The sequence below is a fragment of the Ruegeria sp. genome, from assembly GCF_040830605.1.
Lineage (GTDB): Bacteria > Pseudomonadota > Alphaproteobacteria > Rhodobacterales > Rhodobacteraceae > Ruegeria.
On record NZ_JBFOMD010000008.1, the window covers coordinates 1 to 53,991 of the forward strand.

Here is a 53,991-nt window from a genome sequence, read left to right on the forward strand (position 1 = left end):
CACCAGATTCGCTCTCCTTCAACACGCTGATGATCTGTTCTTCGGTGAAACGCTTCCGCTTCATGGGTCTTCCTCCTTAGTCCATTCAAAGGTGGAAAATTCCAGTTCGCAATGGCCCGAAAATCGGGGGGAAGGTCAGCTCAACTAGATCATCTGGCAAGGGAAGCTTCTTCTCTACTTTTGTGGCTGTATCCTTTGGCCACGGCAGACCAATGAAGGGGTTGCTAACGTCAGCTTGGAGATCACTTTCGCGCAAAGCATGATTGACCATGGCAGCGACGATCTTGCTTTCTTTAGTGCACGTGGCAATGGAAAGAGGCTTGCCATCAGACTTAGTCGTCCCAAGCATAAGGTCCATGTAGCGCCGACCGTGGTCTCGGCGCAGCCCATCAAGCTGCACTTTTTCGAGTGACCCTAGGGCTTCCTCTAAGCGTCTTGTAATACGTTCGAGGCGGACAATCTCGTTCTTAGGCAGGTGCTTGTCCTTGGCATACATAGCCTTGGCGTCCTGCAAGGTCATCTTTGGTTGTTCAGCCTCTGGGTTTGCTAAGGCCTTCAGCAGCAAAGAGTCGGTGCCGGTGCGCTGGACCAAGCCCTCCACCAACAACTCACGCGCACACGTTGGGTCACCCTCCAGCCCGGTTGTCTCTTCGAGGAGACCTTCGGCTTTCATCAATGCATCGTGCCATTTCTCAATAGGTGACCGCTTGTCATTGCCAGTCATCGTTGATCGGGTTCCAGAAACGATGCGATCAAAGTCTCGCACGATGGCTTGATATTCTCTGTAGAAAGCCAGACCCTCGCGGTTGCGGATGTGCACCTGAAGAAAACTCTCTCCAAGCACTTCCGCGACATCTTTAGGAAATCGTCTTCTGAAGCGAAGCACTCCGTTTGGTCGTTTGTCGATGTGTTTGATTTTTGTGGTGAGAGCCATCCGTGTGCCCCTGATGTGTGTCTTCAAGTGTGTCGTGGAGAGCACTGAAGTGGCACATAATCAAGGAAATAAAGGGAGTTCTGTAGAGAAGTGGTGCCCCCACACGGACTCGAACCGCGGACCTACTGATTACAAATCAGTTGCTCTACCAGCTGAGCTATAGGGGCGCCGGGCTTTGGATTACTGTTTCAGCCACGCGACTGCAAGCCACAAATCGGCCTTGGATCCGGAAATCCTGAGGCTCGGTTAGTGCTGGCGGAGCGGACCATCGGCGTGCGGGTTTGACTGCCGGGATGCGAGGCTGTAACCCGATCCCGATTTGCCGGTTTTGGGGTGACAGAAGGTACGATGCAGCTGGTTTTCCATACCGGAGCCCATTTTTCCGACGAAGGGCGGCTGTTCAAAAGCCTTGTGGGCAACAAGGAGGCATTCGGCAGGCAGGGTATTTCGGTGCCGGGACCCAGCCGCTATCGCAGATTGTTCAAGGAGACCTTTGCCGCACTGGAGACTGCACCGCCCGCGCCGGATGCCGCAGAGATACTGATCGACGCCATTCTCGATGACGAGGTGGCCGAGCGCGTGGTGCTGTCCAGCGAGCACTTCTTCGGAACCCACTGGTCGGCGATCCTTGGGGGGCAATTCTACCCCCTGGCCGCGCCGCGCATGGCGCAGCTTTGCGAGATCTTTCGCGGCAACCAGATCGAGATGTTCATGGCCATCCGCAATCCGGCCAGTTTCATTCCCAAGGTGCTGCTGTCCATACCGGATAACCGGCGCGCCGAAATCATGGGTGCGGTCGATCCGGGCGAGTTGACCTGGTCCAACATGATCCGGCAGATTCGGCTGATGGCCCCGGGGGTGAAACTCACGGTCTGGTGTAACGAGGATACGCCGCTGATCTGGGGGCGGATCCTGCGCGCACTGGCTGGGCCGGGCTATGAAGGCCCGCTGAACGGAGAGCAGGCGCTGCTTTGGGGGCTGATGTCCCGCGCGGGGATCGTGCGGCTGCGGGACTATCTGGCCCGCAATCCAGGGCTGACCGACCATCAGATCAGCGATGTTACCTTAAGCTTTCTGGACAAATACGCCATCGATGGCGCTGATGAGGAAGAGCTGGAATTGCCCGGTTGGGATGAGGATGCCGTCGACGTCTATAGCGAGCTTTACAACGCGGATATCGACGCCATCGAGGCGATGTCCGATGTGACATTCATCGCCCCTTGACACCCTGCCGTTTCGGCCCGGGTCCGCCTGAGGGCACACCCGGACGAAAGTCACATGCCCAGCGCTTCCTTGTACATTTCCAGCACCGCCTCTTCCTCGGCGATGTCGTCCTTGTCGCGTTTGCGCAGCGCGATCACCTTGCGCATGACCTTGGTGTCGTAGCCGCGTGCCTTGGCTTCGGCCATGACTTCCTTCTGCTGGTCCGCGATGTCCTTTTTCTCGGCTTCCAGACGCTCGAAACGCTCGATGAACTGACGCAACTCACCTGCGGTCACACGGTAACTGTCGGCGGCTTGGGTTTCGGTCATGTCGTCCATCTGCAACTCTCTCTGTCTCGAAATCTGGCAGAGGGCGGGATACATCGGCGGCGGCCCAGCCGCAAGCGGGCAATGGCGTAAATCGGCCACCGCTTGCACGCCGGGCAGCGATCCGCTAACCGCAGACCGACCGGAACGGCAAGAGCGGGAGTGCCATGTTCGAAACCATCATCTGGGGCGGGGCCGCCCTGTCGCTGATTGGCCTTGCGGGTCTGGTCTGGTGCATCCTGCGCTTGGTCAGGGCACGCCGGGCTAACCTGAGCGACGACGCGTTGCGCGCCGCGGTTCAGGCGGTGCTTCCGTGGAACCTCGCCGCGCTGTTTGTGTCGGTGATCGGCCTGATGATGGTGATCGTCGGTATTTCGCTGGGGTGACCCTGCCGGTCAGACCGGCATGTTGTCGAACCGCGCCTCGATCGCCTCGTCGCACAACGTCGAATCCAGGCGCCGCAGATGTGCGGGCACCGTGGCCCCCTGTGCGCGCAGCTTTCGGACCACAACGCTCAGCGCGGGCTGAATCTCCAGCCGCTTGTCGAGGCTGGCCCCGGCCAGCTTGCGTTCCAACCGTTCCGCTTCCTGAAACAAGTCCCGAGTCGTCATCGCATCCCTCCCCATGGCGTGCGAGCAATAGCAGCCCAACGTAACAGCCGTGCAAAACCGTGGCCAGTGGGCTCTGCAAGACGGGCCGGACACCGCGCAATCCGGGCCTTGCAGACTCCTAGTATTGCCACAACCTTACCGCGTGCGCTCTGATTCAGATCAACTGGTCCTTCGGCAGGCGAAAGCCCGCCGAAACCTTGCCTCACATTCGCGTTTCACTATATGATTCAGGAAACCATGCGGAGACCGAGATGACGCCCTTTGTGAAAGCCCTTTTCGACGAGAACACCTTTACGGTGTCCTATGTGGTTCGTGAGCCCGACGGCCATGCCTGCGCGATCATCGACAGCGTTCTCGATTTCGATCACGCCTCGGGGCGGACCAACACGACGTCGGCCGACGCCATCGTCGAGTATATCCGGTCGGAGGAGCTAAAGACCGAGTGGATCCTGGAAAGCCATGTGCATGCGGATCACCTTTCGGCGGCGCCTTATCTGCAGGAGAAGCTGGGCGGCAAGATCGGTATCGGCGCCAATATCACCGTGGTTCAGGATACGTTCGGCAAGGTCTTCAACGAGGGCACCGAGTTTCAGCGGGACGGCAGCCAGTTCGACCAGCTCTTCCGGCAGGGTGACAGTTTCTTTGTGGGCCAAATGCGGGGCGATGTGCTGCACACGCCGGGGCATACGCCCGCGTGTCTGACCTATGTGATCGGGGATGCGGCCTTTGTGGGCGATACGCTTTTCATGCCCGATTTCGGCACGGCGCGCTGCGACTTTCCGGGCGGTTCGTCGGCGATGCTTTACGATTCGATCCAGAAGATTCTGTCGCTGCCGGACGAGACGCGAATTTTCGTTGGCCATGACTACAAGGCCCCGGGCCGCGATGAATATGCGTGGGAGACCACGGTGGGCGAGCAGAAGGCGCTCAACATCCATATCGGGCAGGGCCGCAGCATCGAGGAGTTCGTGCAGATGCGTGATGCCCGCGATGCCACGCTGGCGATGCCCCGGCTGATCCTGCCGTCGCTGCAGGTCAACATGCGGGCCGGGCAGATGCCGCCCGAGGACGAACAGGGGGACGTCTTTCTCAAACTGCCGGTCAACAAGCTCTGACCGGGCGGCAAAGGCGCGAACAGGAAGGAAGACGGTATCATGGATATGGACTGGATCTGGGGTCTGGTCGGCGGGTTGCTGATCGGGCTGGGCGGCGCGGTCTATCTGCTGGGCAACGGGCGGATCATGGGGGCCAGCGGCATTCTGGGCGGGCTGGTGGATGGCACGGGCCGGGGCTCGGCGGGCGAGCGCGCGATGTTCATTCTGGGCCTCGTGGCAACGCCGCTGGTGCTGTCTGTCTTGTTTCGCCCGGACATCGCCACGCATCTGACCGATGATTATGCGGTGGTGATCGCCGCGGGGCTGCTGGTTGGGGTTGGCACGAGGATCGCCAATGGCTGCACCTCGGGGCACGGGGTCTGCGGCATCTCGCGGCTGTCGCTGCGCGGGATCGTGGCAACCGTGTTCTACATCCTGGCGGGCGGCCTGACACTGGTGCTGTTCCGCCATGTTCTGGGGGTGATCTGATGCGGTTTCTTCTGGCATTGGTCGCGGGGGCGCTGTTCGGTGCGGGGCTGTTTCTGTCCGGCATGACCGACACCACCAAGGTTCAGGGCTGGCTGGATGTGTTCGGCAACTGGGACCCGACGCTGGCCTTTGTGATGGCGGGCGCGATCCTTCCCATGGCCGTGGCATGGAGGTTGACGGCGGCGCGCAAGCCCCTGACCGGAGGTGCCTTTCCCGCGCCGTCCCGCCCCGAGCTGGATCACCGCCTGATCACGGGTTCGGTCCTCTTTGGCATGGGCTGGGGGCTGGCGGGGCTGTGCCCGGGGCCGGCCATGGCGTCGCTATCCTATGGCGGGCTGGGCGGCGTGATCTTTCTGGTGTCGATGATGGCCGGTATGGCGCTGGCGCCCGGGATCGGCGGCAAACTGGACAGGCTGGCGAGCGCGGCATAAGGAATTGGCATGGAGATTCGTCCGATCACGCCCCGCTACGCCGTCTCGCCACAGATCTCGGTCGAGGATGTGCCCGCTATCGCCGCCGCCGGGTTCGTCAAGGTCATCTGCAACCGGCCCAATGTCGAGGTGCCCCCGTCGCAGCAATCCGACGCGATCGGCGACGCGGTCCGTGCTGCCGGGATGGAGTATGAAGTGCTGGAACTGACCCACCAGACCATGACGCCCGAGAACGTGGCGCGGCAGGTGGAACTCGCCGACTGCGCCGATGGTCCGGTGCTCGCTTATTGCGCCTCGGGCACCCGTTGTTCGGTGGTCTGGGCACTGGGGCAGTGTGAGGAGATGAGCCCCGACGAGATCCTCGGCAAGACCAGCGCTGCCGGGTATCAGCTGGACGGGCTGCGCCCGGCCCTCGAACAGCTTTGCAGCAAGAGCCGCTGACGCAGGAGCCGAGGCGTTTTGCCCGGCGGTGACGATGCCGCCGAAAAGGCCGCGTGACGCTGCCATTCCCTCTCTCGCACGCAAAGCGGCCCGGCTCCCTACTCCTCCGACCCTGACAAACCGGCCAGTTCGGTGATCTCTGCTGCGGCCTGATCCGGGCTCCACGCGGCCAGCGCCCCTTCGATATCGGGCTCGAGTTGAGCGGGCCGGTCCGTTGTCGGCTCCGGCGCGGTCTGCACCTGCGGGATGTCGCTGTGGTCGATCACGTGCGGGTCCGACAGCGCCGGGCCCGGCTTGTTCCCGGCAGGCGATGCCTGATGTTCGGTAAACTCGGCCTCGACCGTCTGCGGCACTTGCGGCTCGGGCAGTTTTTCGTTCAGACGAACCGCCCGCATGCCGCGGCATTGCCCGAGGCGGCAGGTCGAGAGTTTCTGACCGTCGATGGCAATCAGCTCGGTCCGGTCCAGCTGGTCTCCGATCAATGGCAGCAGGTCCCCAGGCTTCATCGCCGCGAAAACCGACAGAGGCAGTTGCACGCGGCTGATCACCGCCGTCAGATCCGCCCGCATCACACCGGCGGCCTGATCCAGCCTGCGCCCCAATGACAGCGCGGTATCCTTGGCATCCTCCTCCTCCGGCTCGGGCCGGTCGGGCAGGACCAGAGTGATGGCCCCCTGCCGCGTTCCACCCGCGATCTCGAGCGTGAGGTCGAAGACGCGATAAACGTCGGCCTCAAGCGTCAGCAACAGGCTGCGCAGATCCTCGATGCGCGAGCAGAATTCGTACCCGGTCAGGCAGGCGCGATCCGCCGGAGCCTCGGCCAGATCCTGCGCGCGGCTCAGCGCCGCCTCAATCACCGGGGCAATCATGGCGGCGTCGGTACCGGTATAGGGCCGCTCGGCCACTGCGCCGGGCAGCACCTGACCCATCGTCTGCTGCTGGATGACGGAGGAGACGCAGGCCAGATCCACACAAGCCGCACCGAGCTGATCGTCGGACGCGGCAAAGACCAGATACAGGCGATCCTCGGCCAGCGTGCCGGGCAGTTCGTCCTGCGTGCGGCGCATCTGGGTGGCACCGATCACCGACATCGCCAGATCCAGCGTGTCGTCGGCCACCCGCGCCAGCCCGAGCCGCAGCGCCCGCAGGATCGAGCGCGGCTTGCTGCCCGAATCGTCCTGCGCCAGCGCCAGTTTGCGCGCCAGGGCCGATTGTGTTTCCGCTTCTGTCTGCATCACCCGTTGACCTGCCGCCTGGGCATTCCTTTGCCCTCAGGTCTAGCGCAGCGACGGTTACGATTGTCTTTACGCCGTCCTCATTGCGCGGCCTGTTTGTAGGCCAGCGGCAGGCTGACGCGAAACGCTCCGCCCTCTTGCCCCGCCAGATAGCTGACCTCACCGCCCAGCCGCTGCATGATCTCGCGGCAGATCGCCAGCCCCAGCCCGGCGCCGCCAGCCTTGTCGGAGCCGACACGGGCGAATTTCTCGAAGATCATCGACTGGGCGTCCGCCGGAATGCCGCTGCCATTGTCGATGAAATCGACCACCACCTGCCCGCCCACATCATGTACCGAGATGGTCAGCGACGGTTCGGCCGCGTCGCAGTATTTCTGCGCATTGGCGATCAGGTTGATGAAGACCTGCCCCAGCCGGTCCAGATCGGTGTGCAGCGGGATCCGCTCGGATCCCCGGTGCCGACGCACCCGCAGAGGCCGGTCCGAGCCGGTCAGCGCCGCCGAGATCGCGCGGTCGAGAACCTCGCGCAGGCTGCCGTCGCCCATGTTCAGGTTGACCTGACCGTTTTCCAGTACGCTCAGGTCCAGCAGATCGTCCAGCAGGCGGGTCAGCCGCAGCGCCTCGTCATGGATGATCGCGGCATAGCGGGTCTGTTCCTCGGGCTGCAGCCCCTCGGTGTCGCGCAGGATTTCCGAGAATGCCCGGATCGAGGTCATGGGCGTGCGCAGCTCATGGCTGACCTGGCTCAGGAAGGCGTCCTTTTGCAGCGAGATCTGGGTCAGCTTCTCATTGGCCTCGCGCAGCTTGCGGGCGGTGCGGCTGAGTTCCGAGGATTTCTCTTCGAGCTGGCCGGAATATTCCAGCAGTTGCGCGGATTCGTCTGCCACGGCGAGCAGATCCTCGACCGAGACCGACGAACCTCCGACGATCTGACCGATCATCGCATGCGCCGTGGCCGCGCCCACCGAGCCGCTGAGCTCGCGTTCCAGCCGTTCCAGAAAGGTCGGGGTCGGTTCGGGCAGGTAGCCACGCCCGCCTTGCCGCTCGGCCTCGGCATGAAAGAACTCCTGCGCCTCACGGGCACCGAGGATACGCTGCGACATGATCATCAGGTCTTCGCTTTGGGCCACCGAACCGGTCCAGCCGCGCGGACCGGCGGAATGGTCGAAGACGTTGACGAATTGCGCGCCTTGCAGCCGTTCCAGCGGGCTGGGGAAGCTAGCGAGCGAGCCGATGCAGAAGGCCGCGGTATTCAGCGACAGCGACCACATCACCGAATGCACCATCGGGTCGATGCCGTCGATGCCAAAGAGCGCCTGCGGGCGCAGCCAACCAAAGCCCAGCGGGCCATGTGTCATTACCGCCTCGGACAGGAACGATCCGCCCATGCCGGGCAGCAGCAGGGTGTAGACCCAGAGCGCGAACCCAACCGTCAGCCCGGCCAGCGCGCCGATCCGGGTGGCACCGCGCCAGAACAGGCCGCCGACCAGCGCGGGAAGGATCTGGGCGATCCCGGCAAAGGCGATCAGGCCGATCGAGGCCAGCGCCGCGCCGCCGCCGGACAGCCGGTAGTAGAAGTAACCCAACGCCATGATCACCGCGATAGATACCCGGCGCGAGAACAGGACGATGTCGCGCACGTCGCCCGACACCGACACTCCGCCGCCTTGGGAGCTGAGCCAGATCGGCATCACGATATGGTTCGACACCATGGTCGACAGCGCCATCGCCGCAACGATGACCATGGATGTGGCCGAGGAGAACCCTCCGAGAAAGGAGAGCATCGCCAGCCCCTCCTGCCCCTGCGCCAGCGGGATGGTCAGCACGAAGAGGTCCGGGTTGGTGCCCTCGGGCATCAGATCCAGCCCCACCACGGCGATGGGCACAACGAAGAGGCTCATCAGCAGCAGATAGAGCGGAAAGGCCCAGGCAGCGGCGCGCAGGTGACGTTCGTCATCGTTCTCGACTACCATCACCTGGAACATCCGCGGCAGGCAGACGAAGGCAGCCGCCGACAGGAAGGTGATCGCGGCCCAGCGGCCCCGGTCCACGCCCCAGGTGCCGATCTCAGAGGCGTCGATGCGCGCCATGGTCGGGCCGATGCCGCCGGCGATGCCCCAGACCACGAAGATGCCGACGGCGAGCAGCGCCAGCAGCTTGACCACCGCCTCGATGGCCACCGCCGTCACCACCCCGTGGTGGCGTTCGTTGGCGTCCAGATTGCGGGTGCCGAACAAGATCGCGAAGACCGCCAACCCGGCGGCCACCCAGAATACGCTGGCGCCCTCGTTATAGATGCCCGAGGGGTCGGCCTCGGCAAAGATGCTGAAGGACAGCGTGATCGACTGCAATTGCAGCGCGATATAGGGCGTGACGCCCAGCACCGCGAGGATGGTGACGCAGATCGCCAGCGTGTTGGACTTGCCGTAGCGGGATGAGATCAGGTCGGCAATCGAGGTCACCCGCTGGCTGCGCCCGACGCGCACCAGCTTGCGCAGCCCCCACCACCAGCCGATCATGACCAGCGTGGGGCCGAGATAGATGGTGACGAATTCCAGCCCCGACCGCGCCGCGTAGCCGACGGCGCCATAGAAGGTCCAGGCGGTGCAGTAGATCGACAGCGACAGGGTGTAGACGAGGGGCGAGCGCAGCCATGTGCTGCGCCCGGTGGCGGCCAGCCGGTCGGCGGCGAAGGCCACGCCGAACAGCAGGACGACATAGCCCAGACAGACCAGGATCAGCACGTTCAGCGTCGCCATCAGTCGCGCTCCGGCCCTTGCGCGTCGGACCCGCCATGGGCGCGGGCGGCCAGTCCGAAACCGGCGCTGGCCAGGATCAGAAGCGCCCAGATACAGAAGATGTAGACGATGGCCGAGGACATCGACACCGCGCCCGCCTCTTCCGGTTCGGACGGCCACAGCAGCGGCACCGCGAACAGCCCGGCGCCGAGGATCGGCAGCAGGCGGGCCGCGTCCGACAGACGACGTCGGCGGTAGCTTTGGCGTTCAAGAAAGACCGGCGGTGGCGCCACCGCCCGGTCGGGCTCGGTATCCGGGCCGGCGCTCATGTCCGCGAGGCCTGGGCGTGCAGGTCGCGCACCGCCGTCAGGACCTCGGTGTTTGAGAACGGCTTGGTCATGAACCGGCTCACGCCCGCCTTTTCGGCCATGTCGCGGTCGCGCGACTGGCCGCGCGCGGTCAGCATCAGCACCGGCAGGTCGCGCATCTCGTCGCGCTCGCGCAGGTCGCGCAGGATGTCCATGCCGCTCTTACCCGGCAGCATCACGTCGAGAATGACCAGATCGGGCTGCGTGGCGCGGATCACGTCCACCGCATCGGTGCCCTCGGCATGGGTTTCCACCTGCCAGCCCTCACGGGTCAGCAGAAACCGTATCGCCTCGGTGATGTTGGGTTCATCCTCGATCAGCAGAACCTTACGGCTCATCCTTGCCCTTCCTCCCCCCGGGAACCGGCGGCCCCGGTCCGCCCGTCATGCGGCTCAGCTTAGACCCGCTGTCACGGAACTGTCAAAACCCTTCGCTCAGGATCGACGGCTCGCGCCGTGCCCCGCAGTCGCGGCGCGGGCAGACCCGGCAGCTGCTGCCGACGGGCTGCACCTCGGCCTGCCCGTGTTCGGCGCTGTCCACCGGCAGGATCAGCATGACCGAGCGGTAGACCGGATCGCGGTCGAGCGCAGGCATCCCCTGTGGCCAGGCGATGGCGTAACATTCGAACTCGGCCGCCGTGCGGCCCATCTGCGACACCCGCCGCCGGATCGGCACCAGCGGGCGGTTGAGCGCGGTGAAGAGCGGCCAGAGCGGGCAGGATTCACCGTGGCGCGGCAGGGCAAAGCCCGAGACCTGCTTGCGGAACAGGATGCTGCCCGAGGCGTCGCAGATCACCAACCCCGCCTCGCGCGCCAGCGCCCCTTCGGGCAGGCAGGCCAGCCGGCGCAGTACGGTGGGCATGTCCGTGCGGAAGCGTTGCGCCAGTGCCAGCGGCTCCAGCCCCAGCTCATCGAGTGCTGTGCGAAACGCCTTGAGCGGCAAAGCGCGGGCATCGGCGGCATAGACCTCGAGCATTTCGCGCCCGATCGCCCGCGCGGCCCCCGAGCCCAGATCGTCCAGCGAGACCTTGGCTCCATCCCGGCCCGCCTCGATCTCGGGGAAATGATGGTTGCGGGCGGCGAGAAAGGCCTCGACCTCTTCCAACGGCACGCCGCGGGTGTCGTCCGAGGTCTCGCTTTCGTCCAGATAACCCACAAGCGCCTTGGAACTGTCGGCCAGCCGCTCGGCGTCCTGATTGAGGTTGCGATGGAAGCGGTCGCGCCACTCGGGCTCCAACTCGCCGGGCTCGGCGAGGATGGCGGCGGTCGAACGGATGGCGGCAGCGGTCGACAGTACCTCGTGCAGCGAGGCGGCCAGATGCGGGTCATGGGTCAGCCGGTCCGAGAGGGTTTCCACCATCCGCTCGAGCGAGCCCACGCGGCGGTGCATCTGCGCCAGCACCCCGGCCCAGCCGGGAAAGCGTCCGGCGAACTCGTCGACGCGGTCGGTCTCGGCCGACAGGTTCGCCGCATCCGCCGCCGCCTCGCGCAGGGCGGCGATCAGCGCGGCCTCGGCGCCTTCGGTCAGCATCGAGGGTTCGACCTCGAGCATCGCGGCGATATCGACCAGCAATTTGCCGCCGATTCTGCGCCGGTTATGCTCGATGAGGTTGAGGTAGGACGCGGAAATTCCCACTTTGCGTGCCAGATCGGCCTGACGCAGCCCCGCAATCAGTCGCCTTTCGCGGATGCGGCTGCCTGTCAGTGTGTCCCGGGCCATGGCCTGTCCTTTTTCGTTTTCGGCACGATTTCAACGGCTTTCTGCGCCGCGACATAAGGATTTTTACAAACTTCCGCCTATGTTTGTACACTTATTTACAGAATAATCTTGCGTTTAAAAGGGTTTATTGCAGAGTTTTCGATCCCTCGCCCATAGTTGCTTTGCACATATAGTGCCCGCGCCCGGCGGAAGAGGAGCCAACGGGCGCATTCAGGGAAATTGGGAGGAATGAATGTCCAACACATCCGTCACGCGTCGCGGCGTGCTGAAAACCGGTGCCGTTGCCGGGGCCGGTGTCGCCCTGCCGACGATCTTCACCGCCTCGTCCGCAGCCGCCTACACCAACGAACCGACCGGAGGCTCGGTCACCCTTGGCTTCAACGTGCCGCAGACCGGCCCCTATGCCGACGAGGGCAATGACGAGTTGCTGGCGCAGCAACTGGCCGTCGAGCACCTGAACGGTGAAGGCGATGGCGGCTGCCTGAACACCTTCACCTCGAAGGCGTTGAAGGGGAACGGCATCCTGGGCAAGAAGGTCGAGTTCGTCACCGGCGACACCCAGACCAAATCGGACGCCGCCCGTGCATCGGCCAAGTCGATGATCGAGAAAGACGGGGCGATCATGATCAACGGCGGCTCGTCCTCGGGCGTGGCGGTTGCGGTTCAGGGTCTGTGCCAGGAGGCGGGCGTGATCTTCATGGCCGGCCTGACCCATGCCAACGACACGACGGGCAAGGACAAGAAGGCCAACGGCTTCCGCCATTTCTTCAACGCCTACATGTCCGGCGCCGCGCTGGCACCGGTGCTTGCGAATGCCTATGGCAAGGAGCGCCGCGCCTATCACCTGACCGCCGACTACAACTGGGGCTGGACCCAGGAAGAGTCGATCGTCGCCTCGACCGAGGCTTTGGGCTGGGAAACGGTCAACACCGTCAAGACCCCGCTCGCCTCGACCGACTTCTCGTCCTATATCGCGCCGGTTCTGAACTCGGGCGCGGACGTGCTGGTTCTGAACCACTATGGCGGCAACATGGTCAACTCGCTGACCAACGCCATTCAGTTCGGGCTGCTCGACAAGCAGGCGAACGGCAAGGACTTTGCCATCGTGGTTCCGCTCTATTCCGAGCTGATGGCCGCGGGTGCGGGTGAGAACATCAAGGGCGTTCTGGGCTCGATGAACTGGAACTGGCAGTTGCAGGACGAAGGCTCAAAAGCGTTCGTGAAGTCGTTCGGCGAGAAATACGGCAAGCCGCCGTCGAACTCGGCGCAGACCTGCTATGCGCAGGTGCTGCTCTATGCCGATGCCTGCGAGCGCGCCGGAACCTTCAATCCCTGCGGTGTGGTCGAAGCACTGGAAGGGTTCGAGTTCGACGGTCTGGGCAACGGCCCGACGCTGTATCGCGCCGAGGATCACCAGTGCTTCAAGGACGTTCTGGTCGTGAAGGGCAACGAAAGCCCGACCAACGCCTATGACACGCTGGAAATCGTGGAAGTGACCCCGGTCGAGCAGGTGACCTATGCGCCGGATCACCCGATGTTCTCGGGAGGCGATCTGGGTCAGTGCAACCCGGGCGCCTGATTTGCCGCTGACCGGCTGCGCCGCGCGCGCGGCCGGTCCCCGCGCTTACGGGCTGACCGGCCCAGGGGCCGGACCGCACGACTTCCACACTGATCAATTCCAAGGTGGGGACAATGGACGCCTTCCTTCTGCAAATCCTGAACGGGCTGGACAAGGGCTCGGCCTATGCGCTGATCGCGCTGGGGCTGACGCTGATCTTCGGCACGCTCGGTGTCGTGAACTTTGCCCATGGTGCGCTGTTCATGATCGGTGCCTTCTGCGCCGTTACGCTGCAACGCATCCTGAACCTGAGCTATGAGACCGTCGACGAGACCCAGACCGACTTTCTGGGCAACCCGCTGAAGGTGAAGACGCCTTATGTCGAAAGCTGGTTCGGACCCGAGGCGGGGGCGGCCATCATCGACTGGTCGGTGCCGCTGGCGGTGCTGTTCGCGATCCCGATCATGCTGGCCGTGGGCTACGTGATGGAGCGCGGGCTGATCAAGCATTTCTACAAGCGGCCGCATGCCGACCAGATCCTCGTGACCTTTGGCCTGGCCATCGTGCTGCAAGAGGTCATCAAGTATTTCTTCGGCGCCAACCCGATCCAGACGCCGCCGCCCGAGGCGCTGCGCGGGTCGCTGGATATCGGTGTCATGTTCGGGTTCGACCCGAACGCGATCATCTACCCGATCTGGCGGCTGGTCTATTTCGCCTTCTCCGCCGTTATCATCGGAGGCATCTTCGCCTTCCTGCAATTCACCACCTTCGGCATGGTGGTGCGCGCCGGGATGGCGGATCGCGAGACCGTGGGCCTGCTGGGCATCAATATCGACCGCCGCTTTACCATCATGTTCGGCATCGCCGCCGCCGTGGCGGGCCTTGCCGGCGTGATGTACGGGCCGCTCAACCCGCCGAACTATCACATGGGCATGGATTTCCTGGTTCTCAGCTTCGTGGTGGTTGTCGTCGGCGGCATGGGCTCGTTGCCCGGAGCGGTTCTGGCCGGGTTCCTGCTGGGCATTCTGGAGAGCTTTGCCTCGACCACCTGGGCCACGACCACGATCCCCGGCATCAACCAGATCATCATTTACCTTGTCGCCATCATCGTTCTTCTGACCCGCCCGCGGGGTCTGATGGGCCGCAAAGGCGTGATGGAGGAATAACCCATGTTGGGATTGAACAAGAAAGATACCAGCCTGCTGATCATCGTCGCCATCCTGACGTTGCTGGCACCCTTCATCCTTAACCCGTTCCCGGCGGGCAGCGCCATGGCGCAGTTCAACGCCGGATATCCGGACCTGATGCAACGGTTCGTGATCTTCGGCATCTTCGCCATCGGGTTCAACATCCTGTTCGGCCTGACCGGCTACCTGTCCTTCGGCCACGCAGCCTTTCTGGGCGTGGGGTCCTACTCGGCGGTATGGATGTTCAAGCTGCTCAGCTACAACGTCATTCCGGCCATAGCGCTCAGTGTCGTCGTGGCCGGGCTGTTCTCGCTGCTGATCGGATATGTCAGTCTGCGCCGGTCGGGAATCTACTTCTCGATCCTCACTCTGGCCTTCGCGCAGATGAGCTTTGCGCTGGCCTATTCGGTGCTGTCGAACCCCAAGTTCAACCTGACCAACGGGGAAACCGGCCTGCAGGTTTATGCGGATGACCCGCAAATTCTGCAAGGCGCCAATTCCCCGGACCTGCCGCACTTGTTCGGGTTGCCCATGCGGTCGACCTATACTCTGGAAGTGGGCGCATGGAGTTTCGACTTCAACGCAGGCTACTACCTGTGCGCGGTGATCATGATGGCGGTGTTCTATCTGGCGATCCGCATCTTTCGCTCGCCCTTCGGCATGATGCTGCGGGCGGTGAAATCGAACCAGCAGCGGATGAACTATACCGGGCTGAACTCGAAGCCCTATACGCTGGCGGCCTTTGTAATCTCGGGCATGTATGCCGGCCTGGCCGGTGGCCTGATGGCGGCGATGGACCCGCTGGCGGGGGCCGAACGGATGCAGTGGACGGCAAGCGGAGAAGTGGTGCTGATGACCATCCTGGGCGGCACCGGCACCCTGATCGGTCCGGTTCTGGGCGCGGGCTTCATCAAGTATTTCGAGAACATCTTTTCGAAGATCAACGACAACGTCCTGCATGGCTGGTTCAGCTTCCTGCCCGACGGAATGGAGGACGCGATGGTCTTTATCGTGCATCCCTTCATCGGCAAGGGCTGGCATCTGACGCTGGGCATCCTGTTCATGCTGGTGGTGATCTTCCTACCCGGCGGTCTGGTCGAAGGCGGTCAGCGGCTGCTGAACTGGGCGCGCGGCAAGCGGTCCGGCGCTGACGACAAGACCGCCGGCAAAACCGAGCCTGCGGAATAAGGAGGGCGACCGATGGGTATTCTCGAAGTCAAGGACGTGGGCAAGCGGTTCGGTGGTCTGCAAGCGCTGAGCGACGTCAACCTCAGCGTCAAGGAAAACACCGTCCACGCCATCATCGGCCCCAATGGGGCGGGCAAGTCCACCCTGCTCAACTGTCTGGTGGGCAAGCTGATCCCGGACAGCGGCTCGGTCATGTTCGACGGGCAGTCGGTGCTGGGCCGGGCGCCGTTCGAAATCAACCAGATGGGCATATCCCGCGTGTTCCAGACGCCCGAAATTTTCGGCGATCTGACGGTGATGGAGAACATGCTGATCCCGATCTTCGCCAAGCGCGACGGGGCGTTCCGCATGCATGCCTATGAGACGGTTTCGAATGAGAAGGGCATCGTCGAGCAGGCCGAGCAGATGCTGGAAGAGATGAACATGGCCGACAAGCGCCACATGCACGCCGCCGCCCTGTCACGCGGCGACAAGCGGCGGCTTGAGATCGGCATGTGCCTCAGCCAGCAGCCTCGGTTGCTGTTGCTGGATGAACCGACAGCGGGCATGGCGCGGGCCGATACCAACAACACCATCGACCTGCTCAAACAGATCAACGAAGAGCGGGACATCACCATCACGATCATCGAACACGACATGCATGTGGTGTTCAGCCTGGCCGACCGGATCACCGTGCTGGCGCAAGGCACGCCGCTGGTCGAGGACGACCCGCAGAACATCCGCGGCAACCCGAAGGTCCGCGAGGCCTATCTGGGCGAAAGCGCATAAGGAGGAGACCAGATGAACGTCAAACCGGACTTTTCCAAGAACGCCAATGTGGCCACCACTGCCCCTGCCTTTCTGTCAGTGTGGGACATGCATTCCTATTACGGCGAAAGCTATATCGTGCAGGGCATCGGCTTTAACGTGCACGAGGGCGAGATCCTGGCGCTGCTGGGCCGCAACGGGGCGGGCAAGACCTCGACCCTGCGCTCGATCGCGCGGCTGGGCGATCCCGAGGTGCGCCATGGCGAGATCTGGCTGGACCACCAGCCGCTGCACAAGATGGCCAGCCACGAGGCCGCCACCGCCGGTCTGGGGCTGGTGCCCGAGGACCGCCGCATCATTCCGGGCCTGACGGTCGAGGAGAACCTGCAACTGGCCCAGATCGCACCGCCCGTCGGCTGGTCGCTTGAGCGGCTCTATGACCTGTTTCCCCGGCTGGGCGAGCGGCGCAAGCAGGAGGGTGTGACGCTGTCCGGCGGCGAGCAGCAGATGCTGGCCATCGCCCGGGCGCTGGCGCGGGACATCAAGGTGCTACTGCTGGATGAGCCTTACGAGGGGCTGGCGCCGGTGATCGTGGACGAGATCGAAAAGACCCTCATCCACATCAAGGAGCAGGGCATGACCACCATCATCGTGGAACAGAACGCGGTGCGTGCGCTGGAACTGGCTGATCGCGCGGTCATCCTGGACACCGGTGGCATCGTGTTCGACGGCACCGCTGCGGAAGTGCTGGAGAACGAGGAATTGCGGGCCGAATATCTGGCCATCTGAGTACACTCCCCGTCGCACGGCCGGATTGCCGTGCGGACCACCTGCAGGGCCGGTCCGTGTCTTGGGCCGGCTCTTTTTTTCTGGGTCTCAACGGTCGGGAGCGCCCCGGGCTCAGTCGCGCACCAGCGCCTGATCCAGCACCTCGGCGAGATGCCCCAGCGCGATGGCCGCGCCCTTGGGGATGAGGCGGGGCGGCTGGGTCGACAGCAGGAATTCCGGGCGGGTAAACCCACTTGCGTCCAGCAGATCCGGCGCCATCGGCACGTAGAGGGCCCCCCATTCGTCGAGCTGGTCCTGAATGATCCCCTGCGCCGCCTCGAAAGGCTGCGGTTCCACGTCATCCGGCGCCCCGGGCATGCACCCGCTCTGCACCAGCACCGGCGCCTCTGTCAGGGCCCGCAGTTGCGTCAACACGTGACGCGCCGCCGCATGTTCCCACAAATCGTCACATCCGGCCCGCCGGAACTGTTCCGATGCGGACATGGCCAGGACCTCGGCATAATCCGCCAGCGTCGGCATTCCCCCGGAAATCACGAACACGTCGTGGCCTTCGGTATCGAGCACCCGCCCATACCCGCCTTCCAGCGGCGGCAGCCCGCCCAGCCCCTCTTCGGTCGCGATCAGCCGGAACAGCCCGGCCTGTTGGTCGTACCAGTCGGGAACCGCGTGAAAGGTGAATTCCCGATCCTTCGGCAGCTTGGCAAGCTCGCGCCCGCCGGACAGCGTGGTCACGCTGTGATCCCCGATGATGCAGATTTTCATGGCCATGCCTCCAGAACCCGCCGGGTGTCTTCCTGATCCTGAAAGGCAACCCGGTGCGAGACCGGGCTTGGCGGGCCGACGTCGACCCCGTAGGCGTGATGCAGCGCCCGGAAGAAGTAGTTTATCGCCATTTCCATCCCGCTCGGGCTGACCCGGCGCAGATCGGGCTCGAAGAAAGTGCCGCGCGCGCCCGGGTGATTCACCAGTTCATAGAGCGGCACGTAATCGACAAAACCGCGCTTCTCCACCATCTGGCTGGCCACCGCCCGCAGAACCGCCTTGGAATAGGTGTTTGCCGTCAGCACATTCCGCCGGCGCGCGGTCACGGGCAGCGGCTCGGGCGACAGAGCCAGCAATACCCGAAGTCCCGGATTGATTTGGCGCAGCCTGTCGGTGACATCAGCCATGTGCCGTCGGCAGCCCTCGAAGTGAAAAGCCCTGAGATTGCAGTCAGCAGCATTGCCAAACCCCGGCAAGACATCGGGATAGAGCGGAACTTCCCACCCGTACCGGCCCGATATCCAGGCCTCGATACTGGACACCGTCAGCATGAGCACCTCGGCGGTCGTGATCACCTCGGAAAACGCCTGCAGAGTGGCGGCCCGGGACTGCAATCCCTCCTCTTGGCTGGCAAAGCCATCCGGTTCGATCAACGGGCGGTAGGGGTCATAGAAACGCCCCTGGTGTTCCCACATCTCGGCCGGGGGCCGGGTGCTACCATCGGCCCAGCTTAGCCATTGATTGAACATCGAGATCGTGTTGAACGTGCCCAACCGGCAGGACTGCGTGCGATACCCGAACCGGCGGCAGAACGCATCGCTCAGCGCGGCAGGCGCCGGTTCCGCATCGATCCAGTTGAAACCGCGCGCCCTGAGCGCCAGTCCCAGATGTTGCGAGAACCCGGTGCCGAACGTGGCAATCCGGGTATCAGAGTCGATCCTGAACCTGGGAATCCACAGTTCTTCGATATCATGGGCGGTGCGGTCCACGACCGCGCTCTGCCAGAATATCTTGTCTTCGTTGCCTCGGAAAAATGTGTTGTCCTGCGTCATCTTATCAAAAGAGTGCCCTGATTACCCGACAGCAAAAGAGTGTGTTCGGCCTACCGGACCCGGGCCGAAAACGCAATCTCATAGCAGTAATGCGCACGGGATCATGCCGATGGACGGCTTGCGTGTCACCGCCCCTGCCCCAGCATCCGGCGCAGTTCGGTCTTTAAGACCTTGCCGTAGTTGTTCTTGGGCAGTTCGTCCAAGCGGACATAGTCTTTGGGCCTTTTGAACCGAGCGATGTTTACGATGCAGAGCTGGTCCAGTTCGTCCGGCGTCGCGTCACCAACGATGAAGGCCACGACCTCCTCTCCCCACTCCGGATGCGGGCGCCCGACGACGGAGGCCTCGGAAATGTTGGGATGTGTCAGTAGCACCTCTTCGACCTCGCGCGGATAGACGTTCGAGCCGCCGGTGATGATCAGGTCCTTGGACCGGTCCTGCAGGGTCACGTAGCCGTCGGCATCCATGAAACCGACATCGCCCGTCATCAGCCAGCCGTCCTTCAGGGTTTTGGCAGTGGCCTCGGGGTTCTGCCAGTAGCCGGGCATTACCACGTCGCCGCGTACCATGATCTCGCCATGGCTGCCCTCGGGCAGAGGTTTGCCGTCCGCGTCGCCGATGCGCAGCTCGACAGGGGACTGCGCGCGGCCGACGCTGGCCAGCCGTTCTTTCCAGCGGGAATGGGTCCGGTCCGTCACATCGTGGCGCGAGAGTGCGGTGATCCCCATCGGGCATTCGCCCTGCCCGTAGATCTGCACGAAGACTGACCCAAAATGATCGACCGCTTCGATGATATCGGCCAGGTACATCGGCCCGCCTGCATAGACGACGGTGCGCAGCCCCTCGCCGGTTTCGCCGGTCGCCCTGGCCACATCGGTCATTCGCTTCACCATGGTCGGGGCGGCGAACATCTGCACCCTACCGAAACGGCGGGCGAGGGCGAAGATTTCGGCCTCGTCGAACCCGCCGGAGACCGGGCAGACATGGCGCGCGCCGGCCAGCACATGGACCATGTTGTAGAGCCCTGCCCCATGGCTCATCGGTGCGGCGTAGAGGATCGTATCCTCGGGTGAGACCCGGTCCACATCCGTGCCATAGGCCAGTGACACGCCCATCAGCATCCGGTGGGTGATCATCACGCCCTTGGGTTTGCCGGTCGTACCGGAGGTGTAGAAGAGCCAGGCCAAGTCGCCGGGATCGCGCTGAACGGGTGCCGCAACCGGGTCATGCGCCAAGGCAGCCGCATAATCGGCACCGGTGATGTCGACCACCTGCCCTTGCACTCCGGCGTCATGCAGCGCCGCCGTCAGGCCCGGAGAGGTGAACGTGATGCGGGTGCCGGAATTGCCGAGAATAAAGGCCACCTCGCGCCCGTGCAGCTTGGCATTGATCGGAACCGCTGCGGCCCCGGCATACCAGATCGCGTATTTGGTAATCAGGTAGTCCGGGCAGTTCTTCATGAAGATCGCCACCCGGTCGCCCGGCTTCACACCTTGCGCGATCAGCCAGCCCGCCACCCGCGCGGCGTGGCCATGAAACGCGGCATAATCGGCCACCAATTCGCGGCCCAGAAACAGGGCCGGAGAGCCGCCGTTCAATTGCGCCTGCCGGGCCAGCCACAGACCGATATTCATTGCCTCTCCCCCTCATCAGGCGCGCAGTTGCCCCAACCCGCCCGCGAAACCCTATGTTCCCGGTACAGCCCCCTTCAATTCCGTAGAAATACCCGGCACCATGAGGGCATGAGCGATCCCGCCTTCGAATACGCGCCCATCGGCCTTGTCGAGCTTGAAAACCGGATCATCCGGCGCTGCAACCTGCAGTTCGCGCGCACGTTCGGCGGTGAGGAGGAAGAGTATCGCAACATGCCGCTGTTGCAACTCTACCCCTCGGTTGCCGATTGGGAACGGATCGGCGCGCGCGGCCTGCAAGCCATGCGCGAGACCGGGTATTACACCGACGAGCGGGTCATGCGGAGGCGCAATGGCGATTTGTTCTGGTGCCGGGCACGGGGGCGCTCGCTGACCCCGGACGATCCGTTCCGCCATGGCATCTGGAGCTTTTCCGACATCTCCGAGGAACGCCCGCTGGTCGAGCTGACCCCGCGCGAACGCGACGTGGCCATTCTGTCCTGCCGCGGCTTCTCGGCCAAGGAGATCGGTGCCGAGCTTGGCCTCAGCTATCGCACCATCGAGGCGCACCGCGCCCGGCTGCTGGAAAAGTTCGGAGCGCGGAAACTGCCGGAACTGGTGGCCAAGCTCTCGGGCATGCCGCTTTGAGGCCCGAGGCCTCGTAATCGGCTGCGCCCTTCCCCATATGGCGACGCGAGACTGCGCTTTTCATGGCCGGTCGCTTGGCGTATAACGCCGCGTAATTTACCAAAGCCCGCAGCGACAGACGGGCCAAAGGGGAACCGTCGAGGACACTCATGACAGACAGCAAACACGAAGCGGATGTGGCGTTCATCAAGGCTCTGGCCGAATTGCTGCGCGAGAACGATCTGACCGAGCTGCAGGTGAAACGCGAATATGGCGACGACGACAGCCTGAACGTGCGCGTCAGCCGCGCCGCGCCCGTGGCCGCTCCGGTACAGGTGGCGGTTCCTGCCGCCGCCCCGGTGGCAGCACCGGCCGCAGCCCCCGCAGCCGCACCCGCCGAGGCGCCCGCTGCCGCACCGGCCGAAGATCCGGCCAGCCACCCCGGCGCCGTGACCTCGCCCATGGTGGGTACCGTCTACATGCAGCCCGAACCGGGCGCCCCCGCGTTCATCACCGTCGGCGCCAATGTGTCCGAGGGCGACACGCTGCTGATCGTCGAGGCGATGAAGACCATGAACCACATCCACGCGCCCAAGTCGGGCACCGTCAAGCGCGTCCTCGTGGGCGACGGCGACGCGGTCGAGTTCGGCACCCCTCTGGTCATCATCGAGTAAGGATCGGCGCATGTTCGACAAGATCCTGATTGCCAACCGAGGCGAGATCGCCCTGCGCGTGATCCGCGCCGCGCGCGAGATGGGGATTGCCACGGTCGCCGTGCATTCGACCGCCGACAGCGACGCGATGCATGTGCGCATGGCCGACGAATCGGTGTGCATCGGCCCGGCCCCCAGCCCGCAGAGCTATCTGTCGGTGCCCGCCATCATCTCGGCCTGCGAGATCACCGGCGCGCAGGCGATCCATCCCGGCTATGGCTTTCTGTCCGAGAACGCCGATTTCGTGCAGATCGTCGAAGATCACGGCATCACCTTCATCGGCCCCACCGCCGAGCATATCCGCATCATGGGCGACAAGATCACTGCCAAGGACACGATGAAGGAACTGGGTGTGCCTTGCGTTCCGGGCTCGGACGGCGGCGTGCCGGATCTGGCGGCGGCCAGGAAGATCGGGGACGAGATCGGCTATCCCGTCATCATCAAGGCCACCGCCGGTGGCGGCGGGCGCGGCATGAAAGTCGCCCAGAACGCCGGCGAGATGGAAAGCGCCTTCATGACCGCGCGGGCCGAGGGCAAGGCCGCCTTTGGCAATGACGAGGTCTATATCGAGAAATACCTGACCACGCCCCGCCATATCGAGATTCAGGTCTTTGGCGACGGCAAGGGCGGCGCCGTGCATCTGGGTGAGCGCGACTGCTCGTTGCAGCGCCGCCACCAGAAGGTGTTCGAAGAAGCGCCCGGCCCCTGCATCAGCCCCGAAGAGCGCGCCCAGATCGGCAAGGTCTGCGCCGACGCGGTGGCCAAGATCAACTATATCGGCGCGGGCACCATCGAGTTCCTCTATGAAAACGGTGAGTTCTATTTCATCGAGATGAACACCCGCCTGCAGGTGGAACACCCGGTGACCGAAGGCATCTTTGGCGTCGATCTGGTGCGCGAGCAGATCCTGGTCGCCGCCGGTGAGTCGATGTCGTTCGGTCAGGACGACCTGCGGATCAATGGCCACGCCATCGAGGTGCGGATCAATGCCGAGCGGCTGCCGAACTTTGCCCCCTGCCCGGGCAAGATCTCGGCCTATCACGCGCCCGGCGGTCTGGGCGTGCGGATGGATTCGGCGCTCTACAATGGCTACTCGATCCCGCCCTATTACGATTCGCTCATCGGCAAGCTGATCGTGCAGGGCCGCGACCGGTCCGAGGCGCTGGCGCGTCTGAACCGTGCGCTGGGTGAGTTGATCGTGGACGGGATCGACACCACCGTGCCCCTGTTTCACGCCCTTCTGCAAGAGCCCGACATCCACAGTGGCGACTACAACATCCACTGGCTGGAGCGCTGGCTTGCGGAGAACATGGCCGAGTAAGAAAACTGGCCGGGCCTTGTGCCCGGCCCCTGGTTTGGTGTCATGAGCCTGTCCCCGGATCTGCTGTTGCACGGCTATTCCATCGGCATCTTCCCGATGGCCGAGAACCGGGACGACCCGGATCTGTTCTGGGTCGATCCGAAATTTCGCGGCGTCTTCCCGCTGGACGGCTTTCACATCTCGCGCACGCTGGCGCGCCGCATCCGCCGAGGCGGCTATACCATCACCATCGACCGCGATTTCCTTGGCGTGGTGGACGGTTGCGCCGACCGGTCCGAGACCTGGATCAACGACGAACTTCGCCGTCTTTACAAGACGTTGCATCAGCGTGGCGATGCCCATTCACTGGAGGTCTGGGAGGGCGAAGAGTTGGTCGGCGGGGTCTATGGCGTGGTGCTGGGTGCGGCGTTTTTCGGCGAGAGCATGTTCTCGCGCCGCGCCGATGCCTCGAAGATTGCACTTGCCTATCTGGTTGACCGGCTGCAACAGACCGGGTTCCGGCTGTTCGATACGCAGTTCCTGACCGCGCATCTGGCCTCGATGGGGGCGATCGAGATCCCGCGGGAGCGGTATCAGGCGCAACTGGCCGAGGCCATCGCGCAGGGCGCCGATTTCGCCGCGTCGCTCAGCCAGACCCCTCAGGGGGTCATACAGCGGATCACCCAGACATCGTAACGGGCGTGATCCAGCGCGTTGAGCGCCGGGGACGTGGCGATCATCCAGCCATCGAACAGCTGCTGCGACTGGCCCTGTTCCCAGATGGTGAGATAGGCAAAGGCGTCACCGGTGGGGTTGTCAGCGGGATAGCGGCAATCGCCCAACGCCACATCCAGACCAAAGACCGAAGCCGTATCGCCGCTGCGCAACTCGACATCGACGGTCTGCCCGTTCACCTTGTCGAGCCCGCGCAGGATCGCGCCCGGAGCGGAGTCCACCGTGTCCTGCGCCATTGCGGCACTGCCCGTCAGGGCAAGGATCAATGACAGGGCCCGGATCACTCGCTGCTGCTCCCGTCGCCGGCCACGAATTTGACCAGCAGCGAGATCAGGCTGACCGCACCTTGCGTGTCCTCGACCTCGTCGCCCGCTTCGAAGAAGAAGGGCGAGCCGCCCGGCATCACTTCGACGAAATTGCCGCCCAGCAGCCCCTCGGACGAGATCACCACGGCGCTGTCATCGGGGATCTGAATGCCGTCGGCCACGGAAAAGGTCGTGTCCGCGCGGTAGCTTTCCGGGTTCAGGGTGACGCCGGTGACGGTGCCGATCTTGACCCCGGCCAGCCGGACGTCGGTGCCGACGGTCACCCCCTCGAGGGACCGGAAGGATGCGCCGAGCTGATAGCCGGTGCCGGTCTGCGACAGGCCGGTGGACTGGCTGGCATAGACGCCAAAGGCGACGGCAAAGGCCAGTACGGCGCCGCCGACCAGAACTTCGGTCGTGGTATGGGTAGACATCGGGTTGCCTCGCTTATTCGGGGCTCTTACTCAGGGCTCCAGGCCTCGTAATCGCTGCGCTCGACCGGGTCGGGCCGGCGGATCGAGCCTGCGGGCGCATAGGCCAGTGCGGTGCCGGTCAGATTCTCCTGATGCGGCTTTTCCCACTGCTTGTGCGGGAGCGGTTTGTCGGTCGGTGGTTCATCCCAAGTGCGGTGCAGCCAGCCATGCCAGTTGGGGTCGATGCGGCTGGCCTCGACCTCGCCGTTGAACATGACCCAGCGCTGGCTGTCATCGGCGTTGCGGTAGAACACGTTGCCCTGCTCGTCCTCGCCGACCTTGATGCCCTTGCGCGCGGTGTAGAGCTGGGTGTTCAGGGTTGACCCGCTCCACCAGGTCACGGCGCGCAATAGAGTGTTCAGGATTCCCATCGACAGCCTCCGGCATTTCGTTATCCGCAGATATGGACCATCTGCGCCCCGAGGTCCAGAGACCGGATGCCGCGCGCGACGCCTGCGCGATTGCCAGCTATGAATAAACGCTGTGTTTGGTCGAAAGGGATCGCCCGGCGGCGGTTGATCCATTAGGGTTACATTCAGAACATCGAATACCGGATCGGGATGCGGGCCTCCTGCGCGAGGATGCATGTCGCTGTGGGATACGGATCGCGCAACTGAGGAAAAGTCGTTCAAAGACCCGAGTATGAAAGTTATCGTTTTTTGCCTTTCCGTCGCCGCCACGATTGTCGTAGCCATGTCACTTACCGAGGTGCAATCGCATATGGTCACGCTGCTCAGAGGCGGTGAAGACAAGCCGCAACACCGCACCATCTCATTGAAACCAAAGGAAGAACCGAGCCTCTGGGATAAAGGGGTCGACACCATCGCCGGCATGTTCGGCTTTGAGGCTCCAAAACCCAAAAGCGATATACAGAAGTTGATGGATCGGCGGCGGCGCGAGATCGCCGAGGAAAAGGCGCGGGAGAGCTGGCGTCAGGGTTACTGAGCGGTTGCCCCCGGCAGATAGGCCGTCACCTCGATCTCGATGCGGTATTTCGGGTCGATCAGACCGCATTCAATCATGGTGGCAGCGGGCGGATTGGCGCCGAAGGTTTCGGCGAGGATTGGCCAGCAGGGTTCGAACTCGTGCCGGTCGGGCAGCATGTAGGTGACGCGCACGACATCCGCGAAGGATGCGCCCGCCTCGGCCAGCGCCGTTTCTATGATCGTCAGGGCGGACCGGCATTGCTCGACCGCGTTCTCGCCTTCACCGACGGTGCCGGCCACATGGACAAAGCCTCCGGCCACCACAGCGCGACAATAGCCGACCTTGGTTTCGAAGGCCCCGCCGGATGAGATGCGTTTGATGGTCATCTTACTCTCGTGGAATGGTGGTTCTGGTTAGCTGGCTGAGGTTTTTGCGAGGCTCTGCCTCGGGCTCCGGGATATTTTTGGCAAGAGGAAGATGGGGGCGTGCGCTGGATGGATGGCTCCGGGGCGGACGGCTTGCCCAAACGGAAAACGGCGCAGTGAGGTCCGCGCCGTCCGATTCCATAGCGATGGAAAATCACCCGGCCGAGGCCGATTCCTTGTCCGCATCGGCATAGATGATCAGCGGTTGGGAGTCCGAGACGACGGCCTCTTCGTTCACCACCACTTTGGTCACGTTCTTCATGCCGGGCAGTTCGAACATGGTGTCGAGCAGGATGTCCTCGAGGATCGAGCGCAACCCGCGCGCGCCGGTCTTGCGCTCGATGGCGCGGCGGGCGATGGCCTTGAGCGCGTCGTCGGTAAAGTCCAGTTCCGCGTCTTCCAGTTCGAACAGGCGTTGGTACTGCTTGACCAATGCGTTCTTGGGTTTGGTCAGGATGGTGACCAGCGCGTCCTCGTCCAGATCTTCAAGCGTTGCCAGGACCGGCAGGCGGCCGACGAATTCCGGGATCAGGCCGAATTTCAGCAGATCCTCGGGCTCAAGCTCCTTGAATATCTCGCCCACGCCGCGTTCGTCATTGTCACGCACGTCGGCGCCAAAGCCCATGGCCGAGCCCTTGCCGCGCTGCGCGATGATCTTGTCAAGACCGGCAAAGGCGCCGCCGCAGATGAACAGGATGTTGGTGGTGTCGACCTGCAGGAATTCCTGCTGCGGATGCTTGCGCCCGCCCTGCGGCGGCACGGAGGCCACGGTGCCCTCCATCAGTTTCAGCAGCGCCTGCTGCACCCCCTCGCCCGAGACATCGCGGGTGATCGAGGGGTTTTCCGATTTGCGGGTGATCTTGTCGACCTCGTCGATATAGACGATGCCGCGCTGCGCGCGTTCGACATTGTATTCGCTGGCCTGCAGCAGCTTGAGGATGATGTTTTCCACATCCTCGCCCACGTAACCGGCCTCGGTCAGCGTGGTGGCGTCGGCCATGGTGAACGGCACATCGAGAATCCGCGCCAGTGTCTGCGCCAGCAGGGTCTTGCCGCAGCCGGTGGGGCCGATCAGCAGGATGTTGGACTTGGCCAGTTCGATATCGCCGCCGGCCTTTTGCGCGTGGTTCAGGCGTTTGTAGTGGTTGTGGACCGCGACCGAGAGCACCCGCTTGGCGGTTGCCTGACCGATCACGTAATCGTCCAGCACCTCGCAGATATCCTTGGGCGTGGGTACACCGTCGGCGGATTTCAGGCCGCTGGCCTTGGTCTCCTCGCGGATGATGTCCATGCACAGCTCGACGCACTCGTCGCAGATGAACACGGTCGGGCCCGCGATCAGCTTGCGCACCTCGTGCTGGCTTTTGCCGCAGAAACTGCAGTAGAGCGTGTTTTTGCTGTCACCGCCTGAATTCGTCGCCATGGTCTACCTTTCGGGCTCCGTCTCTGCGACCCCCGCATCGGGACCGCGCTCTGCCGCCTGTTCACGCAGCTTAGGCCAGCACTCCGGCCGCTACAATCCAAAACATGTCCCGGCTGAACCGGCCGGGACAGGCCGTGTTGTCCGGTTCAGGCGTCGTCCTCGCCGCCCACCTTGATCCGGTTTTCGACGATCTCGTCGATGTGACCCCATTCCTTGGCCTCGTCCGGGCTCATGAAATTGTCACGGTCGAGCGCCTTTTCAACGCTCTTTTTCGTCTGCCCGGTGTGCCTGACGTAAATGTCATAGAGCCGGTCCTTGAGCTTTTGCGTCTCGGCCGCGTGGATCATGATGTCGCTGGCCTGACCCTGATAGCCGCCCGAGGGCTGGTGCACCATGATGCGGCTGTTGGGCAGCGAGAAGCGCATGCCAGCCTCACCGCCGGCCAGCAGAACGGAGCCCATCGAGGCCGCCTGACCGATCACCAGCGTCGAACATTTCGGCTTGATGTACTGCATTGTGTCGTAGATCGACAGGCCGCTGGTCACCACGCCGCCGGGCGAGTTGATGTAGATCGAGATTTCCTTGTTGGGATTCTCGGCCTCGAGATGCAGCAGCTGGGCCACTACCAGATGGCTCATCCCGTCATGGATCGGGCCGTTGATGAAAATGATCCGCTCCTTCAGCAGGCGCGAGAAGATATCATAGGCGCGCTCACCCCGGCTGGTCTGTTCGACGACCATGGGGACGAGGGTATTCATGTAGGTATCAACTGGATCGTACATACGGGGACCTGCCTGCTCGTTTCAGATGGATCGGGACCATACCCGATGAGGGGTTACATGAGTCTTAGTGTCGGCCCGGGGGGGCTGCAAGGGGGCGCGCACCGTTCTGTGACGGGCGTTGCGGGCCGGGTGGTCGGTTTGGTGCGCAACGGCAGGCACCCGCGCCCGTGGCACAGGGCGCGGTTTGCGTATTTTCAGCAAGAAGAAGCGGGGAGTTCATGTCCTGCCGTCCGGGATCGGACCGAGGGCAGGTCACGCCCCGGGGCGCGCGGGTGGCGCCCCAAGGCCGTGGCGTTATTCGGAGAATGATTTCAGATAGGCGATGACCGCCTCGATATCTGCATCCTTCTTGAGCCCGGCAAAGGACATCCGCGTGCCCTTCATGTAGCCTTTGGGCTTGGCGAGAAAGGCAGTCAGCTCGGTTTCGTCCCAGATCAGCCCGTCCTCGGCAGCGGCTTTCATGACCTTGGAATATTTGAACCCGTGTACCTGACCGGCGGCGGCCCCGACGATGCCGTTGAGCGTCGGGCCGGTCTTGTTCTTGGCGCCGTCGCCGACCTGATGGCAGGCCTTGCATTTCTTGAAGGTCTTTTCGCCCTTGGCCACCAGTTCCGGGTCCAGCGCGGCGGTTTGCTCGGGCTCGGGCGCGGGCTCGGCCTTGACGTCCTGCACCGGGGCGGGCTCGGCGGCTGCGTTGCCCTCGTCCGGGGTCACGTCCAGAACCATCGCGCGCATGGTGATCTCGACGCTGTCCTTGCAGTTTTCCATGCAGGGGGTATCGGTCCAGAAATGCGCCTCGGTCTGTTCGCGGTCATCGAGGATGAAGCCATCCGCGTTGGGCATCTCGACCGAGAGGAAGTTCTCGTTCGAGAGCACGAAGTCATCCTCGACCAGATCATTGGAATAGAGGATGTAGGCGACGATGGCGTAGGTGTCGTCGGCGCTGAGGGTCTGGGCGTCGCCAAAGGGCATCGAGCGGTGGACGTAATCCCAAGCGGTCGAGAGATACGGCCAATAGGAGCCCACGGTCTTGAGCGGGTCCTTGTCCGCCAGCGTCCCCTCGCCCCCGGCAAGTTTGGGCCAGTTGTCCACGCCCTCGGCGAAATCGCCGTGGCAGATGGCGCAGGCCTCGGCAAAGAGCATCTCGCCATCCTCGACCGAACCCGAGCCCGCTGGCAGGCCGGTGCCGTCGGGTGAGACGTCCAGATCCCATGCGGCGATCTCTTCGGTCAGCGCGGGGCGGCCCAGGCCAAACCCATTGGCCAGCGCGGGCCCCGCGATCAGGGCCGAGGCCAGCGCGGCGGCGGTCAGAAATTCAGGACACTTCGACATTCTCGGCCTCTCCGTTTGCCTTGACCCACCAGGTCTGGATGCAGTTGTTGTGATAGATCGAGTTCTCGCCCCGCACCTCGCGCAGTTGCGCCTTGCTGGGCTGGACATAGCCCGAGCCATCGCGGGCGCGGCTTTGCAGCAGCATTTCCGAGCCATCCCAGTCGTAGTCCAGATAGAACCGGGTCAGCGCCTTGTCGGTGCCGGGGGCGGCCAGCCGCGCGGGCATCCAGTTCTTGCCGCCATCGACCGAGACATCGACGCCGGTGATGGCGCCGCGCCCCGACCAGGCCAGACCGGTGATGACCAGCGGGCCGGGCCCGTGGGTGATCGGCGCCTGCGGGCTGGGTGACGTGACCACCGATTTGGCGTCCATCACCCAGGTCCATTTGCGGCTAGTGCCGTCGGCCAGCGTGTCGGTGTATTTCGAGGTCTCCTCGCGGCTCTCCACCGGGCCTTCCATCACCTCGACCCGGCGCAGCCATTTGACCCACATGTTGCCCTCCCATCCGGGCACGACGAGGCGGACGGGATAGCCGTGTTCCTTGCGCAGCGCCTCGCCGTTGGCCTTGAAGGCGACCAGCACGTCGTCCATTGCCTTTTCCAGCGGGATCGAGCGGCCGTTCGAGCTGGCATCGGCGCCCTCGACATAGACCCATTTGCCCTGCGCCTGAACTCCGGCCTCTTCCAGCAGGGTGCGCAGGGGCACGCCGGAATATTCCATGTTGTGGATCATGCCATGGGTGAACTGCGCGCCGTTGAGCTGCGATCCGGCCCATTCCATGCCGGTATTGGCGGCGCATTCGCAGAAATAGATGCGGTTTTCACGCGGGAAGCGTTCCAGATCCTCGTAGGTGAAGATCAGCGGCTGATCGACCAGACCGTTGATCATCAGCCGGTAATCCTGCTTGCGCAGCTCGATGGCGCCCGAGTGGTGCCGCTCGAACGCGCAGCCCTGCGGGGTGATGGTGCCATCCAGCGCATGGATCGGGGTGAAGTTGATCGAGCTGATCGTGTCGGCGGTCAGCCATTCCACGTTGCGGCGCACCACGTCCGATTCGTACTGGATCGGCAGGCCGTAGGGCGTGGCATCCACGCCGTCACCGGTGGCCCGGGCCCAGTCCTGCACCTCGGTGATCAGCGGATCGGGACCTGTGGCCCCTGCCGCCCCGGCGGCAACGGCCCCTGCCCCGGCTGCCGCCGCCCCGGTCAGGAACTGGCGGCGCGACGGGGCGTTTTTCGGGGAGCTTTCACTCATTTTTGAACTAGCCTCCTTGAGCATCAAGACATTCGTCCGCGCGAATGTGTAAGCACAAAATTTTTTGACGGCGGGCGCTCAGACGCCCACCACGTTGACCGAGTTGTTCGGGTCGACCGTCACCGTGCCCTGCTTGCGGATATGGTTTTCGACCACATCCCAGATCATCGGGCCTTCGGTGCCCTCGTTGACGCTGGCCCAGCCTGCGACCACGTAGGTCCTGGCCGGGTCGATGGCCTCCCCCGTCTTGAGCAGGGTCATCTCGCTGATCCGCGCACCCTGCGGCTGGGTGATGTCGATGCGATAGCCCAGACCGCCGACGCGCACCATGTCGCCGCCCTGCTGGTAGTAGGGATCGGGGTTGAAGATGTTGTCGGCCACATCCTCGAGGATCACCTTGATGAATTCGCCGGTCATTTCCGTGCGATAGGCCTGACCGTAGCTCATCGAAGTGACGTTCCAGATATCCTCGCGGGTGATGTCGTCTCCGGGCCGCAGGCTCGGGCCCCAGCGCACGCCGGGAGACATGGCGATATCGGCCTCACGTTCCGAGATCAGCGCGTCACAGATCAGGTCGTCCCAGGTGCCGTTGAAATTACCCCGGCGATAGAGCAGCGAGCCGGTCTGGCCGATCACCTCGGCGAGCTCGGCAGCGTAGGGCGCGCGCTGTTCGTCGATCAGGGCGGTCATGGCCGGATCGGGCGCGATCACGTCCGAAAAGATCGGGATCAGCTTATGCTTCAGCCCCATCATCTGCCCGTCCCGCACGTCGAGATCGACGCGGCTGACGAATTTGCCGTTGGAGCCGGAGGCGATGATGTGGGTCTGGCCGATCAGCACCGGCTCGGGCAGCGCGTCATGGGTGTGGCCCGACAGGATGACGTCGATGCCCTGCACCTTGCCCGCCATCTTCTTGTCCACGTCAAAGCCGTTATGGGACAGGACCACGACCGCATCGGCGCCCGCCGCGCGGACCTCATCGACCATGGCCTGCATGTTCTCGTCCCGGATGCCGAACGAGTACTCAGGGAACATCCAGCCGGGGTTGGCGATGGGCATATAGGGAAAGGCCTGACCGATCACCGCGACCTTGGCGCCGCCCCGGTCGAAGAACTTGTAGGGCTTGAACATCTCCGCCGGTTCGTCCCATTCGGCGTCAAAGATGTTCTGACCGAGGGCAGCAAAGGGTAACCCCTCAACAATCTCGTTCACCCGGTCGCTGCCCAGCGTGAATTCCCAATGGAAGGTCATCGCATCCGGCTTGAGCGCGTTCATCACATTGACCATGTCCTGCCCTGCCGTGTGATGGCAGGTGTAGGAGCCGTGCCAGGTGTCGCCGCCATCGAGCAGCAGCGCGTCGGGCCGGTCGGCGCGGATCGCATTCACCACCGTGGCCACCCGGTCCAGCCCGCCAACGCGGCCATAGCTTTGCGCCAGCGCGGCGAAATCGTCATGGGTCAGCGCATAGGCCGAAGGGGAGCCGTCGGCGATACCATAGGCCTTGCGGAAATCGGCGCCGGTGATGTGGGGCACGAAACCCTTGTTGGCGCCGACACCCAGATTGACCTCGGGCTCGCGAAAATAGATCGGTTTCAACTGGGCATGGATGTCGGTGATGTGGATCAGGCTGATATTGCCGAAGGTATCGAACTCCAGCAACTGGTCCTGGCTCAGCGCCTGCTGCGCCGCCAGCCGTGCCCAGTTGCCGAAGCCGGACGCGCCGACAAGGGCCGAGGCCGCCATTGAAACCTGAAGGAAGTCACGACGCGAGATCATTTGGATCAGCTTTCCCGTTTGAACATGCGTTACATTCACATGTTTGAATTCAATTGAAGCGATACACCCCGCATCCGGACAGGACGCGGGGCGCGAATTCAGGTTAGTTGCGGACCGAGGGTCCCTCGACCGACAGGCCGTTGCCGCGCGAGGCGACGTAAAGCTCCAGCGCCACAAACTCCGGGCTGCCGGGGCTGAAGGTTTCGGCGCGGGTGTCGCGCACACAGCCCTTGAACCGGGCATGAGCGTTGTTCAGCTTTGCGTTCTTGAGCCGGTAGGTGGGAAACCCGTTGATCTGGCCCTGGCTCAGATGGTCGGCGCGGATCATGTTGCCATAGTTCTGCTCATGACAATTCGCGCAGCTCAGCTCCAGTTGACCGTAGCGGGTGTAGTAGATCTCTTTCCCCTTCTCCCAGGTCTCCTGCGCCGGACCGTCGATGGCCACGTTGACCGGCAGACCGCGCGACTGGACCGAGATCAGAGCCTCCATCGCCGCCATGTCGCCGCCGGTGTATTTCCATTTTTCGGCGCCCATCTGGTTGACGCGGCAATCGTTGATCTGGGTCACCAGAGTGCGCACCTCGCCCGCCTCGTCACTCCATTTCGGATAGACGGCACGGACACCGGCCATGCTCTCATCAACCGCGCCGTGGCAGGTTGAGCACGATTTGCCCTCGGTCCCGTCGACGGTGTCCCACGCGTCCTGCGCCTGATCGACGAAGACCAGCGCGGGGTTGTCGAAATCGTCCATCTGCAGCGACTGGGTCTCGTCCGAACGGAAGCGCCAGCCGGAATAGATCTCGTCCAGCGCATCGGACAGATGCGCGGGGGCGGCGGTCTGGGTGACCATTTCGATCTCTTCATTGACGACCAGAGCGTCCTCGTCGGGCCCGGCCACCGCTGACAGGGGTGTTGCCACCACTGCAACAATCGCGGTCAGTGCCTTGAAATTCATCCAGTATCCTCCCTTGGGTGGTTGGCCCCGCCATGCCGGTTGGCGGCGGGGCTCATTATCTGCCGGGGTCGCCGCTCAGGCGATGGAGATCGATTTCGACTCGTCGTAGACCGAGCCGTCATCGTCGTACCAGGTGAACACGAACTCGCCCGCCTCGGGCACGGTCGCGTCGAACTGGAAATAAGGGTTGGTCGAAATCGCGGGCTCCATCGTCACGTCGATCACCGTCTCGCCGTTGAAAGCGCAGGTGAAGCGGTTGATGATCGAGCGCGGGATGATGTTGCCCTCTTTGTCCTTGCGCTGACCGCTTTCCATCTTGTGGCTGATCAGGGTCTTGATCGTGATCGCCTCGCCCGCTGCGGCGGTTTTCGGGACCTTCACGCGGGGTTTCACACCAGATGCCATGTCGTATTCTCCTGTCTCTGCGGATGGGCGGGCTTAGCCGCCGCAACCCCCGATGGTCACTTTCACGGTGGCGCTGGCCTTGGCGAACGAGCCGTCGGCCAGCTTGGCGATGGCCACCACGTCCTGCGTGCCGGCCAGGCGGATACGGGTCGAGGCCGACTGCACCGCCGCCAGCGGACCGAAGTTGAAGGTCGCCACACCCGGCTCGGGGTTGCCGGTCGCCAGCACCATGATCGCGGCGGCACCGGGTGCGCTGACCTCGATCGGTACGGTGTTGCCGTTCTCGGCAATCTCGGGCGCGGTCAGGGTGACCCCGCCTTCGGCCATGTCGGCGCCGCCGGTGAACTCGGCAATCGCATCCTCGGCCGCCGCGTTGGCGCGGAACGGCAGGACGGTCAGGGCCGCTGCGCCCAGGGCCAGGCCCAGGGTGTCACGACGTGTGAACTCCATCGTTTTTCTCCTTTGCATCATGCAAGGCGCGTGCGCGGCCTTACTCTTCCTTCAGGGTCGCGAGGAACGCGACCACGTCTTCGATTTCCTGAGCCGTCAGGATCGGTGCCAGCGGCCCCGTGGGGGCGTCGCCGGTATAGGCGTCGCCCGGGCGGGTGAAGCCGTCGACCTTGTAGAAGGCGGGCATGACCGTACCCTCGAAGGTCATCTTGGCGTTGCTGACCAGCCCGCGCAGTTCAGCCTCGGTCCAGCGGTCCCCGGCGCCGTCGAGCGACGGGCCGACCTCACCATGAAACGGCACATCGGCCAGTGCGGTTACCTGATGGCAGGCCACGCAGTTGCCCTTGGATTTCTCGCCCACGATGACCGCGCCGCTGGCGGCATCGCCCGTGGCACCGCTGAGCGAAGCCTCGATGCCGCCATCCTCGGTGAACGCAACCTCGCCGGGGCCGACCTCACCGGCCTGCGCCGCACCGCCGATCAGCGCGGCGGCCAGTGTCAGAGATGTAAGTTTCATGTGTCCTCCCATTGGCTGCCACGCTTGCCGCGCGGCGAAATTGGCTTGGCATACCGTAGGGCACAGTCCGCCCTTAACGCAACATCAAATTCATTATTGTGAATTATTAAATGTTTTCGGAGAGCCCCGATCAGTCGAAAGATCCGTTGTTGCGTTCCTGAATCCGGCGGGCATGGTAACGCTGGAAATCCTCCCCGTTATCAAGCGCATAGCGCTTTTCGCGAACCCATGTGAACATGTCGATCGTGGTGCCTCCGCCAAAGGCCCCCGGCATGACCGCCACGGCGGCCTGTTGGGCGGTCGCGCCCTCGCTCACCTCTTCCGGCAGGAACAGAATCGTCGGCGTGAACATCACGCCCCACTTCCGCGCCATGTCCTTTTCGGCCAGCGTCTCGCCGTCGAAATCGGTGACCTCGACATCGCCATAGAGGTTGAGCTGCACCACGAAATAGTTGTCGGCGATGTACTGGCCGATCTCGGGGCGCGGAAACACCTCCTGATGCATCTTGGTGCAGTAGATGCAGCCGCGCTGCTCGAAGAACAGAACCAGCCTTTTGCCCTCGGCATTGGCCTCGTCCAGATCCTCGCGCAGGTCCTTGAAGGTGTCGCGCATCCACTCGGTCTTGTGCAGACCATCATCGCCCAGTTCGGCGGCCCAGAGCGGGGCGGCAAGGATTAGGGCGGCGAGCCCGGCAAGCAGTTGTTTCATGGTTAAGTCCTCCCTGTTCAGCCCAGGCTCGTCAGGCCCGGCATCCATCGGATCATCGCGTCGGCAATCAGGCGCACGCCGCCGGTTGCGATGAGCACGGCAAAAACGATCAGCATCGCCCCCATCCCCTTTTCCACCCAGGCAAAAACCGCGCGGTGGCGCTGGACCCAAGCGAGGAAGGGCTTGGCGAAAAAGGCAGCGATCACAAAAGGCGCGGTCATGCCAAGGCCGTAGACAAACAGCAAAACCGCACCGCGCCAGAGCTCACCCATGCCCGAGGCGATCATCAGGATCGAGGCCAGCGCGGGCCCCACGCAGGGCGTCCAGCCGAAGCCGAAGGCCAGCCCCATGAGATAGGCGCCCAGCGCGGTCGAGGCCTCGGCCTGGCTCTCCATCCGCGCCTCCCGGTAGAGCAGCGGCACCCGGATCACCCCCAGAAAATGCAGCCCGAACACCACCAGCACGGCCGCCGCCGCATAGGACAGCGTCTGCAGGTACTGACCGAACAACCGCCCCAGCGCCGTTGCCCCCATGCCAAGCAGCATGAAGACCGTGATCACCCCGAGCGCGAACATGACCGACGAGGCCAGCAACCGCCGCTGCGCCCCCGCCGCTATGGCTCCGTCCCCGCGCAGTTCGGCCATGCTCAGCCCGCCCATATAGGACAGGTAGAACGGCACCATCGGCAGGATGCAGGGCGTGAAAAAGCTCAGCAAACCGGCGATCAGGGCCCCAAACAGGGAAATCTCAAGCATTCACTCCCCCGTGTCGGGCGGCCAAGTCGGGTCGCTTGTAAAATTCACACATTCAAATTATATTGAGCGAATAGCAAAGGTCAACGGCCACATGTCAGCACTTCGCCCTATCCTCTCCGCGCTTTTGGCGGCACTGTTTGCCCTGCCCGCTCTGGCGGCGGAACTGGTGATGGTCGAGCAAGCGGGCTGTTCCTGGTGCACCCGCTGGAACGCCGAGATCGCGCCGGCCTATCCCAAGACGCCCGAAGGCCGCTTTGCCCCGCTGCGACGCGTCGATCTGCACGCCCTGCCCGCGGATCTTGAGTTGCAGCGCCGGGTCGTTTTCACACCGACCTTCCTGATCGTCGAGGACGGGCAAGAGGTTGGGCGGCTTGAGGGCTATCCGGGGCAGGACTTTTTCTGGCCGGTGCTGGATCAGTTGCTCGAGGCGCATACGGAGTTCGAACTGACCCCGACCAACGACGATAGCGCAGCCGTGACACCGCTCGCGCGTTTTTGATTCGAGCCGGTAGCATTGTTCGCGCAATAGGTGTATCGGGAAAAGTCACCCGGCGAAGGATGCCCGGTACAGGAGACGGCCCCGGATATCCGGGACGATGAGGAACGAAACAAATGGCACTGCCCAAGTTTTCGACGGATATGGACGAACAGGAACTCGACAGGATGGTCGACAACGCCACCCGTGCGTCGAACTTCCTCAAGGCGATCAGCCATGAGGGGCGCCTGATGATCCTGTGCCACCTGGTCTCGGGCGAGAAATCGGTGACCGAGCTGGAAGAGCTGTTGTCCGCCCGGCAGGCCGCCGTGTCCCAGCAGCTGTCGCGGCTGCGCCTTGAAGGGCTGGTGATCCCGCGCCGCGAGGGCAAGGCGATCTATTATCGGCTGGCCGACGACCGCCCGCGCCGGATGCTGGAACTGGTCTATGACCTGTTCTGCAACGCCGACGACTGATCCTTCCGCTCGCGCACAGCGCCGCTTGCACTCGTATAACAGTTTTTGCATATTTCATCGCCAGTAGCCCGTCCTTGGGGAGGAGATGGCGCAGATGCTTGAGATGCTCACCGACCACCAGATCGCCGCCCTGTTCGGACTTGGCGGAGGCATCCTGTTGGGGCTCGCCGCGCGGCTAGGCCGGTTTTGCACGCTCGGCGCCATCGAGGACCTGCTCTATGGCGGCTCCGACCTGCGCCTGCGCATGTGGGCGCTGGCCATCGGCAGTGGCATACTCGGCAGTTTTGCCCTGATCGCGATGGGCGTTCTGGACCCCGGTGACACCTTCTATCTGTCGATCCGCTGGATGCCGATGGCGTCGATCGTCGGCGGGCTGATGTTCGGCTATGGCATGGCGCTTTCGGGAAATTGCGGCTACGGCGCCATCGCGCGGCTGGGCGGCGGCGATCTGAGGGCCTTTGTCATCGTGCTGGTAATGGGCGTCTTTACCTATGTGACGCTCAGCGGCCCCCTCGCCCCGCTACGCAACGCCCTGTTCCCGCAAATCGCCGTCACCTCGGACACGCCGCCGGGGCTGGCTCATCACGCCGCCACCCTGACCGGCCTGCCGCTGGGTGTCATCGGCCTGAGTATCGGCGCGCTGATCTGTGCCGGAGCGCTGAGCGGCGCGTCCCTGCGGCGCGCGCCGGGGGCGATCTTGTGGTCGCTGGTGGTCGGGCTGGCCATCGTCTCGGGCTGGGCCGGAACCGCATGGCTGGCTGAAACGGGTTTCGAGGCGCTTCCCGTTGTCTCGCACAGCTTCTCTGCCCCGGTCGGCGAGACCATCCTCTTTGCCATGACCGGCAGCCTGCGCCCGCTGTCCTTTGCCGTGGGCTCGGTCGCAGGGGTCTGGGTAGGCGCCTTCGTCGGGTCGATGATCCGCGGCCATTTCCGGTGGGAGGCGTGCGAGGACCCGCGCGAGTTGCGCCGCCAGATCCTGGGCGCGGCAATCATGGGTGTGGGCGCGGTGCTGGCCATGGGCTGCACCGTCGGTCAGGGGCTGAGCGCCTTTAGCCTGCTGTCGATCAGCGCCCCGGTCACCTTTATTGCCATCTTCGCGGGCGCCGCACTGGGCCTGCGCCAATTGATTGAAGGGTTCCGTACAGCTGGTTAGGGCGAGTTGCTGCCCGTTGGAGTAGGCTGCAAGTCCATCTCTCATCCCTGCAACGACGCAAGATAGAGAAACGACTGGATGATGGGCGCGCTTCGGGACGTTGATGACGAAAAAGTCCGGATAGACTGAGCAAAAAATGCAAAAGCGTGTCGAGCACTTTGCTAGGCCCGAACCTCTGGTGCGTGTTGGGGATCAGTGCTAGGGAAAATCAAAACGAGCAGAGATGGAGAACACCATGATCCGAGCGTTTCTGATTGGCCTGAGCCTCATCACGCTGAGCGCCTGTGAAACCGCCAAGGGTGCGGGCCGGGATATCCAGAAAGCGGGCGACGCAATCGAAGGCGCGGCGTCGGATATTCAGCAGAAAATCTAAGCCGCGGGCCGGATCGCGCCTATCGCAGGTGTTGTGTTTAAGCCGCAAATCTTGCCCACCACAACAAAGCAGACGCAATATATAGTTGATCTTGCGCCAGGGCCGGTGTATCCATCCCTTACAGGTGCATAGACGCGGTGATGCATCAGCTGACGCTGACAACGGGGTTCGACTGTCCATGACAGATGAGCCCCGTTTTTCTTTGCGTGAGCGGTGAGATTGCGCAGCTTTTCCGAAAAAGGAAAAGGCGTCAGGTGCTCAGACGCGGTCCTTGCATGCATCCTTGCGGACACTCCCTGACGCCTTACCGAACCGATCCGCCCGAGGGCCGTCCGATTCAGATGCTCCAGCCCCGAAGGACCTTCGCAGCCGCTCCATGTCCGAGGACATGTCACGACCCGCACCGGCCTTTTAAAACCGACCCTTCGCCATGGGTCCGAAAACCCGTCGCGACCGGCCTGTCCTTGGTAAACCTCTGACTTCTCGGGATAAAACTGAAAGTCTCATCCGATCCGTCTTGGCCACCTGACCTGTGCGTCCCGCTCAAGTTCCTAAGAACCTTTGCGATGTCCTGACTGTTACACCAGGCGAAAAAAGGGGCAAGAAAATAGCACTGCAGCATAAAAATTAGCCGGGGATAAGGTGTTGATATCCGCCGGGAAAGCGATGTGGATAAGTCGAGAAATCGCGCAACTCGGGCGGGTTGTTTGGGGATAAAATTCGCGGGGCCCCGGCGGCGGATTTTGGCGCAGTTTCTGCAGGTGCGAAGGGATGCGGACGCCCCGACAGGGGTGAATTAACCGGATTGTACAAGGCTGAGAGGCCGATCTTTCGAATCGTACAACGGAGATTCGCCGATGCGCTACACAATCTCACAGGCCCGCGCGCAGCTCGGGCAACTGGTCACCCGGGCCCAGGACCCGCGCGAGGTGATCGTGCTGACCCGGAACGGACGCCCCCTGGCAGCGCTGGTCTCGATCCCCGAGGCCGAGCGGATCTGGGACCTGTCCGACAGCGACACCATCGGCTGGCGCCACCCCCTGAGCGGGCTGCGCGGCTGGTGGTCCCGGGGCAAGGGCATCCCTGGACTGGAGCCGGGACCGGACGGCAGCTATGTCACCGCGCGCGAGGCGGCGCTGCAGATGCGCGAGATCCAGAGGACACGGGCCGAGGAGCGGCGCATCCTGGCGCGCGGCGGGCTGGACCCGGTCGAGGGTGGCGAGGTGATCCGGCGGCAGGACACGCGCTGGTGGACCCGGCTGTTCGGACGGGCGGGCACCCCCGCGCGCTAGGGCCTCCGGTTCGGATCTGCGCGCCTTTGCGGTATGATCCGCCGGATCAGGGAGGACGTGAGATGGCGGACACGGACTATAAGAAACGGATTGCCGACATCAAGAAATGGAACAAGGATCAGAAGGGGGTCGAGAAACGGCGGACCGGATATATCGAGACCACGCGCAAGAAACTGATCTCGCTCGAGGACAAGCTGCGCAAGGACAGCATCGTCTGGAAGGGGTATTTCAAGCACCTTTATCAGTTGAACGACCAATACGTGAAACTGGCCGAACCGCTGGTCAAGGCGCAGGCGGATCTGAAGGCGGCGACAAAGGCCAAGAACGCGGCGAAGGTGGCCGAGATCAAGAAGCAGATCGGCGAGACCGAGAAAAAGCTGAAGCCGGTCGAGAAGAAGTTTCAGAAGAACTATGACGAGATGAAAAAGCTCGATGATGCGATCAAGAAATTGGTCGTGACGGCGGAGAAGCTGTAGGGCGGGTGATGGGTGTGAACACCCATCCTACGGGCGGTTGCGGGATATCGGGTTGGGGTTTGCCCCACCGGTTGGTGCGGATGGTTGGGACCGGGTGATGGGGTGAAACCCCATCCCACGTTTTTCGAGAGTCGCGCAGGTGGCGTAGGGCGGGCTTCAGCCCGCCAATTGGTGCCGCCAATGCATCGGACCGGTGCCCGTGCAGGTTGGTTGGCGGGCTGAAGCCCGGCCTACGGGGAGAAATGCAATGGTTGGTCGGCACAGGTGATGGGTGTGAACACCCATCCTACGTAGGGTGGGTTTTCAACCCGCCAATTGACGCAGCCAACACGCAGGTATGATGGGACCCCGGGGCGCAAACGCGTGTGCAATGGTAGATCAGCAAAGATGAGGGCCGCGACCGGCCTGAGGGGGTGAGCGGCGTCTTGGAAACTGTCCAGTGGAGTGAGAAAGCTTCCTGGAAACCATCCGGGGGATGGTTTCGCTTTCGAACGGGCGGAGCCCTCAGGGCCGAACGGGCGGAGCCCCGGGCGCAAACGCTTGTCCAACGGCTGTTCAGCAGAGATGAGGGCAGCGCCGGCCCGAGGGGTGGCGCAAACGCGCCGGCCCGAGGGGTGGCGCAAACGCGCCGCCCCATGGGGGCGGGTCGGCGCGGCCCGGCGGTGCCGCCGGGCGGGTGGGTTGATTGGAGCGCTGCGTGGATCAAACACACCGGGTAGGAAAACTCAATATCTTGTGAACTTAAAATCGAAACGTACGACATGGGGAAAAATTGAGGATTTCGTGTGGGAAAACCTGTTGACAACCCCCTTATGTTGAGGCAATAAGGGTAACAAATAGCAACATCTGGGCACAAATACTGCCATTAGTGATGTTTCTTATTTTGTTCTCTTGCATATTGTGCCCCGTCAAGCCATGCTCACGCATGAGCTGCAACGAATCGCGCCGCCAAGGTGGTCAGACCAAGACGGCGCTTCGTTGTAGTACCGCATCAACCTGAGGGGTTGCCGCGGTCCGTTTGCAACACTTGAATCCTGACGGATTCACAAAAAACAGTCAAGGCGCCCCTCGTTGAAACTATGAACGAGGCAGTGTTATGCCGAACTACTATGTTAATCAGAACTCGCAGCCTGACGGGTATCATGAGGTGCACGTTGACGACAACTCGTGCCCCCACCCACCGCTGCTTGTAAATCGTGTGCCACTCGGCTGGCATTCGAATTGCCAGAGCGCCGTGGCAGCGGCAAAGCAACGATACATCCTATCGGATGGTTGCGCCTACTGCGTACCCAACTGCCACACTAGGTAAGGAGGCCCAAATGGCTACCAATCCACCCTCAGGTGACGGTCGCAGGAAGGGAATGGTCAGAGGCCGTTCTCAAACCAAAACTCCGTCAGGCCACTACGTGAAGCGCGACACCTCAACTGGGCGCTTCATGGACGTCAAAACTTCCGACAAGAAGCCTTTCAAAGGTGTTCGGAAGGAAAAGTGAAAAAAGGCTGAGCGGTTTCGGTCGCTCACCCACCCCACCGTGTGGGCACGCAGTTGGCTGCGCCAACCGCTTTCGCCCACCGTCACTCAAAATGGAAAGCCTCAGCTGTCCATTTTGAGTGCTGAAATAAACGCCTCCTGCGGGATATCGACCTTCCCGAACTGGCGCATCTTTTTCTTACCGGCCTTCTGCTTGTCCAGCAGTTTGCGTTTCCGCGTGGCGTCGCCGCCGTAGCATTTCGCGGTCACGTCCTTGCGGAGTGCGGAGAGGGTCTCGCGGGCGATGACCTTACCGCCGATGGCCGCCTGGATCGGGATCTTGAACATGTGGCGCGGAATCAGGTCCTTGAGCTTTTCGCACATCGCCCGGCCGCGCATCTCGGCCCGGTCGCGGTGGACCATTGTGGAGAGCGCATCGACCGGTTCGTCATTCACCAGGATCGACATCTTGACCAGGGCGTCCTCGCGGTAGCCGGTCATCTGGTAGTCGAAGCTGGCATAGCCTTTGGTGACGGATTTGAGCCTGTCGTAGAAGTCGAAGACGACCTCGTTCAGCGGCAGGTCATAGACGACCATGGCGCGGGAGCCCGCGTAGGTCAGGTCCATCTGGATGCCGCGGCGGTCCTGGCAGAGTTTCAGCACGTCGCCGAGGTATTCATCCGGCACGAGGATGGTGGCCTTGATGCGCGGTTCCTCGAGGTGGTCGACCTTGGAGAGGTCGGGCATGTCGGCGGGGTTGTGCAGCTCGATCATCTCGCCGTCTTTCATGAAGACGTGATAGATCACGCTGGGAGCGGTGGTGATGAGCTCGATATCGTATTCGCGTTCGATGCGGTCGCGGATGACCTCGAGGTGGAGGAGGCCCAGGAAGCCGCAGCGGAAGCCGAAGCCGAGGGCGGCGGAGGTTTCCATTTCGTAGGAGAAGGAGGCGTCGTTCAGGGCCAGTTTGTCGATGGCGTCGCGCAGGTCTTCGAATTCGGCGCTGTCCACGGGGAAGAGGCCGCAGAACACCACCGGTTGCGCGGGTTTGAAGCCCGGCAGGGCGTCCTCGGTACCGTTGCGGTCATTGGTGATGGTGTCGCCGACGCGGGTGTCGCGGACCTGTTTGATGGAGGCGGTGAGGAAGCCGATTTCACCGGGGCCGAGGCTGTCCACCATCTCCATCTCGGGGCGGAAGACACCGACGCGATCGACATGGTGCAGGGTGCCGTTCGACATGAACTTGACCCGCATGCCCTTTTTCAGCGTGCCGTCCATGATGCGGACGAGGACGATGACGCCGAGATAGGCGTCGTACCACGAGTCGACCAGCATCGCCTTGAGCGGGGCGTCGAGGGTGCCTTGCGGGGCGGGCAGCAGGTTGACGATGGATTCCAGCGTTTGGTGGATGCCCTGCCCGGTTTTTGCGCTGACCTGAATGGCGTCGGTCGCGTCGATGCCGATCACGTCCTCGATCTGTTCGGCCACACGGTCACAGTCGGAGGCGGGCAGGTCGATCTTGTTCAGCACCGGCACGATCTCATGATCGGCGTCGATGGCCTGATAGACGTTGGCGAGCGTCTGTGCCTCGACCCCCTGGGTGCTGTCGACGACCAGCAGCGAGCCTTCGACCGCGCGCATGGAGCGGCTGACCTCATAGGCGAAGTCCACATGGCCGGGGGTGTCGATCAGGTTCAGGACATAGGCCTCGCCATTGTCGGCGGTGTAGTCGATGCGGACGGTGTTGGCCTTGATGGTGATACCACGCTCACGCTCGATATCCATGCTGTCGAGCAGCTGTTCCTTCATGTCGCGATCCTTGACCGTCCCGGTCTCCTGGATGAGCCGGTCGGCAAGGGTGGATTTGCCATGGTCGATATGGGCGACGATGGAGAAATTGCGGATATGGGCGAGGTCTGTCATGGGTTGGGGATATGATGAGGAATCGTGGGTTGGTCAAGGAGGGATAGCGTCAGCGGCATGCGTCTGAACCAAGGTAGTTCAAATCCCCTCCACCTATTGAGAGAAAGTCACATCTTATGAACTCCCATAAGACTGAAGGACTGCAGGATTTTCCCGTCGATCAGCTACAGGTTCTTCTCGTGCGCCACGCCCTACGCGCCTTCCCCGCTATTTCACCTGACGTTGAGGGAGACAATTTCGACGAGGACTTTTTCCTTCGCCACGCCAGAACCCTGCTGTGTGCATGCTGTATGATAGCAGTACCATCGAAAGAAATCGCACTTGCAACGAAAATCTCTGCTTTCGCCGCCGGAGACTTCACAAGAGGCAAGATTCAAACGGCGGCGTCGCTCATAGCAAAAGCTGCCTCCGAGGCTTTGTTTCTGGAAAGCAACGAGGAAAAACGTCGGGCCATAGATACGGCGATAGAGTTCCTCCCACACACCTTATTCTCTGAACAAGGGCACTGGGACCTCGGAATGATCGGACGGAGTGCAAGCAGGTCGCTGGTTTTCGACTACCCGCTGTGGACCATAGAACTGCGCCATTTCGAGCAGCGCCAACAAGTGTTGCTGCCGACTGACAGGTTGGTCGAAAAGCGGCTGTCATTTTGGGTGGAATGGCACAAGGCCTTTAGTCGCGGGAAACCGCTTGATTGGGACCTTCAAAGGCGAGTTGCCTTGATTGAGGACAGCGTTTGGAGCGCTGGGCCGGATGCAGTTGCTGATGAAATAGAAAAAATTCGAGCGCGATGGCACGTCGAAAGAGCCTTAGCTGATCTCAAAGATAGCGCGAGCGTTCGGACAAACGCACGCCATGGTATCGGAGGGAACGACCCTCCCGAAAGCATACAAGATGAGCGTTTGTCCCGATCAATCACTCTAATCTGGGGCGCCGTCGAGGATCTTGGCGAAGAAGTCGCTAAGGACACGCCGGATCGAGAGAGGGTGGAGGCAATTCTTCGGGCCCTGAAATCCGGGCTCGCCAGTGTGTTGAAATGGTGCGGCGCCAAGGCGGATCTGGCGGTTGATACCGCCATCAAATGGGGTGTTCCGGTTGGCGGGGCTTATCTGGTCGCCAATCCCGAAAAAGTTCAGGCGCTTGTCGAAGCCGTTGAGGGGTGGCTTGCGTTCCTGCCGTGAGGGGTGCCGGGCTGAAGCCCGGCCTACGGGTTTGCGGCGGGGCGTGGGCTTGGCTGTAGTGATTTTGCTACTGGGTGGGGTCTTGCCGGTGTCCTCTGAGCAGAAACAGTTTGATGCACTTTTCGTGAATTGATCGGACGAATCCCTTGCGGCATACTGCGCGCGACGCTGAGAGGGGCGGCAAGATCTCTCCGGCCGGGCAAGACGAGGCATAGAGATGAAACAGTTCCTGACAATGGCCCTGTGCGCGCTGGCTCTGGCGGCTCCGCTGCCTGCGGCGGCGGCCGGGGGCAAGATCAAGCGGGCCTGCATGGCCAGCGACCGGCCAGCCGCCACGCGGGCGCGGTGCAGTTGCATTCAGCGGGTGGCCAACAACGCGCTCAGCCGGTCCGACCGGGTCAAGGTTGCCGAGTGGTTCACTGACCCGCATCAGGCGCAGGTGGTGAAGATGTCGCGCACCGCGCGTGACGATGCGCTGTGGGAACGGTATCAGGCGTTTGGCCAGTTGGCGCAGGCGGTCTGCAGGTAATCCCTTAGTATCCGATGGTCCGGGCCGGGCGCTTCGCCGCCGCCCGGCCTGTCCGTGCTTGACCTGAGCCGTCGCGGCACCCAGAACGGGTGAAACGGCAAGGGACATCGGCATGGTGATGAAAGGTCTGACCCTGCGCGGGGTTGAGGTGTTCGAAGCGCTGGCGCGCACGGGCTCGGTAGCGCAGGCGGCCGAGATCACGGGCCTGAGCCAGCCCTCGATCAGCCAGCAGTTGCGCAATCTGGAAAACGCGCTGGGCACCGAGTTGGTCGATCACGGGCGCCGCCCGATGCGGCTGACCCAGGCCGGGCGCAGCTTTCTGGCGCGGGCCGAGGCGGTGCTGGCGGAGCTGCGGCTGGCGCAGAGCGAGCTGATGGTGATGGATCTGACCCATCTGAGCACGCTGTCGATCGGGCTGATCGACGATTTCGACAACGACCTGACGCCGCGGCTGGCGACGTTGCTGGCCGACAGTCTGACCAAGTCCAAGTTCAAGCTGATCACCCTGCCCAGCCTCGAGATCTTCGAGGCCATCGAGACGCAGAAGCTGCATCTGGCGGTGTCGGCCACCAGCGGTGAGGTCTTGGAAGGGGTGGTCGAGTACCCTCTGGTCCGGGACCCGTTCATTCTGGTGGCGCCGCTTGGCGCGGTGCCCGAGGGGGCCGATATCATGGCCGCGCTGCGCGATCTGCCGTTCCTGCGCTATGCGCGCGAGCAGTTGATCAGCCGCCAGATCGAGGGGCATCTGGCGCGCGAGCAGTTGGAATTCGAGGAACGCTTCGAGATCGGCTCGCATCTGGCGCTGATGGCGATGGTGGCGCGGCGGCTGGGCTGGGCGCTGACCACGCCGCTGGGATACATGCGGGCGGGCCGGTTTCACGATCAGATCGACGCGTTCGAGGTGCCGTTTGGCGCGTTTTCGCGGACGATTTCCCTGTTCACCCGGATGGACTGGTCCGATCAGGTGCCCCGCGACGTGGCCGAGATGATCCGGCGGTTGGCGCAGAGCCAGATCATCGACCCGGCGGTGGCGCGGCTGCCGTGGCTGAGCGGTCAGTTGGCGGTGATCGAGCCTTAGTGCGCACTCCGAAACGTGGGAGCCGGTTTTCGGATCAAGCTGCGCGATTTGACAAAAGACAGAACTGCGCATTCGATTCAGGTTTGTCCGCGCCGCTTTAGGCGAGGTGGCGCTTGAGCCCGGCGGCGGCGGCCTCGATCAGGTCCAGAGCGCCATCGAAATCGCGGGTGTAGTAGGGGTCGGGGACGTGATCGGCGCCGGTTTCGGGGGCGAAGTCGGTCAGAAGGCGGACCGGGGTGGCATTGCCTGGGGGGCGCAGACCTTCGATATCCGCGATATTGCTGTCATCCATGCCGAGGATCAGGTCGAACCGGTCGAAATCGGCGGCGGTGAACTGCCGCGCGCGCAGGTCCGAGAGGTCGACACCGCGCGCCTTGGCCGCCTGCCGCATCGGGCCGTAGGGCGGGTCGCCCGCATGCCAGCCCGCGGTGCCGGCGCTGTCGGTTGCGGTCTCGGGGCTGAGCGTGCGGAAGACGCCCTCGGCGGCGGGTGAGCGGCAGATATTGCCGAGGCAGACAAAGAGGATTCGATGGGTCATGATGGCCTCGTTTTAAAGCGCTTTGCGTTTGATTTGAATCGGAATACGCTGCGTCTCCCTTCGGTCGAACGCGCATTCCGATGAAAACGCCTCGGATCGAACGCAAAGCGCTGCAAAGGCTGGAGCGGATATGCAAAAGATCGTCATTCTGACCGGTGCCGGGATATCGGCGGAAAGCGGGCTGGGTACGTTTCGGGACGAAGGGGGCCTGTGGGCGCAACACCGGATCGAGGATGTGGCGACGCCCGAGGGGTTTGCCCGCGATCCGGCGCTGGTGCACGGGTTCTACAACGCGCGCCGGGTGCAGGCGGCGAAGGCTCGGCCCAACGCGGCGCATGCGGCGCTGGCGCGGCTGCAGCGGGACTGGCCGGGTGAGGTGATCATCGTGACCCAGAATGTGGATGGGCTGCACGAGGCCGGGGGCGCCGAGGATGTGATCCATATGCACGGCGTGCTGGCGGGCGCCTTATGCGCCGCCTGCGGTCACCGCTGGCCCGCGCCCGAGGAGATGGCGGTGGGAGAGCCCTGCCCCGCCTGCAACGGCCCGACGGCGCGGCCCGATGTGGTGTGGTTCGGCGAGATGCCGTACCGGATGGACGAGATTTATGACCATCTGGCCGGGGCCGCGATCTTTGCCGCCATCGGCACCTCGGGTCAGGTCTATCCGGCGGCGGCCTTCGTGCATGAGGCCATTGCGGCAGGGGCACGAACGGTGGAGCTGAACCTCGATCCCTCGGACACGGTGTCGAGCTTTGACGAGACCCGCTTTGGCCCCGCGACCCAGACCGTGCCCGCCTGGGTCACGGAATTGCTCGGGCAGTCGGAATAGGCACAGGCCGGGGCAACGCCCGGCCTGACGCATGGATGAGGGCCGCAGAGCGGCCTGAAGACAGGCGTGGCCTTCAGTTCGAGTGTTTCTGATGTCCTGCGCCCTCGCCCGGCTTGCGGTTCAGATCGACGGGGATTTCGATTTGCACTTCGCCCGCTTTCTCGAAGATCAGCGTCACCGGGATCATCGCGCCCTGCTCGAAGGGCTGGGTGAGACCCATGAACATCACGTGATCGCCGCCGCGGGCCAGCGGGTGCGCCGCGCCCGCGGGGATGGCGAAGCCTTCGGGCACATGCAGCATCTGGGCGACCCCGTCGGCATTGACCTTGTGGGTGTGCAGCTCGACCCGGGCGGCGGCATCGGATTTTGCGTCGATCAGGCGGTCGGCCTCATCGCCGTGGTTCATGATCGTCATGAACGCGGCCCCGGCCTTGGCGGATTTGCCGGCGGCGCGGGCATAGGCGTCTTCGATCATGATGGCCCCGTCGGCCAGGGCGGCGCCAGTCAGTGTCAGGGTTGCGGTGGCGGCGAGCAGGATGGATTTGAGCGACATGGCGTCTCTCCTCACTTGTGTCTGATTTTCCTTGGAACTCTGTGGGGTCAGACACGCCGGGGCGGCGCCCGGGCCGAGGCGCGGAGCGTGACCGGAGAGATTAGATTGCGGGCGGTGCGCTGCGGGGTCGGCTGAATGGTCTCGGGCGCCGGAGGCAGCAAGGCCGCGTCCGGCGCGATGGCGCCCAGCAGGGTAAGCGCGAAGTCCGGGCAATAATGCGGGGCCTGTGTCGGCTGACCCTCGGCATCCATATAGATGATGACCGGGCCGGTGCCGGTACAGATCTCCATCTGCCCCACGGCGGCATCCAGCCCGCGCGAGGCGGCTAGGCTTTGGCCGGTTAAGGCCAGAAGCGCCGACAGCGCAAGCGCCAGATATGTGCGGAGACGGGTCTGCATCGCGGGTTTGGTATAGGTCCGCATCCGGGCCCGCTTCAAGCGCAATCGGCAGCCTGCGACAGCAAGGCTGCCAAGGCCGCTTCCCGCCAGGTCATCGCCCTGCTGCCCAGCCATGCCGGTCTCGGCGATGATCCCGTTGCCCATCCCGGTCCGAGGCAACCCACTGACATCATGCAGCGAACCAGGGGCGCGGTGACCGGGGCCAGCAAAACAGATGTGCCACAGTCGATCAAAACAGAAAAACCGTCAATTTGATGCATCCCGGGATCATGTATACGTTGCGGTGTAGGTTGTCTAAGACCTTAAACTCGAATTCGGGTCGGCCGCCGCCGGTGACCCGGCAAACTGGAACCTTCGGTCATGCCCAATATCAACGGGACAGGATCCGCCGACAACATCGACGTCACCGATGACAACGGCACATTGAACGGCACGCCACAAGGCACGCCGATCAATAATATTCGCGCCCGGGGCGGCAACGACACGGTAACGGTGACCAACAGCACCATTTCCGGCACGGTTCGGGGCAACGGCGGCGCCGACGACATTACCGTGACCGGGAGCACCGTTGGCGGCAGCGTCAATGCGGGCTCGGGCAGCGATACGGTCTCGATCCAGGGCTCGAATGTCGGCAACATCCGGCTGGGCGGCGGCAACGACACGCTGGACCTCATCAGTACAACCGTCACCGGCGATGTGCAGGGCGGCAACGGAACCGATACGCTGAACCTGCCGACGGGGACGGTGGTGAACGATGCCACCTTCGGGACGTTCACCGTGTCGGCGGGGGTTGGCTATTCCCTGTCGAGCGGCACCTTCACCCTGCCTTCGGGAACGGTCATTACCTATTCCGCTTTCGAAAACGGCACCGGTTTCCCGTGTTTCACCCGTGACACGCTGATCCGGTCCGGCAGCGGAGCCGTCAGCGTGCAGGACCTGCGGGTGGGCGATCAGGTTGCGACCGCGGGCAACGGACCGCAGCCCATTCGCTGGATCGGCAGGCGACGTTTCGAGCTGCTTGATCTTGCGGAGAACCCCAAACTCAGGCCGGTTCGCATTCTGGCGGGCGCGCTGGGTCATGGCCTTCCGCAGCGCGATCTTCTGGTGTCGCGCCAGCACCGCATGCTGGTCCGCTCAAAGATCGCGCAGCGGATGTTCGGCGCGTTCGAGGTTCTGATCCCCGCGATCAAGCTGACCGCCCTGCCCGGCGTTTTCGTCGACGCGAGCGTCGAGAGCGTCGAGTATTATCACCTGCTGTTCGACCGGCATGAGATCGTCTTTGCCGAGGGCGCGCCCAGTGAAAGCCTCTATACCGGGCCGGAGGCGCTGGATGCGATCAGCAGCGAGGCCCGGCGCGAGATTTTCGGGATTTTCCCCGAACTGGTCGATCTGAACTATGAACCTCCGGCGGCGCGCTATATCCCGCGCGGGCGGCAGCAGGCGCGACTGGTCGCGCGGCATCTCAAGAACAACAAGCCGCTTCTGAGCTTCGGGTGATCCGGACCGGGGTCGGCCTTGATCCGGGGCATCGAGCGGCGGTGGTGCGCACGCAAAGACCCCGCACCTTGGGGCGCGGGGTCCGAAATCCGGTGATCGGAAAGTGTGGGATCAGGCCGAGGCTTGGGCCTTGGCGATCTCTTTCTTCACTTTCAGGGCGTTGGCCGACAGATCCTCGTCCTTGGCTTTGGCCAGGAACGCGTCCAGACCACCACGGTGGTCGACCGAGCGCAGCGCGGCTGCCGAGATGCGCAGCTTGACGCCGCGGCCCAGGGTTTCCGACTGCAGGGTGACGTCGTTCAGGTTGGGCAGAAAGCGACGCTTGGTCTTGTTGTTGGCGTGGCTGACATTGTTGCCAGTCATCGGGCCTTTTCCGGTCAGTTCGCAACGGCGCGACATGGTTTCTTCCTTTGTTTCTGGTGGCAGGGCATCGGGCCGTCTGCCAAATCACAAGGGGCGCGGCCGGTGGACGCGCCCGAAAACTGGTTGGATGCGTTTAGGAGGAATCGCCGGAAGGGTCAAGATGGGTGGTGTGAAATCTTTGCCCGTGCGGGTTTGGTCGGCCTCTGGGCCAATATGGCCCGTACCGGGCCATGCTTCCCCTCACGGCGGCAAAGCCGCCTGCCGGGCAGCGGGTCAGGAGTATTTAGGAAAAGATGAAGATCAGGCGGTTTCGACGTGATCAGGCGGTTTTCAGGGTGGCCAGCATCTGTTCGGCGGCGGCGGTGGGGCCGAGACGCCCTTGGGCCACGTCACCGCTGAGCCGGTCCATTTCCGAGCGGGCCTCGGGCGTGTTGAGGCGGGCGAGCAGGGCGTGGCGCACCTCCTGGTCGAACCAGTAGCGGGCCTGGGTGGCGCGGTTTGCGTCCCAGTGGCCGTTTTCCTTGCGCCAGCCGGTGAGCGCCTGCATTTCGCTCCAGGCGTCAGCGAGGCCCTCGTGCTCGACCGCCGAAACCATCATCGCCTTGGGGAAATCCGCCGGATCCTGCGGGCGTTTGCGCAAGAGCCGCAGGGCGCCCATGTAGTCGGCGCAGGTGCGGGTGGCGGCGGGTTTCAGGTCTCCGTCGGCCTTGTTGATCAGGATCAGGTCGGCCATCTCCATGATGCCGCGCTTGACGCCTTGGAGTTCGTCTCCGCCGGCGGGTGCCAGCAGCAACAGGAAGAGGTCGGACATTTCCGCCACCACGGTTTCGGATTGCCCCACGCCCACGGTTTCGATCAGCACCACGTCGAAGCCTGCGGCCTCGCACAGCGCCACCGCCTCGCGCGTGCGGCGGGCGACGCCGCCGAGATGGGTCTGGCTGGGTGACGGGCGGATGAAGGCGTTTTTTTCGCGGCTGAGGCGCTCCATCCTTGTCTTGTCGCCGAGGATCGAGCCGCCGGAGCGGGCCGAGCTGGGATCGACGGCGAGGACGGCGACGCGCAGGTCCTGCCCGGTCAGCAGCATCCCGAAGGCCTCGATGAAGGTGGATTTGCCGACGCCCGGCGTGCCCGAGAGGCCGATGCGCAGCGCTTGGCGATGGGCCTTGGACAGGTGTTCGAGCAGCTCGCCCGCCTGCGCCCGGTGATCGGCGCGCTGGCTTTCCACCAGCGTGATCGCGCGGGCCAGTGCGCGGCGGTCGCCGGTCAGGATGCGGTCTGCAAGCTCGGTGATGTCCATGGGGCACCTTTCGGGGATTTTGCCTAGATGACGCAGGGGCGGCGGGTTTGTCCAGAGGGGCGTGCGGCAAGTGGTTGCGCCGGATTGTCCCGATGCACCCGCGCTGGACCTGCCCGCGCGCTTTGGCGATAAGGCGGGGATGAGCAGGTTACCGATAGAGGATGTCCTTCCCGAACTGATCGCGGCGTTGAGGGCGCGCGGGCGGGCGGTGTTGCAGGCCCCGCCCGGGGCGGGAAAGACCACGCGGGTGCCGCTGGCGATGCTGGAGGCGGCGCTGTGCGAGGGCCGGATCGTGATGCTGGAGCCCCGGCGGCTGGCGGCGCGTGCGGCTGCCGAGCGTATGGCCGAAACGCTGGGGGGACGTGCGGGCGAGACCGTGGGGTATCGCGTGCGCGGTGAGGTCAAGGTGTCCAAGGCGACGCGGATCGAGGTGGTGACCGAAGGCATCCTAACCCGGATGCTGCAATCCGAGCCGGATTTGCCGGGCGTGGGGGCGGTGATCTTCGATGAATTCCATGAGCGGTCGCTGAATGCCGATCTGGGGCTGGCCTTGTGTCTGGAGGTGGCGGGCGCGTTGCGGGAGGATCTGATCCTGCTGGCGATGTCGGCGACGCTGGATGCGGGGCCGGTGGGCGAGTTGATGGATGCGCCGCTGGTGACGTCGGAGGGGCGGAGCTATCCGGTGGAGATGCGCTGGCTGGAACGGCCGTTGGGGGCGCAGGCGCGGCGGCTGGACGCTCTGGTCGATCTGGTGGAGCGGGCGGAGCGCGAGACGCAGGCCATCGGCGGCGGAGTGCTGGTGTTTCTGCCCGGCGAGGGAGAGATACGCCGGGCTGAGGCGGCGCTGGCCGGGCGGTTGCCTGAGGGCTGCGTTGTGCGTCCGCTGTTCGGGGCGATGCCCTTTGCCGCCCAGCGCGCGGCGATTGCGCCGGTGGAGCGGGGGCGCAAGGTGGTGCTGGCGACCTCGATTGCCGAGACCTCGCTGACCATTCCCGACATTCGCGTGGTGGTGGATATGGGTCAGGCGCGGCGGGCGCGGTTCGATCCGGGATCCGGTATGTCGCGGCTGGTGACGGAACGGGTGACGCGGGCCGAGGCCACGCAGCGGGCCGGGCGCGCAGGCCGGGTGGCCGAGGGCGTGTGCTATCGGCTCTGGTCGAAAGGCGAGGATGGGGCGCTGGCCGCGTTTCCGCCGGCCGAGATCGAGGCGGCGGATCTGACCGGGCTGGCGTTGGAACTGGCGCTCTGGGGCGCGGAGCCGGGGGAACTGGCGTTTCCGACCGCGCCGCCCGAGGGGGCGCTGACCGAGGCGCGCGCGTTGTTGGCGATGCTGGGGGCGCTCGATGGCAAAGGGCGGATCACGGACCACGGGCGGGCGCTGACCGCCCTGCCCCTGCATCCGCGTCTGGGGCATATGCTGGTAACGGCGGAGGCCGAGGCGGCGCCTTTGGCGGCGTTGATGGCCGAGCGCGATCCGCTGCGCGGGGCACCGGTGGATCTGGCGCTGCGGCTGGAGGCGCTGCGCGATCCAAAGGCGTTTCAGCGCAACCGGCCCTATCCGGTGAATATGGGTGTGCTGGACCGGATCAAGGGAGAGGTTCGGCGATTGCGTGCTCAGGCCAAGGGCACGGGAGCCGGGCTGAGCCCGGCGGCAATGGCGGCGCTGGCCTATCCCGACCGGATCGGACAGCGGCGCAAGGGCGATGCGCCACGTTATGTGCT

The 53,991-nt window shown here is 63.6% G+C and carries 60 protein-coding genes and 1 tRNA gene (1 of these 61 only partly in view); 28 read left to right on the forward strand and 33 right to left on the reverse strand.

The window, feature by feature from the left end:
• Positions 1-85 precede the first annotated feature (85 nt).
• A complete protein-coding gene (locus AB3N21_RS11350; RefSeq protein WP_367935335.1) occupies positions 86-934 on the reverse strand; it encodes a hypothetical protein in 849 nt (282 codons plus the stop codon).
• 91 nt (positions 935-1,025) lie between these two features.
• Positions 1,026-1,101: transfer RNA gene (locus AB3N21_RS11355), tRNA-Thr, on the reverse strand.
• A 181-nt stretch (positions 1,102-1,282) separates the two neighbouring features.
• Between AB3N21_RS11355 and AB3N21_RS11360 the strand changes: the two genes are divergently transcribed.
• A complete protein-coding gene (locus AB3N21_RS11360; RefSeq protein WP_367935336.1) occupies positions 1,283-2,158 on the forward strand; it encodes a hypothetical protein in 876 nt (291 codons plus the stop codon).
• Positions 2,159-2,208: 50 nt separating this feature from the next.
• On the opposite strand, the gene AB3N21_RS11365 is transcribed toward AB3N21_RS11360, so the two are convergent.
• Positions 2,209-2,475, reverse strand: coding sequence for a DUF2312 domain-containing protein (locus AB3N21_RS11365; protein ID WP_367935337.1), 267 nt, complete (start codon positions 2,473-2,475; stop codon positions 2,209-2,211).
• Between the two features lie 155 nt (positions 2,476-2,630).
• Here AB3N21_RS11365 and AB3N21_RS11370 point away from each other — a divergent pair, with 155 nt between their 5' ends.
• On the forward strand, positions 2,631-2,849 hold the full coding sequence (locus AB3N21_RS11370) for a hypothetical protein (protein WP_367935338.1): 219 nt from the start codon (positions 2,631-2,633) through the stop codon (positions 2,847-2,849).
• A gap of 9 nt (positions 2,850-2,858) precedes the next feature.
• Here AB3N21_RS11370 and AB3N21_RS11375 read toward each other — a convergent pair whose 3' ends face one another.
• The gene (locus tag AB3N21_RS11375; protein ID WP_171179925.1) at positions 2,859-3,074 is read right to left on the reverse strand and encodes a hypothetical protein; all 216 of its coding nucleotides are present in this window, start codon (positions 3,072-3,074) and stop codon (positions 2,859-2,861) included.
• A gap of 251 nt (positions 3,075-3,325) precedes the next feature.
• Here AB3N21_RS11375 and AB3N21_RS11380 point away from each other — a divergent pair, with 251 nt between their 5' ends.
• From AB3N21_RS11380 to AB3N21_RS11395, 4 genes are read left to right on the forward strand one after another with little or no spacing between them, the layout of a single operon-like run.
• Positions 3,326-4,189 (forward strand): MBL fold metallo-hydrolase, encoded by an 864-nt coding sequence (locus tag AB3N21_RS11380; protein ID WP_367935339.1) that lies wholly within the window; start codon positions 3,326-3,328, stop codon positions 4,187-4,189.
• Between the two features lie 39 nt (positions 4,190-4,228).
• A complete protein-coding gene (locus AB3N21_RS11385) occupies positions 4,229-4,657 on the forward strand; it encodes a YeeE/YedE family protein (protein WP_367935340.1) in 429 nt (142 codons plus the stop codon).
• On the forward strand, positions 4,657-5,088 hold the full coding sequence (locus AB3N21_RS11390) for a DUF6691 family protein (protein ID WP_367935341.1): 432 nt from the start codon (positions 4,657-4,659) through the stop codon (positions 5,086-5,088). The genes AB3N21_RS11385 and AB3N21_RS11390 overlap by 1 nt, the downstream gene beginning before the upstream one ends.
• A 9-nt stretch (positions 5,089-5,097) precedes the next feature.
• Positions 5,098-5,529, forward strand: coding sequence for a TIGR01244 family sulfur transferase (locus tag AB3N21_RS11395; protein ID WP_367935342.1), 432 nt, complete (start codon positions 5,098-5,100; stop codon positions 5,527-5,529).
• A 98-nt stretch (positions 5,530-5,627) separates the two neighbouring features.
• Here the strand turns inward: AB3N21_RS11395 and AB3N21_RS11400 are convergent, their stop codons facing one another.
• From AB3N21_RS11400 to AB3N21_RS11420, 5 genes are all read right to left on the reverse strand, one after another.
• The gene (locus AB3N21_RS11400; RefSeq protein WP_367935343.1) at positions 5,628-6,764 is read right to left on the reverse strand and encodes a FliM/FliN family flagellar motor C-terminal domain-containing protein; all 1,137 of its coding nucleotides are present in this window, start codon (positions 6,762-6,764) and stop codon (positions 5,628-5,630) included.
• A gap of 80 nt (positions 6,765-6,844) precedes the next feature.
• Entirely contained in the window at positions 6,845-9,523 is a 2,679-nt protein-coding gene (locus AB3N21_RS11405; protein WP_367935344.1) for an ATP-binding protein, read from the reverse strand.
• Positions 9,523-9,831, reverse strand: coding sequence for a hypothetical protein (locus AB3N21_RS11410; RefSeq protein WP_367935345.1), 309 nt, complete (start codon positions 9,829-9,831; stop codon positions 9,523-9,525). The genes AB3N21_RS11405 and AB3N21_RS11410 overlap by 1 nt, the downstream gene beginning before the upstream one ends.
• A complete protein-coding gene (locus tag AB3N21_RS11415; protein ID WP_367935346.1) occupies positions 9,828-10,208 on the reverse strand; it encodes a response regulator transcription factor in 381 nt (126 codons plus the stop codon). Before AB3N21_RS11415 ends, AB3N21_RS11410 begins: the two co-directional genes overlap by 4 nt.
• An 82-nt stretch (positions 10,209-10,290) precedes the next feature.
• On the reverse strand, positions 10,291-11,589 hold the full coding sequence (locus tag AB3N21_RS11420) for a short-chain fatty acyl-CoA regulator family protein (RefSeq protein ID WP_367935347.1): 1,299 nt from the start codon (positions 11,587-11,589) through the stop codon (positions 10,291-10,293).
• Between the two features lie 232 nt (positions 11,590-11,821).
• Between AB3N21_RS11420 and AB3N21_RS11425 the strand changes: the two genes are divergently transcribed.
• From AB3N21_RS11425 to AB3N21_RS11445, 5 genes are all read left to right on the forward strand, one after another.
• The gene (locus tag AB3N21_RS11425) at positions 11,822-13,168 is read left to right on the forward strand and encodes a substrate-binding protein (protein ID WP_367935348.1); all 1,347 of its coding nucleotides are present in this window, start codon (positions 11,822-11,824) and stop codon (positions 13,166-13,168) included.
• A gap of 113 nt (positions 13,169-13,281) precedes the next feature.
• The gene (locus tag AB3N21_RS11430) at positions 13,282-14,313 is read left to right on the forward strand and encodes a branched-chain amino acid ABC transporter permease (protein WP_171179904.1); all 1,032 of its coding nucleotides are present in this window, start codon (positions 13,282-13,284) and stop codon (positions 14,311-14,313) included.
• A 3-nt stretch (positions 14,314-14,316) separates the two neighbouring features.
• The gene (locus AB3N21_RS11435) at positions 14,317-15,522 is read left to right on the forward strand and encodes a branched-chain amino acid ABC transporter permease (protein ID WP_367935349.1); all 1,206 of its coding nucleotides are present in this window, start codon (positions 14,317-14,319) and stop codon (positions 15,520-15,522) included.
• A gap of 12 nt (positions 15,523-15,534) precedes the next feature.
• On the forward strand, positions 15,535-16,290 hold the full coding sequence (locus AB3N21_RS11440) for an ABC transporter ATP-binding protein (protein ID WP_367935350.1): 756 nt from the start codon (positions 15,535-15,537) through the stop codon (positions 16,288-16,290).
• A gap of 12 nt (positions 16,291-16,302) precedes the next feature.
• Complete coding sequence (locus AB3N21_RS11445) at positions 16,303-17,058, forward strand: ABC transporter ATP-binding protein (protein WP_171179898.1); 756 nt, start codon at positions 16,303-16,305, stop codon at positions 17,056-17,058.
• A 111-nt stretch (positions 17,059-17,169) separates the two neighbouring features.
• Here AB3N21_RS11445 and AB3N21_RS11450 read toward each other — a convergent pair whose 3' ends face one another.
• The 3 genes from AB3N21_RS11450 to AB3N21_RS11460 all read right to left on the reverse strand — a co-directional run bounded on the left by AB3N21_RS11450 (position 17,170) and on the right by AB3N21_RS11460 (position 20,506).
• The gene (locus AB3N21_RS11450; RefSeq protein WP_367935351.1) at positions 17,170-17,820 is read right to left on the reverse strand and encodes a hypothetical protein; all 651 of its coding nucleotides are present in this window, start codon (positions 17,818-17,820) and stop codon (positions 17,170-17,172) included.
• The gene (locus AB3N21_RS11455) at positions 17,817-18,872 is read right to left on the reverse strand and encodes a GSCFA domain-containing protein (RefSeq protein ID WP_367935352.1); all 1,056 of its coding nucleotides are present in this window, start codon (positions 18,870-18,872) and stop codon (positions 17,817-17,819) included. The genes AB3N21_RS11450 and AB3N21_RS11455 overlap by 4 nt, the downstream gene beginning before the upstream one ends.
• A gap of 125 nt (positions 18,873-18,997) precedes the next feature.
• Entirely contained in the window at positions 18,998-20,506 is a 1,509-nt protein-coding gene (locus AB3N21_RS11460) for a class I adenylate-forming enzyme family protein (RefSeq protein WP_367935353.1), read from the reverse strand.
• 108 nt (positions 20,507-20,614) lie between these two features.
• On the opposite strand from AB3N21_RS11460, the gene AB3N21_RS11465 reads away from it, so the two are divergent.
• The 4 genes from AB3N21_RS11465 (at position 20,615) to aat (ending at position 23,839) form a co-directional block, all read left to right on the forward strand.
• Positions 20,615-21,151 carry a LuxR C-terminal-related transcriptional regulator gene (locus AB3N21_RS11465; RefSeq protein WP_171179890.1) on the forward strand — a complete coding sequence of 179 codons (537 nt, stop codon included), beginning with the start codon at positions 20,615-20,617 and terminating at the stop codon, positions 21,149-21,151.
• Between the two features lie 149 nt (positions 21,152-21,300).
• Entirely contained in the window at positions 21,301-21,804 is a 504-nt protein-coding gene (gene accB, locus AB3N21_RS11470; RefSeq protein WP_171179888.1) for an acetyl-CoA carboxylase biotin carboxyl carrier protein, read from the forward strand.
• Positions 21,805-21,814: 10 nt separating this feature from the next.
• Positions 21,815-23,164 (forward strand): acetyl-CoA carboxylase biotin carboxylase subunit, encoded by a 1,350-nt coding sequence (gene accC, locus AB3N21_RS11475; RefSeq protein ID WP_367935354.1) that lies wholly within the window; start codon positions 21,815-21,817, stop codon positions 23,162-23,164.
• A 42-nt stretch (positions 23,165-23,206) separates the two neighbouring features.
• On the forward strand, positions 23,207-23,839 hold the full coding sequence (gene aat, locus AB3N21_RS11480) for a leucyl/phenylalanyl-tRNA--protein transferase (protein ID WP_367935355.1): 633 nt from the start codon (positions 23,207-23,209) through the stop codon (positions 23,837-23,839).
• Here aat and AB3N21_RS11485 read toward each other — a convergent pair.
• From AB3N21_RS11485 to AB3N21_RS11495, 3 genes are read right to left on the reverse strand one after another with little or no spacing between them, the layout of a single operon-like run.
• Positions 23,803-24,162 carry a DUF2155 domain-containing protein gene (locus tag AB3N21_RS11485; RefSeq protein WP_367935356.1) on the reverse strand — a complete coding sequence of 120 codons (360 nt, stop codon included), beginning with the start codon at positions 24,160-24,162 and terminating at the stop codon, positions 23,803-23,805. The two genes, aat and AB3N21_RS11485, sit on opposite strands and share 37 nt — an antisense overlap.
• Positions 24,159-24,617 (reverse strand): outer membrane lipid asymmetry maintenance protein MlaD, encoded by a 459-nt coding sequence (mlaD, locus tag AB3N21_RS11490; RefSeq protein ID WP_171179883.1) that lies wholly within the window; start codon positions 24,615-24,617, stop codon positions 24,159-24,161. The genes AB3N21_RS11485 and mlaD overlap by 4 nt, the downstream gene beginning before the upstream one ends.
• Positions 24,618-24,643: 26 nt before the next feature.
• Positions 24,644-25,027 carry an NADH:ubiquinone oxidoreductase subunit NDUFA12 gene (locus AB3N21_RS11495; RefSeq protein ID WP_171179881.1) on the reverse strand — a complete coding sequence of 128 codons (384 nt, stop codon included), beginning with the start codon at positions 25,025-25,027 and terminating at the stop codon, positions 24,644-24,646.
• 214 nt (positions 25,028-25,241) lie between these two features.
• Here AB3N21_RS11495 and AB3N21_RS11500 point away from each other — a divergent pair, with 214 nt between their 5' ends.
• The gene (locus AB3N21_RS11500; RefSeq protein ID WP_367935357.1) at positions 25,242-25,601 is read left to right on the forward strand and encodes a hypothetical protein; all 360 of its coding nucleotides are present in this window, start codon (positions 25,242-25,244) and stop codon (positions 25,599-25,601) included.
• Here AB3N21_RS11500 and AB3N21_RS11505 read toward each other — a convergent pair.
• From AB3N21_RS11505 to AB3N21_RS11560, 12 genes are all read right to left on the reverse strand, one after another.
• Positions 25,595-25,969, reverse strand: coding sequence for a RidA family protein (locus AB3N21_RS11505; RefSeq protein WP_171179876.1), 375 nt, complete (start codon positions 25,967-25,969; stop codon positions 25,595-25,597). The two genes, AB3N21_RS11500 and AB3N21_RS11505, sit on opposite strands and share 7 nt — an antisense overlap.
• A 193-nt stretch (positions 25,970-26,162) precedes the next feature.
• Complete coding sequence (clpX, locus tag AB3N21_RS11510) at positions 26,163-27,431, reverse strand: ATP-dependent Clp protease ATP-binding subunit ClpX (RefSeq protein ID WP_367935358.1); 1,269 nt, start codon at positions 27,429-27,431, stop codon at positions 26,163-26,165.
• A 146-nt stretch (positions 27,432-27,577) separates the two neighbouring features.
• Positions 27,578-28,213 (reverse strand): ATP-dependent Clp protease proteolytic subunit, encoded by a 636-nt coding sequence (locus tag AB3N21_RS11515; protein ID WP_171179872.1) that lies wholly within the window; start codon positions 28,211-28,213, stop codon positions 27,578-27,580.
• Between the two features lie 294 nt (positions 28,214-28,507).
• Complete coding sequence (locus tag AB3N21_RS11520) at positions 28,508-29,545, reverse strand: c-type cytochrome (protein ID WP_367935359.1); 1,038 nt, start codon at positions 29,543-29,545, stop codon at positions 28,508-28,510.
• Positions 29,529-30,800, reverse strand: a complete 1,272-nt coding sequence (gene soxC, locus AB3N21_RS11525; RefSeq protein ID WP_367935360.1) for a sulfite dehydrogenase — start codon at positions 30,798-30,800, stop codon at positions 29,529-29,531. Before soxC ends, AB3N21_RS11520 begins: the two co-directional genes overlap by 17 nt.
• Positions 30,801-30,878: 78 nt before the next feature.
• A complete protein-coding gene (gene soxB / locus AB3N21_RS11530) occupies positions 30,879-32,576 on the reverse strand; it encodes a thiosulfohydrolase SoxB (protein ID WP_367935361.1) in 1,698 nt (565 codons plus the stop codon).
• A gap of 103 nt (positions 32,577-32,679) precedes the next feature.
• On the reverse strand, positions 32,680-33,531 hold the full coding sequence (gene soxA / locus AB3N21_RS11535) for a sulfur oxidation c-type cytochrome SoxA (RefSeq protein WP_367935362.1): 852 nt from the start codon (positions 33,529-33,531) through the stop codon (positions 32,680-32,682).
• A 75-nt stretch (positions 33,532-33,606) separates the two neighbouring features.
• Positions 33,607-33,936 carry a thiosulfate oxidation carrier complex protein SoxZ gene (gene soxZ / locus AB3N21_RS11540; RefSeq protein ID WP_367935363.1) on the reverse strand — a complete coding sequence of 110 codons (330 nt, stop codon included), beginning with the start codon at positions 33,934-33,936 and terminating at the stop codon, positions 33,607-33,609.
• 33 nt (positions 33,937-33,969) lie between these two features.
• The gene (soxY, locus tag AB3N21_RS11545; RefSeq protein ID WP_171179860.1) at positions 33,970-34,386 is read right to left on the reverse strand and encodes a thiosulfate oxidation carrier protein SoxY; all 417 of its coding nucleotides are present in this window, start codon (positions 34,384-34,386) and stop codon (positions 33,970-33,972) included.
• 40 nt (positions 34,387-34,426) lie between these two features.
• A complete protein-coding gene (soxX, locus tag AB3N21_RS11550) occupies positions 34,427-34,903 on the reverse strand; it encodes a sulfur oxidation c-type cytochrome SoxX (protein WP_367935364.1) in 477 nt (158 codons plus the stop codon).
• 130 nt (positions 34,904-35,033) lie between these two features.
• Entirely contained in the window at positions 35,034-35,612 is a 579-nt protein-coding gene (locus AB3N21_RS11555; RefSeq protein ID WP_367935365.1) for a thioredoxin family protein, read from the reverse strand.
• A 17-nt stretch (positions 35,613-35,629) separates the two neighbouring features.
• Complete coding sequence (locus AB3N21_RS11560; RefSeq protein ID WP_367935366.1) at positions 35,630-36,367, reverse strand: cytochrome c biogenesis CcdA family protein; 738 nt, start codon at positions 36,365-36,367, stop codon at positions 35,630-35,632.
• A gap of 91 nt (positions 36,368-36,458) precedes the next feature.
• Between AB3N21_RS11560 and AB3N21_RS11565 the strand changes: the two genes are divergently transcribed.
• The 6 genes from AB3N21_RS11565 to AB3N21_RS11590 all read left to right on the forward strand — a co-directional run bounded on the left by AB3N21_RS11565 (position 36,459) and on the right by AB3N21_RS11590 (position 40,612).
• Positions 36,459-36,866, forward strand: a complete 408-nt coding sequence (locus AB3N21_RS11565) for a hypothetical protein (protein ID WP_367935367.1) — start codon at positions 36,459-36,461, stop codon at positions 36,864-36,866.
• Positions 36,867-36,979: 113 nt separating this feature from the next.
• Complete coding sequence (locus AB3N21_RS11570) at positions 36,980-37,318, forward strand: ArsR/SmtB family transcription factor (protein ID WP_367935368.1); 339 nt, start codon at positions 36,980-36,982, stop codon at positions 37,316-37,318.
• A gap of 94 nt (positions 37,319-37,412) precedes the next feature.
• On the forward strand, positions 37,413-38,471 hold the full coding sequence (locus AB3N21_RS11575; RefSeq protein WP_367935369.1) for a YeeE/YedE family protein: 1,059 nt from the start codon (positions 37,413-37,415) through the stop codon (positions 38,469-38,471).
• Positions 38,472-38,706: 235 nt separating this feature from the next.
• The gene (locus AB3N21_RS11580; protein ID WP_367935370.1) at positions 38,707-38,844 is read left to right on the forward strand and encodes an entericidin A/B family lipoprotein; all 138 of its coding nucleotides are present in this window, start codon (positions 38,707-38,709) and stop codon (positions 38,842-38,844) included.
• An 857-nt stretch (positions 38,845-39,701) separates the two neighbouring features.
• A complete protein-coding gene (locus AB3N21_RS11585) occupies positions 39,702-40,136 on the forward strand; it encodes a type II toxin-antitoxin system Phd/YefM family antitoxin (RefSeq protein ID WP_367935371.1) in 435 nt (144 codons plus the stop codon).
• A 62-nt stretch (positions 40,137-40,198) separates the two neighbouring features.
• Positions 40,199-40,612, forward strand: a complete 414-nt coding sequence (locus AB3N21_RS11590) for a hypothetical protein (protein ID WP_367935372.1) — start codon at positions 40,199-40,201, stop codon at positions 40,610-40,612.
• A 1,594-nt stretch (positions 40,613-42,206) separates the two neighbouring features.
• Here AB3N21_RS11590 and lepA read toward each other — a convergent pair.
• Positions 42,207-44,006, reverse strand: a complete 1,800-nt coding sequence (gene lepA, locus AB3N21_RS11595; protein ID WP_367935373.1) for a translation elongation factor 4 — start codon at positions 44,004-44,006, stop codon at positions 42,207-42,209.
• A gap of 116 nt (positions 44,007-44,122) precedes the next feature.
• Between lepA and AB3N21_RS11600 the strand changes: the two genes are divergently transcribed.
• From AB3N21_RS11600 to AB3N21_RS11610, 3 genes are all read left to right on the forward strand, one after another.
• Positions 44,123-45,187, forward strand: a complete 1,065-nt coding sequence (locus AB3N21_RS11600) for a hypothetical protein (RefSeq protein WP_367935374.1) — start codon at positions 44,123-44,125, stop codon at positions 45,185-45,187.
• 217 nt (positions 45,188-45,404) lie between these two features.
• Positions 45,405-45,716 carry a hypothetical protein gene (locus AB3N21_RS11605; RefSeq protein ID WP_367935375.1) on the forward strand — a complete coding sequence of 104 codons (312 nt, stop codon included), beginning with the start codon at positions 45,405-45,407 and terminating at the stop codon, positions 45,714-45,716.
• Between the two features lie 112 nt (positions 45,717-45,828).
• Complete coding sequence (locus AB3N21_RS11610; RefSeq protein ID WP_367935376.1) at positions 45,829-46,794, forward strand: LysR family transcriptional regulator; 966 nt, start codon at positions 45,829-45,831, stop codon at positions 46,792-46,794.
• 97 nt (positions 46,795-46,891) lie between these two features.
• Here AB3N21_RS11610 and AB3N21_RS11615 read toward each other — a convergent pair whose 3' ends face one another.
• Complete coding sequence (locus tag AB3N21_RS11615; protein WP_367935377.1) at positions 46,892-47,332, reverse strand: low molecular weight protein-tyrosine-phosphatase; 441 nt, start codon at positions 47,330-47,332, stop codon at positions 46,892-46,894.
• A gap of 130 nt (positions 47,333-47,462) precedes the next feature.
• Between AB3N21_RS11615 and AB3N21_RS11620 the strand changes: the two genes are divergently transcribed.
• Complete coding sequence (locus tag AB3N21_RS11620; protein ID WP_367935378.1) at positions 47,463-48,161, forward strand: NAD-dependent deacylase; 699 nt, start codon at positions 47,463-47,465, stop codon at positions 48,159-48,161.
• Positions 48,162-48,234: 73 nt separating this feature from the next.
• Here AB3N21_RS11620 and AB3N21_RS11625 read toward each other — a convergent pair whose 3' ends face one another.
• Both AB3N21_RS11625 and AB3N21_RS11630 read right to left on the reverse strand, forming a co-directional pair.
• Positions 48,235-48,714, reverse strand: a complete 480-nt coding sequence (locus AB3N21_RS11625) for a copper chaperone PCu(A)C (RefSeq protein WP_367935379.1) — start codon at positions 48,712-48,714, stop codon at positions 48,235-48,237.
• A gap of 47 nt (positions 48,715-48,761) precedes the next feature.
• Complete coding sequence (locus AB3N21_RS11630) at positions 48,762-49,256, reverse strand: hypothetical protein (protein ID WP_367935380.1); 495 nt, start codon at positions 49,254-49,256, stop codon at positions 48,762-48,764.
• Positions 49,257-49,472: 216 nt separating this feature from the next.
• Here AB3N21_RS11630 and AB3N21_RS11635 point away from each other — a divergent pair, with 216 nt between their 5' ends.
• Positions 49,473-50,609, forward strand: a complete 1,137-nt coding sequence (locus AB3N21_RS11635) for a Hint domain-containing protein (RefSeq protein WP_367935381.1) — start codon at positions 49,473-49,475, stop codon at positions 50,607-50,609.
• A gap of 111 nt (positions 50,610-50,720) precedes the next feature.
• Here AB3N21_RS11635 and rpmB read toward each other — a convergent pair whose 3' ends face one another.
• Together rpmB and meaB are read right to left on the reverse strand one after the other, a co-directional pair.
• Positions 50,721-51,008, reverse strand: a complete 288-nt coding sequence (gene rpmB / locus AB3N21_RS11640) for a 50S ribosomal protein L28 (protein WP_138839816.1) — start codon at positions 51,006-51,008, stop codon at positions 50,721-50,723.
• Between the two features lie 283 nt (positions 51,009-51,291).
• Entirely contained in the window at positions 51,292-52,269 is a 978-nt protein-coding gene (gene meaB / locus AB3N21_RS11645; RefSeq protein WP_367935382.1) for a methylmalonyl Co-A mutase-associated GTPase MeaB, read from the reverse strand.
• 139 nt (positions 52,270-52,408) lie between these two features.
• On the opposite strand from meaB, the gene hrpB reads away from it, so the two are divergent.
• Positions 52,409-53,991 carry the 5' portion of an ATP-dependent helicase HrpB gene (hrpB, locus tag AB3N21_RS11650; protein ID WP_367935383.1) on the forward strand. Its footprint extends 865 nt past the window's final position, so 1,583 of the gene's 2,448 nt are visible here — the first part of the coding sequence; it begins with the start codon at positions 52,409-52,411; its stop codon lies off the right edge, out of view.

Bases quoted from the DNA above. Each gene is read 5' to 3' on its own strand.
- AB3N21_RS11350 (WP_367935335.1), bottom strand. From the start codon at position 934: ATGGCTCTCACCACAAAAATCAAACACATCGACAAACGACCAAACGGA.
- AB3N21_RS11360 (WP_367935336.1), top strand. From the start codon at position 1,283: ATGCAGCTGGTTTTCCATACCGGAGCCCATTTTTCCGACGAAGGGCGG.
- AB3N21_RS11365 (WP_367935337.1), bottom strand. From the start codon at position 2,475: ATGGACGACATGACCGAAACCCAAGCCGCCGACAGTTACCGTGTGACC.
- AB3N21_RS11370 (WP_367935338.1), top strand. From the start codon at position 2,631: ATGTTCGAAACCATCATCTGGGGCGGGGCCGCCCTGTCGCTGATTGGC.
- AB3N21_RS11375 (WP_171179925.1), bottom strand. From the start codon at position 3,074: ATGACGACTCGGGACTTGTTTCAGGAAGCGGAACGGTTGGAACGCAAG.
- AB3N21_RS11380 (WP_367935339.1), top strand. From the start codon at position 3,326: ATGACGCCCTTTGTGAAAGCCCTTTTCGACGAGAACACCTTTACGGTG.
- AB3N21_RS11385 (WP_367935340.1), top strand. From the start codon at position 4,229: ATGGATATGGACTGGATCTGGGGTCTGGTCGGCGGGTTGCTGATCGGG.
- AB3N21_RS11390 (WP_367935341.1), top strand. From the start codon at position 4,657: ATGCGGTTTCTTCTGGCATTGGTCGCGGGGGCGCTGTTCGGTGCGGGG.
- AB3N21_RS11395 (WP_367935342.1), top strand. From the start codon at position 5,098: ATGGAGATTCGTCCGATCACGCCCCGCTACGCCGTCTCGCCACAGATC.
- AB3N21_RS11400 (WP_367935343.1), bottom strand. From the start codon at position 6,764: ATGCAGACAGAAGCGGAAACACAATCGGCCCTGGCGCGCAAACTGGCG.
- AB3N21_RS11405 (WP_367935344.1), bottom strand. From the start codon at position 9,523: ATGGCGACGCTGAACGTGCTGATCCTGGTCTGTCTGGGCTATGTCGTC.
- AB3N21_RS11410 (WP_367935345.1), bottom strand. From the start codon at position 9,831: ATGAGCGCCGGCCCGGATACCGAGCCCGACCGGGCGGTGGCGCCACCG.
- AB3N21_RS11415 (WP_367935346.1), bottom strand. From the start codon at position 10,208: ATGAGCCGTAAGGTTCTGCTGATCGAGGATGAACCCAACATCACCGAG.
- AB3N21_RS11420 (WP_367935347.1), bottom strand. From the start codon at position 11,589: ATGGCCCGGGACACACTGACAGGCAGCCGCATCCGCGAAAGGCGACTG.
- AB3N21_RS11425 (WP_367935348.1), top strand. From the start codon at position 11,822: ATGTCCAACACATCCGTCACGCGTCGCGGCGTGCTGAAAACCGGTGCC.
- AB3N21_RS11430 (WP_171179904.1), top strand. From the start codon at position 13,282: ATGGACGCCTTCCTTCTGCAAATCCTGAACGGGCTGGACAAGGGCTCG.
- AB3N21_RS11435 (WP_367935349.1), top strand. From the start codon at position 14,317: ATGTTGGGATTGAACAAGAAAGATACCAGCCTGCTGATCATCGTCGCC.
- AB3N21_RS11440 (WP_367935350.1), top strand. From the start codon at position 15,535: ATGGGTATTCTCGAAGTCAAGGACGTGGGCAAGCGGTTCGGTGGTCTG.
- AB3N21_RS11445 (WP_171179898.1), top strand. From the start codon at position 16,303: ATGAACGTCAAACCGGACTTTTCCAAGAACGCCAATGTGGCCACCACT.
- AB3N21_RS11450 (WP_367935351.1), bottom strand. From the start codon at position 17,820: ATGAAAATCTGCATCATCGGGGATCACAGCGTGACCACGCTGTCCGGC.
- AB3N21_RS11455 (WP_367935352.1), bottom strand. From the start codon at position 18,872: ATGACGCAGGACAACACATTTTTCCGAGGCAACGAAGACAAGATATTC.
- AB3N21_RS11460 (WP_367935353.1), bottom strand. From the start codon at position 20,506: ATGAATATCGGTCTGTGGCTGGCCCGGCAGGCGCAATTGAACGGCGGC.
- AB3N21_RS11465 (WP_171179890.1), top strand. From the start codon at position 20,615: ATGAGCGATCCCGCCTTCGAATACGCGCCCATCGGCCTTGTCGAGCTT.
- accB (WP_171179888.1), top strand. From the start codon at position 21,301: ATGACAGACAGCAAACACGAAGCGGATGTGGCGTTCATCAAGGCTCTG.
- accC (WP_367935354.1), top strand. From the start codon at position 21,815: ATGTTCGACAAGATCCTGATTGCCAACCGAGGCGAGATCGCCCTGCGC.
- aat (WP_367935355.1), top strand. From the start codon at position 23,207: ATGAGCCTGTCCCCGGATCTGCTGTTGCACGGCTATTCCATCGGCATC.
- mlaD (WP_171179883.1), bottom strand. From the start codon at position 24,617: ATGTCTACCCATACCACGACCGAAGTTCTGGTCGGCGGCGCCGTACTG.
- AB3N21_RS11495 (WP_171179881.1), bottom strand. From the start codon at position 25,027: ATGGGAATCCTGAACACTCTATTGCGCGCCGTGACCTGGTGGAGCGGG.
- AB3N21_RS11500 (WP_367935357.1), top strand. From the start codon at position 25,242: ATGTCGCTGTGGGATACGGATCGCGCAACTGAGGAAAAGTCGTTCAAA.
- AB3N21_RS11505 (WP_171179876.1), bottom strand. From the start codon at position 25,969: ATGACCATCAAACGCATCTCATCCGGCGGGGCCTTCGAAACCAAGGTC.
- clpX (WP_367935358.1), bottom strand. From the start codon at position 27,431: ATGGCGACGAATTCAGGCGGTGACAGCAAAAACACGCTCTACTGCAGT.
- AB3N21_RS11515 (WP_171179872.1), bottom strand. From the start codon at position 28,213: ATGTACGATCCAGTTGATACCTACATGAATACCCTCGTCCCCATGGTC.
- AB3N21_RS11520 (WP_367935359.1), bottom strand. From the start codon at position 29,545: ATGTCGAAGTGTCCTGAATTTCTGACCGCCGCCGCGCTGGCCTCGGCC.
- soxC (WP_367935360.1), bottom strand. From the start codon at position 30,800: ATGAGTGAAAGCTCCCCGAAAAACGCCCCGTCGCGCCGCCAGTTCCTG.
- soxB (WP_367935361.1), bottom strand. From the start codon at position 32,576: ATGATCTCGCGTCGTGACTTCCTTCAGGTTTCAATGGCGGCCTCGGCC.
- soxA (WP_367935362.1), bottom strand. From the start codon at position 33,531: ATGAATTTCAAGGCACTGACCGCGATTGTTGCAGTGGTGGCAACACCC.
- soxZ (WP_367935363.1), bottom strand. From the start codon at position 33,936: ATGGCATCTGGTGTGAAACCCCGCGTGAAGGTCCCGAAAACCGCCGCA.
- soxY (WP_171179860.1), bottom strand. From the start codon at position 34,386: ATGGAGTTCACACGTCGTGACACCCTGGGCCTGGCCCTGGGCGCAGCG.
- soxX (WP_367935364.1), bottom strand. From the start codon at position 34,903: ATGAAACTTACATCTCTGACACTGGCCGCCGCGCTGATCGGCGGTGCG.
- AB3N21_RS11555 (WP_367935365.1), bottom strand. From the start codon at position 35,612: ATGAAACAACTGCTTGCCGGGCTCGCCGCCCTAATCCTTGCCGCCCCG.
- AB3N21_RS11560 (WP_367935366.1), bottom strand. From the start codon at position 36,367: ATGCTTGAGATTTCCCTGTTTGGGGCCCTGATCGCCGGTTTGCTGAGC.
- AB3N21_RS11565 (WP_367935367.1), top strand. From the start codon at position 36,459: ATGTCAGCACTTCGCCCTATCCTCTCCGCGCTTTTGGCGGCACTGTTT.
- AB3N21_RS11570 (WP_367935368.1), top strand. From the start codon at position 36,980: ATGGCACTGCCCAAGTTTTCGACGGATATGGACGAACAGGAACTCGAC.
- AB3N21_RS11575 (WP_367935369.1), top strand. From the start codon at position 37,413: ATGCTTGAGATGCTCACCGACCACCAGATCGCCGCCCTGTTCGGACTT.
- AB3N21_RS11580 (WP_367935370.1), top strand. From the start codon at position 38,707: ATGATCCGAGCGTTTCTGATTGGCCTGAGCCTCATCACGCTGAGCGCC.
- AB3N21_RS11585 (WP_367935371.1), top strand. From the start codon at position 39,702: ATGCGCTACACAATCTCACAGGCCCGCGCGCAGCTCGGGCAACTGGTC.
- AB3N21_RS11590 (WP_367935372.1), top strand. From the start codon at position 40,199: ATGGCGGACACGGACTATAAGAAACGGATTGCCGACATCAAGAAATGG.
- lepA (WP_367935373.1), bottom strand. From the start codon at position 44,006: ATGACAGACCTCGCCCATATCCGCAATTTCTCCATCGTCGCCCATATC.
- AB3N21_RS11600 (WP_367935374.1), top strand. From the start codon at position 44,123: ATGAACTCCCATAAGACTGAAGGACTGCAGGATTTTCCCGTCGATCAG.
- AB3N21_RS11605 (WP_367935375.1), top strand. From the start codon at position 45,405: ATGAAACAGTTCCTGACAATGGCCCTGTGCGCGCTGGCTCTGGCGGCT.
- AB3N21_RS11610 (WP_367935376.1), top strand. From the start codon at position 45,829: ATGGTGATGAAAGGTCTGACCCTGCGCGGGGTTGAGGTGTTCGAAGCG.
- AB3N21_RS11615 (WP_367935377.1), bottom strand. From the start codon at position 47,332: ATGACCCATCGAATCCTCTTTGTCTGCCTCGGCAATATCTGCCGCTCA.
- AB3N21_RS11620 (WP_367935378.1), top strand. From the start codon at position 47,463: ATGCAAAAGATCGTCATTCTGACCGGTGCCGGGATATCGGCGGAAAGC.
- AB3N21_RS11625 (WP_367935379.1), bottom strand. From the start codon at position 48,714: ATGTCGCTCAAATCCATCCTGCTCGCCGCCACCGCAACCCTGACACTG.
- AB3N21_RS11630 (WP_367935380.1), bottom strand. From the start codon at position 49,256: ATGGGCAACGGGATCATCGCCGAGACCGGCATGGCTGGGCAGCAGGGC.
- AB3N21_RS11635 (WP_367935381.1), top strand. From the start codon at position 49,473: ATGCCCAATATCAACGGGACAGGATCCGCCGACAACATCGACGTCACC.
- rpmB (WP_138839816.1), bottom strand. From the start codon at position 51,008: ATGTCGCGCCGTTGCGAACTGACCGGAAAAGGCCCGATGACTGGCAAC.
- meaB (WP_367935382.1), bottom strand. From the start codon at position 52,269: ATGGACATCACCGAGCTTGCAGACCGCATCCTGACCGGCGACCGCCGC.